Genomic DNA, 56772 nt, shown 5'->3' on the forward strand with positions numbered 1-56772 from the left:
CTTGGTTATTTGGTGCGACCTTCATCGGTATGGAGCTTAACGAGTTCCATCATCTTGTACTTGAAGGTCATGGCCCAAGCCACAGTGCATTCTTATCTGCATTCTTTACTTTGGTTGGTACACACGGTATCCACGTGACTTCTGGTCTCGTTTGGATGATCGTTTTGATGTTCCAAATCAAAAAGAATGGTTTAACTTTACCAAATACACGTCGTCTAGCTTGTTTAAGCTTGTTCTGGCACTTCCTAGACATCGTCTGGATCTGTGTATTTAGTGTTGTTTACTTGATGGGAGTTATCTCATGAGTCATGATCATCATTCATCCGATGCGTCTCATGGCAACATGAAGCAATATACCATTGGCTTTATTCTATCTATCGTGCTGACCATCATCCCATTTGGGATGGTGATGGCGGGTGGTTTTGCCCCTGGTTTGTTGCTTGCAGTTGTTGGTATTACAGCGATTGTTCAGGTTCTTGTACAGTTGATCTTCTTCTTGCACATGAATGCTTCTGAAGAACAACGCTGGAGCGTGATTGCATTTATTTACACCATCTTAACCATCGCAATCTTGTTGATCGGTTCTGTTTGGGTAATGAACTACCTACATTTCAACATGATGATCTAAACTGGTTGTCATGCTGAAAAAATATATATTCCTGACCAAGCCAGGGATACTCTTCGGTAACTTCGTTACTACCTTGGGCGGCTTCTTCTTAGCCGCCCAAGGCTCTGTAGATATCCTATTACTTCTCCTCACACTCTTAGGTACAACCCTTGTTGTTGCCTCAGGTTGTGTTGTCAATAACTTCATTGACCAAGACATCGATCCAAAAATGGAGCGCACACAAAACCGTGCTCTCGTTAAAAAAACCATTGACCCTAAAGCAGCCCTAATTTTCGCAACAATTTTAGGTTTAGCTGGTTTAAGTCTTTTATGGTTCTTTGTGAATGCGTATGCAACTGGTTTTGCAGTTCTTGGCTTTATTGTTTATGTTTGCTTATACAGTTTATGGTCAAAACGTACCTCTATTCACCAAACAGTGATTGGAAGTATTTCAGGTGCTTGTCCACCCGTCATTGGCTATACCGCTGTTGCACACCAATTTGATGTTGCTGCTTTACTAGTCTTCTTAGCATATGCAATTTGGCAAATGCCTCATTCTTGGGGAATTGCAATTTATCGCTTCGATGACTATAAACGCGCAGGAATTCCAATTTTGCCTGTTGCACGCTCAATTGTTAGAACTAAAATTGAATCTTTGATTTATGTAGTTTTATTTGCAGCGGTGCTCAATGGTCTTTATTGCTTTGGCTATACCAATGTATTTTTCTTAGTAACTTTTAATGCTCTATGCGCTTATTGGTTATATTTGTCGATTATTGGTTTTAAAGCGGAAAATGATCAGGTCTGGGCAAAACGCTATTTCCTGTATTCAGTGATTTTAATCACTGCGCTCAGTATTAGCTTTAGTTTTAGCTATCACTCTCCTGCCCCACATTTGCCAATATTTTGATAACTGTTAGAGTGGTTTTCCACTCTATCTTTTATCAACTTCTCTCAAGTTTCTTATACAATATCCAACATTCTAATAATGAACGAAATATGGATGATATAAATGGGTTTGTCTAAGCATTTTTTCCCACTGAGCTTATTCAGTCTAGCCGTAAATTTAAGCATTGCAGCACACGCCAGTTCCGATGAGGGCTGTTTTTCCCCAAGTATTCAAATCAATACAAATTCTTACGATGCATGTCGTAACTTACCTATTTTAGATCCTGCTAACGACAATAAAACCAATATGTATTTAATGTTGGCTGATATGGGGTTTGCACAAGTAAAACCGATCATAAATAATGAAAAAATATGGGTCAGTGAATATGGCACTGTACCATTTGATGTTGCAACCTTTACAGGACAAATCAGCAGCACAACCCCCAACCAGAGACAAGTAACTCCCAAGCAAAATGAAATCATCTATGATGAAAAACAAAATTCAATCGGCTTAGGTGAAACACAATTCATTCAACAAATTCAAATATCTAAACAACTCTCAGCGCCTGAAAAAAAGCAACTCATTGCAGCCAGACAAACCATTCAGGTCAATTCAGAAACAGCTTCTGCCTTTATCGCAATAGAACCTCAATGGTCTCAACCTGCTCAACAATTCGCCTCTTACATTAATGCATCGATTGCCTTTTACAATAGCGACTATAAAACTGCTGGGAAAATTTACACCGTTCTTAGTCATGTTGATGAACCTTGGATTAAAGAAACTTCACAATATATGTTGATTCGTGTCGCGATTAATCAGGCTTATCAAAGTGCAACAGATACTTATGGTGACTTCGAGATTAGCAAAGTCAATCCTGTATTGAGTAAAGCGATTACCCAACGCGTAAATGATTATTTAAAAACTTATCCTCATGGCTTATATCGTGCCAGTGCTCAGGGTTTACTACGTCGAGGCTATTGGTTCTCAGGACAAAATGACAAGCTCATACAAGAACTGGCATGGCAGCTACATCACCCTAAAGATCCAAATTACAATCTGGATATTTTGCTTTTACCCAATGAATTAGACAATCAAGTTTTTTCAAATGAAAAGCTTGATCCAAACAATTTAAAAGACCCTTTTTTTCTCACAATTTATGATCTTATGCAAATGCGTAAACCGACTGGAGAAGATCAGCAACCCATTTCATGGGCACAATTACAACAGCAAAAAGTCTATTTTAAACAACAATCTGAACTATTTGAATATTTAGAGGCACTGCATTTATTTTTTATCCAGAAACAACCTGCTCAGGCACTCAACTATTTACCTAACAATAATCCAAGTAAGATCAATAATTACGTCCAGCTCAGTCAAGTGGTACTCAAAGGGCGTATTTTAGAAACACAAAATTCTAAAATGGCTTATTCATATTGGAATAGCATGTTAGAACGCACAAGTAATAGTAACCAATATGCAATGCTTGAAATGGCTCTTGCCATCAATATGCAGAAGAATAAAAACTACGCAGGATTTTTAGCAAAAGATAGTAAAATTAAACAGCGTAATTTGCGTAAAATTTTTATTGAGAAAATTGCGGATCAAGCCAGTTTAGAGCAAATGCTTGCATCAAAAGAGAGCAACCCTGACGAGCGTAATATTGCACTGAACACCCTGCTTGAAGATGCAATTGTGCAGCAAGACTACAAGACATTTATTCAAAATTTCAAATATGTCCCTCAAAATGCTGCTGAATATCAAGGATACTCCAGCAAAAACAAAGCATATCAAGATCAGCCCCCACTTTCGATTTTTGTCTGGCAAGGCAAAAAAATTAGCCCTGAAATCCAATGTCATTCTTTACTCAGTACAGTGACCCAGTTATCTAAAAATTCTAATGATCGCCTAGCCAATATCTGTTTGGGTGAAGCAATTCGTGAAACAGGTCATTTTTTAGATATATTCACCACTGAAAATCAACCTGATATTTTAGGTGAAGTTAAAAAATCATCGAAAGGTCAGATTTTTTACCGTGGCACAGTGTACCAAAACATCATCAAAGAATCACAACCGAGCGAACTACAAGCCTACGCACTGTATCGTGCCATTCAATGTTATGCACCAACTGGCACCAATGAGTGTGGTGACGAAGCAGTTTCAAAAGCAATCCGCAAACAGTGGTTTCAAAAGCTCAAAACTCAATATCCAAATACAACTTGGGCAAAATCTTTGAAATATTATTGGTGATGTTGTGCAAGGTATCTTGAAAACTGTATGGCTAATGCTGTTAACTCTCGCAAGTTGCTCAGTGGCACATAGTCAGGTTGAAGCTCAGCATTATCAACAATTTTGGTTATGGGGCAATATTCAAAGTCGCCCTTATTTAGCCCAAGCAAATGAGCTATATATTTTACAGGGCGAAGTTCGATTCTCTAAATCTGAACAACACAGCTTGTTGATTCCTCAAGGTATAGGCTTACGCATCTTTCCTCAGCAGCAAAAAGTCTGGTTGGTATTTCGTACAACCAGCTTAAATTGGCAATCCGATACCACTCAACAGGTTATTCAGCGCCTAGAGCAATGGAAAAATTCAGGGAATCAAATCCTTGGATTACAAATTGATTTTGATAGCGGAACACGAAATCTTGGACAATATGCGGATTTTCTGGTCAAGCTTCGTCAAGAACTCCCCAAATCCTATCGATTAAGTATTACAGGTTTACTGGACTGGACTAACCATCAAGATTCACTCACCTTAAACAAACTTCAGCAGAATGTTGATGAAATTGTGCTACAAAGTTATCAGGGACGGCATACCATTAAAAATTATGCCGAATATATACAACGCTTAAGCACACTGCCTATTCCATTTAAATTGGGGCTGGTTGAACATGGTGCATGGCAATCACCTACCGATTTAGCAGCAAACCCCAATTTTAAGGGCTATGTCATTTTTCTATTACCGAAAAAGTTTGATAAATAATGACGTTTTTCCTTGAGTTCATAGAGCTGATCTTATAAAATTCAGCCTTCGCAATTTGCGACTCAACATTTTAGTTGAGACTCCTTGCTTCTAAAAATTCATTTAGGGGCTGTCTAAACCGTAAGGAGCTGACAATGCGTCATTACGAAATCGTACTTTTAGTACACCCTGATCAAAGCGATCAAGTGGTTGGTATGGTAGAACGCTATATCTCTCACATCAAAGATGCTGAAGGTCAAATTCACCGCTTAGAAGATTGGGGCCGTCGTCAATTGGCTTACCCAATTAACAAGATTCACAAAGCACACTACATTTTGATGAATGTTGAATGTGGTCAAACGACTCTTGATGAGTTAGAAGAATTGTTCCGTTATAACGATGCAATCATTCGTAACTTGATCATCCGTCGTGAACACGCAATTACTGAAGAGTCTTTGCTTGCTAAAAGTGCTGAAGAAAAACGTGCGCGTAAAGCTCAACGTGAAGAAGCACAGCAAGTATCTCAAGAAGCTGCTGAATAAGGAGAACATCAATGGCACGTTTTTACCGTCGTCGCAAGTTCTGCCGCTTTACAGCTGAGAATGTTGCGTACATCGATTACAAAGATATCGACACTTTAAAACAGTACATCACTGAAAACGGCAAGATTGTTCCTAGCCGTATCACTGGTACTAAAGCTCGTTATCAACGTCAATTAGCGCTTGCGATCAAACAAGCTCGCTACTTGTCTTTGATTCCGTACACTGACAACCATAAGTGAGGTGATCTGTGGACGTTATCTTATTACAACGCATTAAAAACCTTGGTAAATTAGGCGACAAAGTATCAGTTAAAGCTGGTTACGGTCGTAACTTCTTGATCCCTCAAGGTAAAGCTGTTGCTGCTACTGAAGCAAACACAACTGCTTTTGAAGCTCGTCGTGCTGAACTTGAAAAACAAGAAGCTGAAGTATTAGCTGCTGCTACTGCACGTGCTGATCAATTGAACGAAGTGAACATCGTTATCACTGCTAAAGCTGGTGACGAAGGCAAATTGTTCGGTTCTATCGGTACTCGTGACATCGCTGACGCTTTAACGAATGCTGGTCTTGCTGTAGACCGTGCAGAAGTTCGTTTACCTAACGGTGCGCTTCGTCACACTGGTGAATTCAACATCGCAATCCAATTGCATCATGATGTTGCTGCTGAAGTACTTGTTACTATCGTTTCTGAGTAATTTCAGTCATTCCCAAAAAGAGCATGCTTCTGCATGCTCTTTTTTTTCGCTATAGTTTTTTCTGATTCAACTGTTCATTTATATTGTTTTTAAGATTATGTAGTTTTCTACTTTTGCTTTAAGATAGACGCGCAAATCTTTGTGTTTTTTATGCTTTACTCAATTTAAGGTTATTTATGTCTCAGGCGAATGCCACAGTTGCGCAACACTCTGTTTCTTCTGAAAATAAAAATACGGAGTCGTCAGGTCAGCTCAAAGAATTTCGTACACCTCCACATAACTTGGCGATTGAACAAGCCGTTTTAGCTGCACTCATGACTGTTGCTGAGTCTTTCGAACAAGTCAGTGATGTTTTAAACGAAAATGACTTTTATGCGACACGTCATAAATATATTTTTCGTGCCATTGAAAAACTGGCTCAAGAGAACTCTCCTTATGATGCAGTTCTCGTTAATGACTGGTTACTTAAACAAAATCTGATTGATGCTGTTGGTGGTGAAGATTACCTCATGCAACTTATGTCAGACTCCCCTGCAAGTTTCTACAATCTAGAAACCTATGCCGTTAAAATTCGAGAGTTTGCAACACTACGCAGCATGATCAAGGCAAGCAATGAAATTTTGCTCAATGCCTACAATACCAATGGTCGTAGCGTTTCTGAAATTTTAGACTTAGCCGAAACCAATATTTTCTCGATTGCAGAACAGCACAATAACAACAAGAAAAATGCAGGCCCTCAACCGATTACCTCTGTGGTTTCAGACGTATTCAATAAACTCAGTGAATTATCACAACTTGAAGGCAACATCACAGGTTTAACCACTGGATTTGTAGAACTCGACAACAAAACCTCGGGTATGCAAGGTGGCGACATGATTATTGTCGCGGCACGTCCATCGATGGGTAAAACCACTTTTGCCATGAATCTGGTTGAAAGTGTTTTATTCAACTGCGATTTGCCAGCTTTAGTATTTTCTATGGAGATGCCTGCTGACTCGATTGCCATGCGTTTAATTTCATCTTACGGAAAAGTCCATCAAGGTCATTTACGTTCAGGTAAATTAGACAGTGATGAATGGTCTAAAGTGACAGGTACGATTTTACAGCTTCAAGAAAAGCATCTTTATATTGATGACTCCTCAGCACTTCCACCCACAGAATTACGTGCGCGTGCGCGTCGTGTTGCCAAACAACATGGCGGAAAACTTGGCTGCATCATGGTCGACTATTTACAGCTCATGAAAGTACCGGGCATGGGAGACAACCGTGTCGGTGAAATTGGTGAAATTTCTCGAAGCCTAAAAGCATTGGCCAAAGAAATGGACTGCCCTGTCATTGCACTGTCTCAGTTGAACCGAAGTTTGGAAAACCGACCAAACAAACGCCCTGTAATGTCTGATTTGCGTGAATCTGGTGCAATTGAGCAAGATGCCGACTTAATCATGTTTATTTACCGTGATGAAGTCTATAACAAAGAATCCAAAGAAGCTGGTACTGCCGAAATTATTATCGGTAAACAACGTAACGGCCCGATCGGAACCGTGCGACTGGCTTTTGAAGGACAATACACGCGTTTTAGTAATCTCTCTCCTGAGTACTACAACCAATTTGATGACGACGAATAACGTCTTAAGGAGTCCAAAGTGCGTCAAGCTACCGTTACCATCAGTCGCGAAGCTCTACAACATAACTTGAATCGGGTCAAACAACTCGCGCCAGATTCAAAAATTGTCAGCATGGTAAAGGCAAATGCCTATGGTCACGGATTAGAAAACTGCTTATCTGCACTCACGCAATCGGATGCCTTTGGCGTCGCCTGCTTAGATGAAGCCATTGAAATTCGCCAATTGGGCTTTAATCAATTGGTGACACTCATCGAAGGGGTTTTTAGTGAAGATGAAATGCAGATTGCAATCGACAACAAATTTGAATGCATGCTGCACCATCAACAGCAACTCGACTGGGTTCGTCAGTACAAAACAGAATATCAAGCGAAAGGCCTAAAAGTTTGGGTCAAGCTTAACAGTGGCATGAACCGTTTAGGTTTCAAAGTTCCTGAGATCATTGAGATTATCAACACACTAAAAGCCGAAGGTTTTGAATGTGTCTTAGCGATGCACTTTGCCAATGCAGATGCTGACGACCACCCAATGAATGAACAGCAAAAACAGCAATTCTTAGAAGTACGTGAAGCTTGTTCACCTGTGCTTGCTTCTTGTTGTAACTCAGCTGCCATCATGAAATGGCCTGAACTTCATTTTGATTATGTTCGCCCAGGCATTATGCTATATGGTGCAACCCCCTTTGATCATCGTCCTGTTGCTGAACTTGGGTTAAAACCTGTAATGACATTTAGTGCAGGTATCATGGCACTCAATAAAATCAGTGCAGGTGAAAAAGTGGGCTATGGCTCTAGTTTTATTGCACAAAAAGATATGGAAATTGCTATTGTTTCAATTGGCTATGGAGATGGATACCCTCGCGCCTACATTCAACAAAACTATGTTGTAGTCAATGGTCATACGACTCCACTGGTTGGACGTGTCAGCATGGATATGATGGCGATTGATGTTACAGGTTTAAATGCTTGTGTTGATACGCCTGTCGAATTATGGGGTACACAGCGCCTCGTAGATGATGTTGCCAAAGCTAGCGGTACGATTGGTTATGAATTATTATGTCGTTTAACTAAACGACCTGCCCGTAAAGTGACTTAATACTTTATTGCATCAGAAAAAAGCCAAGTTATTCAACTTGGCTTTCGACTTCTTCAGCTTCAGCATCACGAAGTAAACTTAAAAACTCAGCAAGTTCTATTTCAGAAAGTTTGCATGGTTCAAATTGCTCTAACCCTTTGAGCATAAAAAAGTCATGAATATCACTTCTTTTCCGTACCAATTTCATTGACCATGCATTAAAGAAACCATCCTCTACCCAACGCGAAGGAAAATTTATAATATCATCATGTCGAACATCCCGCTGAATACGCTCAAACAGATCTAATACTGCCTGTTTATCCCCTTCCAAACATTGAAAGAAACAGCCATTGGCAAAAAATAAAGCGCCTCGAATCTGATTCACACGATTAAAATACAAGGCTTCCGATAAGATCTCCCGCAGGTCAAACATCAGTTGTTCAGCGCTTGTGGTCGCTTTACTGGTATAACATAACTGAAATATCATCTTCTATCTTATGAATATATGAATTAACAATACTATAGCAAATAGTCTTCACTTGGTTTAGGAATTTCATGCAATCCTCGACGTAATGTTTCAGACCATTGCTTGCTAATCTTTTGATAATAGGGATCATCTTGAGTAATACGTTTACCCTGTGGAATTTTCAAACTATTAACACGATAAACCAAAACATCCAGTGGCATACCCACTGAAACATTAGAGCGCAAGGTCGAATCAAAGGAGATCAAACTACAACGAACCGCTTCATCAAGCGGCATATCATAGGTCAATGCACGATCTAAAATAGGTTTCCCATATTTACTTTCACCAATTTGGAAAAATGGCGTGTCTTTAGTCGCGCAAATAAAATTGCCTTGCGGATAAATATTATAGAGCTGTAATTCAGCATCGCCAATTTGCCCGCCAACCAACAGGCTACAATAATAATTACTCTGCTCAAGTGTATCTTCTGTGACATCCTGAATCACTTTTCGCAAAGTTCGTCCAACCAATTGTGCAACTTCAAACATGGTATTGACTGTGTACAAATTAGGCTCTTGTTTTAAGGCAATCTGATTACGCAAATGCCCAATGACTGCCTGCGTTGTTGCCAGATTTCCTGCTGTTTGAATTGCGATAAAACGCTCTTGATGTACACCAAAGGTATAAAGTTTACGAAATACTGAAATCTGATCTACACCCGCATTGGTACGGGTATCACTAATAAAAACCAATCCATCTTTTAAACGTAAAGCACAACAATAGGTCATTCAAACTTCCTTCGTTCAACTAGCATGGTAAAACCTGCACGACTGAATGCATGGTTTCAACACCGCCACGCTCCCGTATTCCACGTACAGGAGCAACATCATAATAATCTCGACCAATTGCAACATAAATATGTGAATGTGGTGTAAATATCTGATTACTAATATCAAAACAATACCACATTTTCTCTAAATACACTTCAACCCAAGCATGACTTGCTAAATGCAACAGATCTGGCACATACAAATAACCAGAAACATAACGTGCAGGCACACCTAAACCACGACACATTGTAATAAAAACATGACTATGATCTTGGCATACACCACCTGCCTGATGTACCTTAAATACATCAATCGCTGCGGTATGTACTTCCGTTACCTGAGGCTGATAAGGAATATAATTCAAAACTGCTGCTGCCAAATTTTGAAATTCAGCACGAGTCATGTGTTTAACATAGTCATGTGCAAATGCCAACATTTCCCGATTACATATTGTCATTGCGGTTGGTTGTAAAAAGATACTGGGATGAAGTGCACTTTTTTGCATCGCAACTTCACAATGAGGGTCAATCTCAACAATCCCTTGCACCATAATCGTTAACTGCTGGTAAGGATAGCGCTGAGTACTGGTCACCCAAAAGTTATCAAAAGCATCTTTTTGTGTGGTGTATTGTCCAGGAATACTGAAATCCCATGAATGTACGCGCTGATGCCCATCGGTTTGTGGCATCATTTTTATATACTGAATGCTATTACTGGCAGTTTCTGAATATTGGTAATGGGTCTGATGATTGACCATCAATTTCATACAGCAACTCCTAAACTCTGTTGTAACTGGGTATTTAATCCATGAAAAGTACTGAGTTCAGGCTGCTGTTTGAATGCTTGCCATGCTTCTAGAAAAGATGTGCAGGCATAACTCTGTAATGCTTTAGCAATAATCTCCAATTGATTAATTACATCAGTTGGATCTTGCTGCATTCTCAATGCCTGATCTAAATCCTCAATGTATTTGCCTAAACTAAAAAATAAAAACACATCATGGGATTCACTTTCTAGTACAGCTTCAACATCACTAATGACTTGGCAAATCGAGCTTGCACTGCCTTTGGCATATTTAAACATTGCATTCAATTCGGCATAACTCTGCGCAGAGAGTACACCTCGAAGTGCTTGTACATTGTCATATGCCATTTGAAATTGCTGATTAAAAGATGCTGGTTGTTCGGGGTCTAATAATAATGCGGTTAATGAAGCGGCATCATAAGCAGGCAAATACAGCGCCGAAATCAGTTGCTGAGCATGTTGATCATCTTTTAAAGGTAAGTACTGACACAAAAAATGAATCCGTGCCAAATAACGCCCTAACCAAAAAATATTATATGCATTTGAAGTCAACAATAGCATAGTGTTCTCCTTATGCATGCAATGTTTCAATAACCCATGTATCTTTAATTCCACCACCTTGTGAGGAATTAACGACCAGTGAGCCTTCTTTCATTGCCACACGAGTTAAGCCACCGGGTACGATTTCTGTTCGATGCGGAGAGCTTAAAACAAATGGTCGCAAATCAATATGGCGCTCTGCTACACCTTTATCGGTCAACGTTGGTGCAACAGACAAATCAAGCGTTGGTTGGGCAATATATAAATGCGGATGAGCAATTACTTTTTGTTTGAATTCAGCAATTTGTTTTTCTGTTGCTTGAGGACCAATCAACATGCCATAGCCACCCGAACCCTGTGCTTCCTTCACAACAAGATTATGCATATTTTCAACAACATAGTCTAAATCATAACGATTTCGGCATTGATAAGTTGGAACATTTTTTAAAATTGGCTGCTCATTTAAATAATATTCAATCATTTTATCAACATACGGATAAATTGATTTATCATCAGCAACCCCTGTTCCTGGCGCATTGGCAATAATCACATTCTGTTTGAGATATGCCGACATCAACCCTGCAACGCCAAGACAACTGTCAGGACGGAAACTTAGAGGGTCTAGGAATGCATCATCTAAACGGCGATAAATAACATCAACACGTTGTTTACCTCGAATGGTTTTAGCATAAACCATATCATTTTCAACAAATAGGTCTTGTCCCGTGACCAAAGCAACATCCATTTCACGAGCTAAAAAGGCATGTTCATAATAAGCACTATTGAAACGACCAGGACTCAACACAACTACAGTGGGTCGATCCACAAGTGCATTTTCTTCTAAAATAGCGCGCAATAATTGCGGATATTGTTCTACTTCATAGAGTTTACTTTTTTGGCACAAATCAGGCATCAGTTTTTTACTGATTTTTCGGCTTTCCAACATGTACGACACCCCCGAAGGTGTACGTAAATTATCTTCTAAAACAAAAAATTCCCCAGAACGATCCCGAATAATATCAATTCCGCTAATTTGCGAATAAATATTGCCTTTCAATTTAAAATTCAGCATTTGTGGCTGAAAAGCTTCATGACTTAATACCTGGACTTCAGGCACAATGCCACTTTTTAAAATTTCCTGACGGTTATAAATATCATCAAGAAAATAATTGAGCGCATGTACACGCTGTGCACAACCAGCTGCGATTTTATCCCACTGTTTTTTGGCAATCACGCGTGGAATCAGATCATAAGGAATGGTTCGTTCTGTACCTTCAGCATCACCATACACTGTAAAAGTAATACCATGATATAAAAAGAATTCTTTCGCTTCTTGATTTAAGACTTTTAACTCAGCAAGACTCCGTTCAAATAGCCATTTTTCAATATTTTGACTGGCTTCTGCCGACATATGTCGATCATCCAACATTTCATTAAAAAATTTGGAACGAAGTTGTTGAAAGTTCACACCCTGCGGGCTTTTGGGTTCGACATGCTGTGGGTCTCGTGGGCTATAACCTGCTCCTGTAACAACACTTTCCATCATATTTAAAGGTTCTTTATTATCTTTTAGCATATCAACCTCTCATCTTTATAAGGCTTATTTTTTGACTTGCAAAATCAGTGCCATACCACAATAACGGATTTTTACTTCAATTTTTTGTATCGTTTAAGATTTATTATTGATATCTATTTTGTAAAAGACTAGTGTATAGTCATCTTTTTCGTTTCGAGTTATTTTTAAAATAACTTTGTTCTCTATTAGCCTATCTATTTCCAAAGTTACTCATGTCTGTACAAGAAAAAGAAACCTCGAACAGCCTGCATCGGCAGTGGCAAATCTTATCGCGCCTGACAACAGGGAAATGGACAGGCACTCGCCAGTTGCAGGAAACACTACAACGTGAAGGAATTGATATTAGTTTACGAACAATTCAGCGTGATCTAAATCAAATTGCTCAACGCTTTCCCATTGAAAGTAATAAAGAAGTTCCTCAAGGCTGGCGTTGGCGCTCCGATGCACCAATTCAAAGCTTACCACATATGACTAGCTCGCAAGCGGTGACTTTTATGATGGTTGAGGAGCATTTAAAACATTTATTGCCACCTAGCTTAATCAATGAAATGATGCCGTGGTTTGACCTTGCTCGACGTAGTTTATCGGAGCAAAATAATGTTCGCCAATGGGTCAATCGTGTACGAATTGTTCCTGCTAGCCAGCCACTGATTCCGCCAACCATTGATCAGCAAGCGCAGCAAGTGATTTATGAAGGTCTATTACAAGATAAGCAAATCGAATGCATTTATCAGGGGCGTGAACGCGAAGAAAAAAGTTACCTGCTGAATCCATTGGGCTTGGTACAAAAAGGTGCAATTATCTATTTAATTTGCACCCGACATGATCGTCAAGAAATACAGACCTTCGCATTGCACCGTTTTAAATCAGCCAATTTATCAAGCCATCGTGCAATATCTCCAGCCAACTTCAATATTGACCAGTATATTGAGTCAGGTGCTTTAGGTTTCCGTATTGATCTGCATAAACCTACTGAATTGGTGCAACTACAACTCACCATGCACGAATCAGATGCTAAAACCTTTTATGAATCACAACTGAGTAAAGACCAAAGCATTCAAGACATAGGCGAACAATTGGTTCTTGTTCAAGCGACTGTTCCACTGACCTCACAATTGGTTTGGTGGTTACGCAGCTTTGGGCAGAAAATTCGCCATATTGAACCTGCCCAAGTTGCAGCTTATGTTAATGAGGCAATCTAGGCTTTTCTTGTTCAGCCTCATCAATAAATGCATAGCGCTTGAAAGTTAGCTCAGTCCATTGAGCAGCGATCGGCGCTTGTAAAAATTCATCTAATACCTGCCCAACCACTTCTTCGATCTCATCTCCTTCTTGCAACATGTCATTGCCTTCATCTTCAAGCACTTCATCGTCCGTTGTCATATAGCGACACTGCAATGTTCCTTGCTGATAATGTTCAAAGAAATAGCTATTGGCTAAATCAAACAATACAAATTGAACAATTTCTTCATCAACTTCAGAAATATCAAAAGATTGACCTACATGATAGACAATCAGGCAACCTGCCGAATTGGTATAAACATCAATTGTGTCTTCATCACGCTCTAAATCAGCTGCCTGATCAAAATCGACCTCGCCCAAATATTGAAGCCTTGTCCCAAACAAGGCTTCTAAATCTTGTGATGTTGTAATCACTTTTTTTACAATACAGCCCGCAATATTCATCGTGATAACACCTTTGATTTTAAAAATTTCAGCAGTTTATTCTACGCGATTAAAGTGGACTAATGACTGCAACAATATGTTGAAAAACATAAGGATCTGATAATAATTGAAATTTTTCATCATCTGGATAAGTAACAGCGATATGATAGTTCTCACCTGCAAATGCTTTGATCGAAGATAAATCTTTCCAGTAGGTTGCTAAGAAAAAATGCTCCCAATCCCCTTGAGTTTCACGGCGAACAAATGCGCCTAAATTCCCTTTAATGCTTTCTGAATGCAACACACCTGTTTGTTGTAAATGCTCGGAAAATCCATCTGCATGCTGTCGTGGTACACATCCATGCCATGTTCTTACGATCATTTTGACTCCAGTTCATGTGTAAAACATACAGTATAAAGGGATTTATGTTTTTAGATAGGGCGAATAAAAAATAAGCCTATTATTCATCGCTGAGAATAGGCTAGTCTGATCTGAACGCTATTTTTATTATGATCTGTTATTTTTATTTAGGAAGAACAACACGCATCTGATCAGCTTAAGCATGCCAATTCACCACGGTTATATCGAATATGCTTGAAGGTCATGGCTTTTTCTCATTGTTGATGTGATGTATTCACTATATGAAGATTTTCACTGTCTGAGAAATAAATAGATTGCATGAGCTTTTAAGTAAAAATGCTTAATTTATTTTCTACTAAGCTTTTGAAGCAACATAAAAAAGCCCGATACAATGATCGGGCTTTTCATTTCTAAACTTGGATTAAGCTGATTTACGCATCGCATTATTTTTACGAATTGTAATCATGATCAACTGAACTGCCGCAGGTGTCACACCTGGAATACGCGTTGCTTGCGCCAATGTTTCAGGCAGAACGGTTTTCAATTTTTGGGTAATTTCACGAGATAACCCTGAAACCACATCATAGTCAAAATCTGCTGGAATTTTGGTTTCTTCAAGACGTTTTAACTGTGCGACATCTTCATGCTGACGGTTGATATAACCTTCATATTTCACCGCAATTTCGATTTGCTCACCGACTTGTTGCGATACTCCAGAACCTGTTAATTCTGCAATTTGCTCAAAGCTAATATTCGGGCGTTTCAACAGATCAATCGCACTACATTCTTTGCTGAGATCTGCACCTGTCATTTCAACGAATTTTTTACCCATCGGGTTATTTGGTGCAGCCCATAAATGTTGTAAACGTGAGGTTTCTTGCTCAACGGCTTCCATTTTTTCACAGTAAGCCGCCCAACGGGTATCATCCACCAAACCAAGCTCACGACCAATAGTCGTTAAACGTTGATCTGCATTGTCTTCACGAAGCATTAAGCGATATTCGGCACGTGACGTAAACATACGGTACGGTTCTTTAGTTCCTAACGTAATTAAATCGTCAACCAATACGCCCATGTAAGCTTGATCACGTTTTGGTGTCCATTCTTCTTGTTCCCACGCACGACGTGCAGCGTTTAGACCTGCAAGTAAACCTTGTGCGCCTGCTTCTTCATAGCCTGTCGTACCGTTGATTTGACCTGCAAAATACAAACCATTAATCGCTTTGGTTTCAAGGGTAAATTTCAGACCTTGCGGGTTGAAGTAATCATATTCAATCGCATAACCAGGACGTAAAATGTGCGCATTTTCCATACCACGGATTGAACGAACCAACTCAAATTGCACATCAAATGGTAAAGACGTTGAAATACCATTTGGATAAAGCTCATGTGTATCTAAGCCTTCAGGCTCCAAGAACACCTGATGTGAGTCTTTATCGGCAAAACGATGAATCTTGTCTTCAATCGATGGGCAGTAACGCGGGCCTACCCCTTCAATCACACCTGTATACATTGGCGAACGATCTAAACCGCCACGAATAATGTCGTGGGTTTTTTCATTGGTATGCGTAATATAGCAATTGACTTGTTCTGGGTGCATCGACACATCACCCATAAATGACATTACTGGTGATGGGAAATCACCTGGTTGTGGTGTCATTACCGAAAAATCAACAGAACGTGCATCAATACGTGGTGGTGTCCCTGTTTTTAAACGACCCACTGGCAATTTAAGTTCGCGTAAACGGTGCGCTAAAGCAATTGATGGCGGATCACCTGCACGACCACCGCTCGATTTTTCTAAGCCAACGTGAATCACACCACCTAAGAATGTTCCTGTGGTGAGTACAACCGTCTTTGCATCAAAACGGATACCCATTTGGGTCACAACACCTTTAACGGTATCACCATCAACAATCAAGTCATCCGCAGCTTGCTGAAAAATGTCCAAATTGGCTTGATTTTCCAAGGTTTCACGAATCGCTGCTTTATAGCGAACACGGTCAGCCTGCGCACGTGTCGCACGAACTGCTGCACCTTTGCGTGAATTCAAGATACGAAACTGAATCCCACCTTTATCCGCAGCAAGCGCCATTGCACCACCGAGTGCATCAATTTCGCGCACCAAATGCGACTTACCGATCCCACCAATCGCAGGATTACAGCTCATCTGCCCTAAAGTCTCAATATTATGAGTTAATAGTAATGTCTGTCGGCCCATACGTGCAGCCGCAAGCGCAGCCTCTGTGCCAGCATGACCACCACCAATAACGATGACATCGTAAACTTTAGGATAATGCATAATCTTTGTGTCAAAACTAAAAAAAAAGACAGAACATTATAGCAAAGAAAGCCGTAAAGATACCAAAAACTTATGCTTTATCACTCAAAGCTGCTGGTTCGATAACACCACCATACAAAACCCATCTACTACTTGCAGACAAATCAAAAAAATTCACAAACTTATGCGTATTGTTACTAAACAGACAAAGACGAATTTTGATTATTTTTTATACTCTTTAAGGTGCTTTAAAACAATACCGATGAATCTGAGGATTATTGCATATGAACAAAACCATCTTTTCAGCAGCACTTTGTTTAGGATTGTCACTCGGCTGCATTTCTCTTGCTCAAGCCAATGACAAAGTCGAAAAAATTTATAACAGCAAAATGATTCAACAAGCATGTAAAGGAAAACATACAGGTGATACAGCTTCATTTGCCGCACGAGGGATTATTTGGAATGGAACATGTGAAATGCAATTCATTCCGATGCATAGCAACATGATTCAGGGCAATGAAAATGAATTATTTGACACCTGTCAGCAAGATCCACATCGTAAAATGGCAACAATTAATGGTCATGAAATGAAAGGAAAATGTGCTCTTGCATTTACACCACCCCGTCCAATGCAATAAAGACTCACTACCCCAAACAGGTCAAAGCCGCGCTTGACCTGTTTTTTTATTTCTACCAATCAAAAAATAAAAAAGTGTAGACCACAGCGAAAGCCCTTTCATGATGATATTTAGATTTTCTTTCAATCAAAGCTCAATAAAACACTTATTTCACTAAAACTTAAAAGTCACCACGACATTGTCGTAGGCTATTTTCTTCAAGTTTAATTATTACCAAGATTATTATTAAGCCATATTAATATATTACTTGATTAATACAATAAAATTGGCAAGTTTTATGCATTATAAAACATATTATTTAGATTATAAAAATATTAATTCCGATTAAATTAATCAGATTATTTGGCATATTTCCGACTATTTTAGTTATATTTAAATTCATGAAATATAACTAAAATAGTCGGATTTTTTAGTTTAAAAAATCAACAATTTAAACTTAAAATTACATTTAATACTATGATTTTAATAGCAAAATTAAAAACAAACGAATATTTGTTTTTTATTGTTTATTTTTTATTTTTTTTATTTAATAATACCATTCATAGATATTGCGATAGGCTTATTAATATGAGCTTAGAGACGAACAAATTCGATAAAAGATTAGTGAAGGAAATTATCATCATTTTGGTAATTAAAATCACTCTTCTCATGTTAATCAAAAATATTTGGTTTGATTCCCCAACCATTCCCAAAAACTTTGACAATCAAGTTGCCGAGCGTATCGCTGGCAGTTCATCCCAAATTAAGGAGACACGTTGATGATTTCTGAAAGCGTGGTCGATCTTTCGCGGTTGCAGTTTGCAATGACCGCGTTATATCACTTTTTATTTGTTCCATTGACTCTAGGTATGTCATTTCTGCTTGCCATCATGGAAACAACCTATGTTGTTTCTGGCAAAGAAATTTATAAAGACATGACCAAATTTTGGGGCAAGCTTTTCGGTATTAACTTTGCATTAGGTGTGACCACAGGCTTAACTATGGAGTTCCAGTTTGGTACAAACTGGGCATATTACTCACACTATGTGGGTGATATTTTTGGTGCACCTTTAGCGATTGAAGGCTTAATGGCGTTCTTCCTTGAATCTACATTTATTGGTTTATTCTTCTTTGGATGGGAACGTCTTTCTCGCGTTCAACATTTGGGCGTCACTTGGTTGGTTGCTCTAGGCTCTAACTTATCAGCACTTTGGATCTTGATCGCAAATGGTTGGATGCAAAACCCTGTGGGTGCAGCATTCAATTTTGAAACGATGCGTATGGAATTGACCGATTTTGGTGCATTGCTGTTTAACCCTGTTGCCCAAGTAAAATTTGTTCATACCGTTTCTTCTGGTTATGTGACTGGTTCTATTTTTGTTCTCGCAATTTCAAGCTATTACCTGCTTAAAAAACGCGACTTGGCTTTTGCACGTCGCTCGTTTGCAATCGCTGCCATTTTTGGACTTGCTTCAACATTCTGCGTGATCTTACTCGGTGATGAATCAGGTTATGAAATTGGTGATGTTCAAAAAACCAAACTGGCTGCAATTGAAGCGGAATGGCACACTGAACCTGCCCCTGCAAGTTTTACTTTGTTTGGTATTCCAAACCAACAAGAAATGCGTACCGACTATGCCATTAAAATTCCATATGTCTTGGGCTTGATTGCAACACGTTCTACTACAGGTCAAGTGACTGGTATTCAAGACTTAATGACTGAACATGAAAATCGTATCCGTAATGGTATGGTGGCTTATGGTCAACTCGAGCAACTTCGTGAAGGCAACCGCACTCCTGAATTGCTCACAGCATTTAAAGCAACTCAAAAAGACTTAGGCTATGGCTTACTTCTTAAAAAATATACCCCAAATGTCACTGATGCAACTGATGAACAAATCAAGTCTGCGGCTAAAGACAGTATTCCTAACGTAAAAGCATTGTTCTTCACTTTCCGTGCGATGGTGGCTTCTGGCGTACTCATGCTGTTGTTGTTCCTTCTTGCTGCATGGTCTGTTGCACGCCGCAATTTTGAACAAAAACCATGGTTACTTAAATTTGCACTCTATGCCTTACCATTACCTTGGATTGCAACACAAACTGGTTGGTATGTGGCCGAAGGTGGTCGTCAGCCTTGGACTATCGGTGAAGTATTACCAACTCACCTTTCAGCATCTAGCTTAAGTACAGGTGATCTTGCAGGCTCTATTTTTGCACTCGTTGCCTTCTACACTGTCCTGCTCATTATCGAAATGTACTTGATGATCAAATTTGCTCGCCTTGGCCCAAGCTCATTGCATACAGGCAAATATCATTTTGAAAAATCAGACACACATCACCAATCTGCTGTTGGGGAGGCTCAATCATGATTGAATATGAATTACTCAAAATCATTTGGTGGGTTCTTGTCGGTGTCTTATTAATTGGCTTTGCTCTAACCGATGGCTTTGACATGGGTTCCATGGCAATCATGCCTTTCGTAGGTAAAACCGATAATGAACGTCGTGCTGCAATCAATACGATTGCACCACACTGGGATGGCAACCAAGTTTGGTTTATTACCGCAGGCGGTGCATTATTTGCAGCTTGGCCAATGGTTTATGCGGTTGCGTTCTCAGGTATGTACTGGGCGCTTTTACTGGTGTTATTTGCATTGTTCCTACGTCCTGTTGGTTTTGACTATCGTTCAAAACTAGAAAATACCAAATGGCGTACATCATGGGACTGGGGTTTATGTGTGGGTGGTGCAGTTCCAGCACTAGTATTTGGTGTTGCATTTGGTAACTTATTCCAAGGCGTACCGTTCCACTTTGATGACACACTACGTTCAGAATATACAGGTAGCTTCTTTGCCCTACTCAACCCATTTGCTTTAGTCTGTGGTGTTGTGAGTTTATCAATGCTATCTGCACATGGTGGTGCTTGGTTAATGTTGCGTACAGATGGTGTCTTACGTCAACGCTCTTCCAAAGCAACTCAAATTATGGGTATTGTGTTCTTGGTCTGCTTCTTGGTTGCAGGTGCATGGTTATACTTCGGTCAAATGCCAGGTTATAGCCTAGCAACAGCACTCAATACAGATGCTGCAATTAACCCATTAACTAAACATGTCGTGACCAATGCAAACCCAGGTTGGATGAATAACTATTCAACTTATCCAATCACAATGGCTGCTCCAGTCATTGCAATTTTAGGTGGCTTACTGACTATTGTTGGTGGTGGTTCAGGTAAAGCAGGTTTAAGTTTTACAGGTACAAGTTTAAGTATTGTTGGTGCGATCTTAACCGCTGGTTTTGCGCTATTCCCATTCTTACTTCCATCAAGTATTGATCCAACATCAAGCTTAACCATGTGGGATGCAACTTCAAGTCACCGTACCTTAATGGTAATGACCATTGCAGCATGTATTTTCGTTCCAATTATTTTGCTATACACCACATGGTGTTACTACAAAATGTGGGGCGTTATTACCAATAAACATATTGAAACTCATTCACATAGTTTGTACTAATAGGAGAATCGGATATGTGGTATTTTGCGTGGATTCTCGGAATTTTAATGGCTTGTTTTGCGAGTGTACTCAGTGCTCTTTACACTGAACATCATCAAGACTTAGACGAGGAATAAGAACATGGCTGAAGCAATGACCGCACCTACAAAAGGCACAGCACAGATTCTCATGATGATTGTTTCTTTCATGCTGGCATTGCCTTTGGCTGCTATTCTACTCATTTATCCATCGCTGATGCTTGATGCAAATGGGCATTATAACCATAGTGTTCTAATGCTCGTCATGCTCGGTATTTCAGGTGGATTCATCTATGGTGTAGGATTTGTTCCTCAGTTTTGGCTATGGAAATGGTTATTTAACCCGATAGTGGCATGGCCGCTCATGGCTGTCGGTTATTATCTCTGGCTAGGCTAAAAAATTTCCCAAATAAAAAACCAGCATAAGCTGGTTTTTTATTGCATGATGCTTAACTTAGTTAAAAGTTTTGAAACGTACTTCATCATCCATAAAGGTTTTTTCGCCAGCAGGCGCTTCAATTGAACCAAATACCAATTGAGCACGTAACTTCCAACTTGCTGGTACTGCAAAAGTTTCAGCAGTTTCAGCATCAACAATTGGGTTATAGTGCTGTAATGATGCACCAACACCTTGTTCAGACAGTGCTGTCCATACTGCAAATTGAGCAATTGCAGAAGAATGTTCAGACCATACAGGGAAGTTATCCGCATAAGCTGCGAATTTCTCTTGTAAACCTTTAATTACATCTTGATCTTCATAGAACAATACTGTGCCTTTGCCCGCAGCAAAACTGTTAATTTTATTGCTAGTCGCTTCAAATGCTGCTTCTGGCACAATTTTACGTAAAGTTTCACGCACAATTTCCCAAAACTTAACATGTGATGCATCAAACAAAATAACCGCACGTGAGGATTGAGAATTAAATGATGATGGGCTTAAACGGATCGTTTTTTTAATTAACGCTTCAAGCTCAGCATTCGGTACAGTCACGTTATTACCAATAGCATAAATGGTACGGCGTTTTTCAATTTGATCGATAAAAGACATGTTGCAACTCCTTATTGTTACAATTTTAGGAATACTGAATAGCTATAATTCTAATGTTTTATATGCATGATAAAAGCAGGATTATATAAACACTGTGTTCTATTTTTAGAATAAAAATGGATAGCATCACAAGATACTATCCATTTATAAAATTTGAGTTTATTTGTCCGTTTCAAATAATGCAGCAACAAATGCTTTTGCAGAAAAAGGACGCAAATCATCAATTTTTTCACCGACGCCAATAAATCGGATTGGAACGTGCGTACGGCTTGCGATATTAAACAGCACACCACCTTTTGCTGTGCCATCCAACTTGGTAATCGTAATGCCTGTTAAGCCAACCGCTTGGTCAAACTCTTGGACTTGATTAATTGCATTTTGTCCCGTACCCGCATCAACGACCAGCATAATTTCATGCGGTGCAGTTGCATCAATCTTTTGCATAACACGTTTAACTTTCTTCAACTCTTCCATTAAGTTGCTTTTGTTATGCAAACGACCAGCAGTATCGGCAATGAGTACATCTACGCCTTTAGCACGTGCGCTTTCAAATGCATCAAAGATTACAGAAGCACTGTCTGCCCCATGCCCCTGAGCAACCACAGCAATATTGTTACGCTCACCCCAAATTTGTAATTGTTCAGTCGCTGCTGCACGGAATGTATCACCCGCAGCCAACATGACTTTTTTGCCTTCGCCTTGTAAACGTTTTGCTAACTTGCCAATTGTTGTGGTTTTACCAACACCGTTGACACCCACCATCAAAATCACATATGGGTTCTTGTTGCTGTCGATATGTAATGGCTTAACACGCGGTGCAAGTAATGCAACCAATTCTTCTTGTAACGCCTTATATAGCGAATGAGAATAAATCAAATCACCACGAGCTGTACGTTCAGTCAAATTGGTAATAATGGTTTTTGTTGCCTCAACACCAATATCTGCAATAAGCAGTTGTTCTTCAACTTCTTCTAACAGCTCATCATCAATTTCTTTACCACCAATCAGAATATTGACCATACCATCGGTAAAGTTCTTACGGGTTTTAGTCAAACCTTGTTTCATTCGACCAAAGAAACCCGTTTTTGGTTTCTCGTCTTCTGCTATTTCAGAAACTTGCGCAGTCGCTTGTGGCTGTACATCAACAACTGGTTCAGCTTTTTTCTCTACAATGGGGACATCAACAGCAGGTAAACTTGGCAAAGTGACATCATCATCACCAATCTCTGCATCTATCAAAAATTTGTTTTGCCCATGTGTTTGTTGTTGCATGCTGATCCCTTGAAAAACATTGCATTAAAAAGGGCAAGTTTACCACAAGTTTTCGATATTCTGCCGATCAACGCTGGCTAAAATCTCTGCGGTGTATCATCTAAATCTAAGGCTGGATATTGAGTCATCATAAACTGTTCATACTGATAAGCACGTATGACATGAAAATATTGCCACTGTTTTAAATCTGACTGCTGTAAGACCTGATTGGCTAACTGTTGTGTTTTTGGGTACTGTGCAGAATGCGCTAATTGCAAGATTGCATTATATTGCTTAACTTGTATTGGACAGATACACAGCAAATACACAAAGCCAATTACAAACAAAACAATTGAACTGATTAAAAAATGAGAGAAATACTGAAAGGAAATTTTGTTTCTAAATGTGGCAAGAATGTCTATAGATTTAAGCATGACCAACCTCTATCGACTGTCTAGTGTAAGTTGATCATGCCCGAAGTACAATAGTTAAAGTTTATATGAAACAATAACTAAACCGAATCAAGCTAGCCTGTTACATGCCGAACAAATGCAAAATATAAAATAACAGCAATAATCACCAAAATTACGACCAGCAAAAACACATTCACGCCTTCTTCTGCATGTGGCGGATGTAATGGATCTTCTACCGCCAAACGACGTAATTCGCGATTATAAATTTTATAAAATTCGGCACGCTGCTCTAAGCCAAGTTGCCGAGTGAAATTGGAAATTCTAGATCGATGAGCGATTCCTAATTCGCCAATATGTTGATCTTCATGATAAATTGCCTCGCCTAACTGCTGACGATGCAATTGAGCAAGTGCTTTTATTTGTGTATGGTCTAAAGGTACATCAAATTCTAAACCGTCTATTGTTGTTGCAGTCATGGTTCACGCTCCTTGTTATAGTTTTATATTTCCATATTAATAAAAATTATTTCTGCTGAATGTTTAATCATGTAAACTTGAAAATATAGAGTTTGACCCCATAGTTAGATTGACTTAATATGTGAATTGTAATATTAGTTAAATATAAACATGTTAATTTAACTTTAGACTTTTGTATAAGTCGGTCGTAATCATAATTAAAATAAGGAGCTATATATGATTCAACAATTTTCTCAACAAGACTTAGAGCATGTGTACGCAAATGCTGTCAACACAATCCACTCACAAATGATTTTTTGTGATGCTGTGAAAGACTTAGAAAATGTCGCACATGCAGGTCACGGTAAAGCTGCATTATTCTTGGCTGAACTATATACCCAAGGATTCCGTGTAGAACGGGACAGCTTAAAAGCACAATACTGGCAGAAACTGGCAACCATGAAAGCATAAAACAACGTCACTTAGGTGGCGTTTTTTAATTCCTTTTTTTATGACTTGTGCGTAAATTTTTATATACATTTCTTCATTTCTGATGTCTTGCAAAATCTCTTGATTTATTCCATCTTAAGTCTACAACTAGAAAAAAAGCAGTGGAGGATAATATCAATATGACCAATGTAGCCCATGTGATTCAACAAAAATTTGACCAATCTATATATACCATCGCACCTGATGCTTCCATTACTGAAGCTGTTGTACTTATGGCAACTAAAGATATCGGTGCTTTAATTGTTACTGAAGGACAACAAGTTGTTGGAATTTTATCGGAACGAGACTGTGCACGAAAAATTATTATGCGAGATTTACCTGCAGATAATACACAAGTCTGTGAACTAATGACCTCTGCGGTCATCAGTGTGCGCTTGCATAACAGCGTTGAAGAATGCTTAAAGCTCATGACAGATCGTCATTTACGCCACTTGCCAGTATTAGAAGACGAACGCTTAGTTGGTATGGTCGCTGTCGGAGATTTGGTTAAAGCCGTCATCGACGATCAGCATGAATTGATTGCGCAGCTACAGCATTATATTTCACATTAGATGTAATGTTTTTTTACATATTCAAGAATTAAATCTGTTGAAAATTCAGGGGAATTATTTCATTTTAATCATGCACTAGAACAACGAAAAATCTAGGTAAATCATGACAAATATTAAATATGTAATTGAAAAAAAACTTGATCCATCTGTACACACGATTTCACCTTCCGCTTCAGTAACTGAAGCGATTTCTTTAATGGCAAACAAAAATATTGGGGCTTTGATTGTCACTGAAGAAACACGCGTGGTTGGAATTTTGTCAGAGCGAGATTGCGCGCGCAAAATGCTAAAACATCAATTTCTCACAGAAGAAGTTCAAGTCCAGCAGCTTATGACAGCCAATGTTTTGACAGTTCCGCTTGAACATAGTGTGAAAGATAGTCTAAAACTGATGACTGATCACCATTTACGCCACTTGCCTGTTCTTGAGCAAGAACGACTGGTAGGCATGGTTGCTGTAGGAGATTTAGTTAAAGCAGTGATGGAAGATCAAAATGCGTTAATTCAGCAATTAGAATGCTATATCGATCAATATGGTGCTCTTGCTGATGCCACAATCCAAGATCAACAAAAACTGATTCAGCAACTCCAGTCTTACGAGTCCTAAAAAAGATCCATAAAAAAGAGCGATGTTTACATCGCTCTTTTTTATTGCTTATAACTTTCTATCTATTTACAGTCCCAGTTTCTGTGCGACATAGTCTGCATCTTTATCGCCACGACCCGACAAGTTAACCACTATTTTTGTGTCTTTTGATAAATATGGTGCTTCTCGCAATGCCCATGCAACAGCATGTGAACTTTCTAATGCAGGAACAATCCCTTCTACACGAGATAAAGTCATAAAAGCATCTAAACATTCCTGATCTGTGGCAGTGGTATATTCCACTCGTCCCAAATCTTTTAAGAAGCTGTGCTGTGGACCTACCCCAGGGTAATCCAATCCCGAAGCAATCGAATGTACAGGCAAAGGTTGTCCCTGTTCATCTTCTAAAACATAACATGCCATACCATGAATTTGGCTGGGTTTACCTAAAGTTAATGTTGCTGAATGTTGAGTCGTGTCCAAACCATAACCCGCTGGCTCAACACCAACCAGTTTGACATCCTCTTCGTTCAAAAAGGCTGTAAATGCACCAATTGCATTTGAACCACCGCCAACACAAGCGACCACATAATCTGGAAACTGCTGAAACTGTGCCTGACTTTGAACTTTAATTTCATCGCCAATAATCGCTTGGAAATCCCGTACCATTTTTGGAAATGGATGCGGCCCAACCACCGAACCAATTGCATAAATATAGTTTTCAGGGTCTTTTAAATATTCTTCAAAGGCACTATCCACAGCATCTTTTAAGGTTGCGGTTCCTTGAGTCACGGCAACAAGTTTTGCACCCAAAATTTTCATTTTCACGACATTCGGATGTTCTTTTTCAATATCGACTTGTCCCATGTGAATTTCACAAGGAATGCCGACCAGTGCGCAAGCTGTCGCCAATGCAACACCATGCTGCCCTGCACCTGTTTCGGCAATCACTTTGGTTTTGCCCATGTATTTTGCAAGTAGAGCTTCACCCAAACAGTGATTGATTTTATGAGCGCCTGTATGATTGAGATCTTCACGTTTTAAATAAATCTGTGCGCCGCCCAACTGCTCAGACAAACGTTTCGCATAAAATAATGGGCTCGGACGACCCACATAATGCTGAAATAAATCATTAAGTTCTTGTTGAAATTCAGGCGTATGTCGAATTTTTTCGTATGCGGTATTAATGTCATCCATCGCAGCTTTTAAATGCGGTGGAATAAACTGTCCACCATATTGCCCAAAAAAACCATCTTGTGTGGGTAAGGCAAAGCCCTGTAATTGCTGCATGATATTACCTCTTCATTTATTGTTAGCGTGATAAGTATTTGGTCATATCCTCAATGCCTTTTAAAGTCATGGGATACATATGTTGTTCAAATGCCTGTTGAATTAAGCCGATGGTCTTGGTGTATGTCCAGTATCGTTGGTCTTCTGGATTAAGCCATGCTGTTTTTTGAAAATGTTGCCGAATGCGCTGTAACCAGATCAGACCTGTTTCATCATTCATATATTCCACAGAGCCACCAATACTTTGCAGCTCGTAGGGTGCCATACTTGCATCACCAACCAAAATTACCCGATAGTCTGCGCTGTATTTGTGCAGCAAATCCCATGTCGAGATTTGGCTAGCACGACGGCGCTGATTATCTTTCCAAACATGGTCATAAATGCAGTTATGAAAGTAAAAATAGTCAAGATGCTTAAATTCTGTTTTTGCAGCACTAAACAAGGCTTCACATTGTTGGATATAACCATCCATAGAACCACCAACATCAAACAACATCAGGACTTTAACCCCATTACGGCGTTCAGGAACAAGCTGAACATCCAGCATGCCCTGTTTAGCAGTTGCTTGAATGGTGGCATGAATATCCAGTTCTTGTGCGATACCTTGTCGCGCAAAACGACGTAAATAGCGCAGCGCCAATTGCATTTGTCGTGAAGTCAGATGCTGTTCATCATCAAGGTTTTTATATTGACGTTGCTCCCAGACTTTCACCGCAGAACGCTTGCGACTTGGCCCACCAATCCGAATGCCTGCGGGATGATCGCCATATGCACCAAAAGGTGATGTACCTCCCGTGCCAATCATTTTATTGCCGCCCTGATGCTTCTTATGCTGTTCTTTCAGGCGTTGTTCGAGCTGTTGTAATAATTCTGCGAGCGAATGGGCTTGTTGCAACTCTGCACGTTGTTGCTCGGTCAAATTCTTTTCAAGCAACTCTAAATCAAACCACTCTTTCGGAAGTTGTTGTAATTTATTTAGGATATCTTCTTGGGAAAGGGGTTCTACTGCATCCAAATAAGCTTTAAATGCCAAATCAAATTTATCAAAGTAACGTTCATCTTTCACCATGAGCATACGAACCAGCAGATAAAACTGTTCAGCATCAGCAAAGACTAATTGCTGCTCAATAGCTCGGTTTAAATCAAGTAGCTCTTGGGTCGTCACTGGAACGCCATATTTTCTTAAAGTATAAAATAGACGTACAAACATGACTTTACTCTTTTAACGTCGTGTCATTAAAGCAAGACGTTGTAAAAGCTGCACGTCCTGTTCATTTTTAAGAAGTGCCCCGTACAAAGGAGGCAATTGGTTGGGTTCAAGGCGAATCTCAGATACATCTTCAGCCAAAATCAGCGCCAACCAATCAATCAGTTCAGATGTTGAAGGTGCTTTTTTAAGATTTGGAATTTCTCGAAGTTGATAGAAAACGTCCAATGCTTGGCTGAGAACCTGCTGAGAAATTTGTGGGAAATGCACATCGACAATTTGTCGCATGGTTTCAACATCGGGAAAGTCAATATAATGAAAAAAACAACGACGCAAAAAGGCATTTGGCAGTTCTTTTTCATTGTTTGAGGTAATAATGACGATTGGACGCTGTTTCGCATGAATGGTTTGATTGGTTTCATAGACATAAAATGACATTTTGTCTAATTCATGCAGTAAGTCGTTTGGAAACTCGATGTCTGCTTTGTCGATTTCATCAATCAATAAAACACAGCGCTCAGGACTGGTAAACGCTTCCCACAACTTTCCTGGCTTAATATAGTTTTGAATATCATAGACACGATCATCACCTAACTGGCTATCTCGCAAACGCGACACCGCATCGTATTCATATAAACCCTGTTGCGCTTTGGTGGTCGACTTAATATGCCAAGTGATCAGCTTTAAGCCCATACTTGCAGCCACTTGTTCTGCAAGCAAGGTTTTACCTGTGCCTGGCTCGCCTTTGACAAGTAGTGGTTTTTCCAAAGTGCACGCAGCATTGACTGCCAGTTTAAGTCCTTCAGTTGCAATATATTGCGATGTGCCTTGAAACTTTACTGCTGCTTTGTCCACCATAAACAATCCCTGTAATGTTAAAGAGGAGTGGTTTTTTTAGCTGGCTTTGGCTTATGTTGTAAAAACTTCAACCAGAAAAAGCCAACAACGCCACCTAAACCAATAACAAATAAGATGTTAGCCAAATTTACCCAAATCAGATTATGCTCATGCGTCAATATGCCAAATAACAACCCAAAGACAGCGGGAGCAATTGCTGCATTACTACCATCGGAAATATTAGGCGTCACCAAAAAGGCAAATGCAATCCATGTTGAAATTGCACAAAATTGTGGATAAGGCTTGGTCATTGAATACCAACACAACAGAACTAAAATTGCACCCACCACATAGACACTCACTGCAATTATATTTTCAGGAACTACATCGAGTAATGCTGTCAGTTGATGCAATAGATTGTCCATGCTTAAGCTCCTCGCAAACCTTCAGGTGCAACTGCATTTGGATTAATCAGACCTTCAGGCGGAACTTGAATAAAGAAACCTTTCGTCTGTAGCGAATCCATCACATGTAAGACATTGGCACGTGCCAACTTACGCGTTTCACTCAGCTCTAAATGCATGACAAATGTGGCACGTCCAAATGCTGTACGCAACATTTCTGGCACATCAGCGAAGGGATCTTCATGCGCTTGTTCTGCGTTTTGACGCGCAACATACAAATACATTTCATCTTTCTTGCTTGAGCGATAAATATCACAATGCACAACCATAACCCAGCACTCTTATCATAGAAAAATAATAATATAAAAAATCCTGACCACACATATCAAACATCATTGACGTATGAGTCAGGAAATATTGTATAGGAATTACAGGTTATTGGCGAACTTTCATCTGTTCTGCAAGATTTTCCTGATCTTGCTGCAAAATCTCAAGCAATGGCTGCGTGAGTATTTCATAACGCCAACCCATTAAATAATTTGATAATTTATAATTTTTTTTCGGTAAAACAATATATTGATAAATTTCATTCAACCATTTTTTACGCATTAACACCGCATGTGGAATACCTGTTTCAGCAACAACACGATCAATAATCAAATCCACTTGTTCGGCAACATCTTTTGATACATGTTTAACAGGGCGAGGGATACAAGCAGGCCAAAATTCTTTTTCGGGCAAATACTTCAATAAATCTAAAATCAGCTTGCCATATTCACGAATGACATTCGGGCGAATATTTTTAATGTTAGAGAGCTGAAAATGATTACGTGGATTTTTCTCAACCAAGTCGATCATCGTTGCATTTTTCAGCAAAAAGCTTCGTGGAATATTGAGACTTTTTGCAAACTGTTCCCGCCAAATACTGAGTTGCTGTAACTGCATCAATTGACGACGTGAATGTCGATAATTACCGACATCCATATATAAAAGTTCTGTCGGGGTTTGCTGTGCAATCTCTTCGGTGAGATGTTGACAATCTTCAAGCACAAACGCGAGTAATCCTTTTGCTTGAAGCTGTTGCTTTAGCTTGTCAGCCAATTGATTTAAATAAATCACATCGTTTGCTGCATAGCACAATTGTTTGTCAGATAAAGGTCGAGCCAACCAATCCGAACGAGTTTGATCTTTTTCAATCTCAATATCCATAATCTGCTTTAAGCTATTTTGATAGCTAACTTGCAGACCATGCCCTAAAAAAGACATGGCAATTTGAGTATCAAAAACATTATTGAGTTGGCGAGTCTGAGCATAATGATAAATTAAATCAATATCCTCACCGCAAGCATGAAAGATATTTTGCTGAGCAGTGGCAAGTTTTTTCCAAAATGGGTCTAAATCTAAATTTACGCCATCGAGCAAATAGGTTTGCTCTGAAACATTAATTTGAAAAACGCCAAGTTTTGGCCACAACGTATCAACCTTGATAAATTCACTATCGAGTGCATAAACGGCACTGTTGTCCATGGCAGCCAAGACCATGTCAAGTTCTGGTTGATCCTGAATAAAATGATACATATTCTTGCAAAATGCTCTATACGCAACCTAAAGGGGAGAAAATTAACACTAATTTTCAGTTATCTTACCCGATGAACAAGAAATCTGTCGATTGCGATAATTGTCAACAATTTAAAAACTTGATAGGTATTGTTATATGTTTAACTGTACAAAGAAAGGGATTTTCTTGAATTTTTATATTTTTTATTTATTTCAGATCGTTAAAATTAAACTTACACATAAAAAAACCACTCAGAACCCATATGCTTGAATGGTCATTCAGATTATTTCAACTGCATCCGATGATGGAGCGCTTGGCTGAGAGTATGACTATCGACATATTCCAATTCACCGCCTTGTGGCACACCTTGGGCAATTCGGGTCATTTTTACAGCTAAATTCTTGCTCGCTTCCAAAATATAATGGGCGGTTGCCTGACCTTCAATGGTTGCATTGGTCGCTAGAATGACTTCTTGGACTTGACCTTGTTTTAGCCGTTCTATCAAAGCTGGAATGCCAATTTCCTCAGGTCCAATGCCATCAAGTGGAGATAAATGCCCACCTAAGACATAGTATTTCCCTTGAAAGCTCGCGCTTTGTTCAATCGCCATTACGTCAGCAGGAGATTCCACCACACAAAGTACGCTGTCATCACGGCGTGGCGAAGTACAAATTTCACACACTTCATCTTCACTTAATGAGTGGCAGACCCGACAACTTTGAATGTAGGTTGCCGCCTCATGCAAAGCATGAGCAAGTTGAAACGCACCTTCACGGTTCTTCATGACAAGATGCAACGCCATACGCTGAGCCGACTTCGGCCCAACGCTTGGCAAGGTGCGTAATGCCTGAACAAGCTGTTCAAAACGAGGACTAAACACCGAATGATGACCTTAGAACAAACCAGATAAGCCTGGTGGCAAGCCTGTGCCCGCATTCGCAGCTTTCATTTTGTCTTCTGAAATTACTTCTGCTTGACGTGCTGCATCATTCATTGCTGCTGCAATCAAATCTTCAATCATATCCGCATCGTCTTGTAACAACTCTGGATTGATTTCAATACGTTTAACCACATGACGGCAAGTCATGGTCACTTTTACAAGACCACCACCAGCTTCTGCATGCACTTCAGTTTGCGCCAACTCTTCTTTGGCTTTTTTAATATTGCTTTCCATATCTTTTTGCATGCGCTGGGCTTGCTGCATCAGCATATTAATATTCATCAATTGACTCCCAAATTAAATCAAATCAAGACCACGAGAAAGGTCGGCAATAATATCATGAATATCTTCCAAACCAACCGATACACGAATTAGACCTTCACGAATGCCTGCTGCTGCTTTCGCTGCATCGGATAATTTACCATGTGTAGTAGTTGCTGGATGGGTAATGGTTGATTTTGCATCACCAAGGTTACCTGTAATTGAAATGAATTGCGTGCTATCAATCACTTTCCACGCAGCCTCACGACCACCTTTCACTTCAAATGACACAATACCACCAAAACCTGATTGCTGTTTGGCAGCCAACTCATGTCCGACATGTTCAGGTAAACCCGCGTAGTAAACTTTTTCAACTTTGTCATGCTGATTCAGCCACTCTGCCAATTTTTGCGCACCTTCGCAGTGGGCTTTCATACGCAAACGTAAAGTTTCTAGACCTTTTAAGAACACCCAAGCGTTGAATGGGCTCATTGATGGACCAAGTGTACGCACCACACCAAACACTTCTTCAAGCAATTGATGGCTACCGACCACAGCACCACCTAAAGCACGACCCTGACCATCGATATATTTGGTTGCAGAGTAAATCACAAGGTCAGCACCAAATTTAATTGGCTGTTGCAATGCTGGTGTACAGAAGCTGTTATCGATTGCCAATAAAGCACCATGTGCATGTGCCAAATCAGACAATGCCTGAATATCTGCAATTTCAGCCAACGGGTTTGATGGAGATTCAACAAAGAATAATTTAGTTTCTGGACGAATCGCATCTTGCCATGCTTGCAAATTGGTCAAATCCACAAAATCGACAGCAACGCCAAATTTACCAATATATTTTTCAAACAAGCTGACGGTAGAACCAAAGACAGCACGCGAGCAAATGACATGATCACCTGCTTTTAAGTACGCCATCGCAATCGCCAAGATTGCTCCCATACCTGAACCTGTTGCGACTGCACGTTCTGCACCATCTAAAGCTGCCAAACGTTTTTCAAACATGGCAACTGTTGGATTAGTAAAACGTGAATAGATATTACCTGGCTCTTTTCCAGAAAATTTTGCAGCAGCTTCAGCAGCATTGGCATACACAAAAGATGAAGTCAGAAAAATCGGTTCACTGTGTTCACCTTCAAAACTGCGTGTGTGACCTGTACGAATGGCTAAAGTATCAAGTTGGTATTGGGTATCGTCGTGCTGGCTCATTGAGTTCTACTCTTATATAACGCTATGCATTGAATCAAAACTGCCAACATTTTGAGCGTCTTATAGCCAGTCGGTCAAGGTAAAATATTTCATGTTAGGGCGATCTGTATGCATTTTTTGAGCTATCGCCAACAGAGATCGACTTTTTTGTGAGCCGATTAAGCAAAGCCACCATTTACCCGAATGACCTGTGAGTTAATCCAAGCACCGTCAGCACCCACCAGCATCGCAACAGAATTGGCAATATCCTCAGGGGTTGCAATTCGTTCCAGTGGTGCAAGCTGTGCAGCCTGCTGGATTTGCTGCTGGGTTTTTCCATTAAAAAAGAGATCGGTAGCTGTAGGCCCAGGTGCAATTGCATTCACAGTGACATTGCGTCCTCGTAGCTCATTTGCCAAGACATGTACCAAGCCTTCCACTCCCATTTTAGATGCAATATAAGGCCCATAACCTGGAAATGACTTGGCAATCACACTTGTTGAAAGAGCAATAATTCGCCCACCATCTTTAATGTCTTTAGCTGCGTGTGCCAAAACCAAAAATGCACCACGTAAATTGGTATGAATCACACGATCAAAATCAGCCAAACCTGATACAGCAATTTTCGTGATTGGCATAATCCCCGCATTATGAATCACAACATCTAAGCGACCATAAATTTCTAAGGTCATTTTAAATAATTGCTCAACTTCTTTTTCATTGGCAACATCTGCCTGCAAAGCAATCGCCTTGCCACCCTGTTGTAAGATATGATTGACCGTTTGCTTTGCACTCAGTGCATCTCCTGCATAATGAACTACAACCGAATAACCATCTTTAGCTAAACGTGTTGCAATCGCACGACCTATCCCTCCTGATGCGCCTGTGACTAGTGCAGTTTTATTTAGATTCGCCATAATTTAGCCCCTATTATTGTTGTCGTGATTTTTTGTTGTGGCTCTTAGCATACGCTTTGCTTATAAGTCTGCCAATCTTTTTGCAATAGACATAGGCTTTATCTTATTCATCAAAATTAGCAACTCTCTTAAACCCTTTGTTTAAAAAGAGTTTTTATCATTTTTTATTATTTGACTTCTCTTGTGAATTTTCTATTAATTTAGGATTGCTATAATCTTCAGAAATTTTAAAAATAACACTATATTTTATTTATAAAAGATCTCAAGTAATCTTTTATTTAGGGTGAATTTTACCTAAATTTTAACCTTGCTGTTGTTATTAAAATTCTTTATATCAATAGCAGAAGATTGCCATTACAGTATTTACAGGTTTTGGCATAGTGCTTGCTTTAAAGCTCCCATCCATATTATCAAGGATTTATTATGACCATCTCCTCTGTTGCATTTCTTGGTTTAGGTGCTATGGGCTACCGTATGGCAGCTCATTTACCTAAACACTTTGAGCAGGTTTTCGTTTGGAATCGTACCGAAGCCAAAGCCCAACAACATGCTCAAGAATATGCAACACAAGCCGTTTCTTTAGAACAGGCTGTACAAGCAGACATCATTTTTTCTTGTTTACCAACTAGCCAAGATGTTGAAGATCTGATTGCAACTGTAGCCATCAAATCAGGTGCAATCTGGGTGGACTGCACGAGCGGTGTTCCCGCTAGCGCACAAAAACTGGCTGAACGCTTAAAAGCACAAGGTGTGGATTATTTAGATGCACCTGTCAGTGGACAAACCATTGGTGCTGAAAATGCCACTTTAACCGTAATGGTGGGTGGCGATGCAGCAGCATTTGAACGCGCCTTACCTGCTATGCAAGCTGTAGGCAAATTGATTAAGCATGTTGGAGAATCTGGCGCAGGCTTTGCGGTTAAGGCCGTCAATAATATGTTAATGGCGGTACATCTATGCGCGGCTTGTGAAGGTGCAACAACGCTGAAAGCTCACGGTGTCAATCTTACAGAAGCTTTTGAATGTATTAATGCCTCAAGTGGTCAAAGTACCGTCACTAGCAGCATTTTACCAAATCGGATTTTTAACCGCAGTTTTCCACTGACTTTTGCTTTACCTTTATTGGCAAAAGATACAGGCATCGCGGCGGATTTAGTTCGTGAAGCAAAACTTGCAGCACCTGTCATTGGTCTCTCTCAAAATCTGATTCAGGCTGCAAATGCCCTTGTTGATGCTGACAGCGATTTTTCTACCGTGGCAAAAATGTATGAATCATGGAGCAAGATTACAATTGAGTAATCTTTAGACATTGCAATTCAGCGCGACTGTATCCATATTAAATGATGTGTATCCACACATATCGTTACAAATAAGGAATCGCTCATGAAGAAGTTTTCAGTTGCGCTGATTGCAGGGTTTGCAGGATTGATCAGCATCAATGCACTCGCTGCCTCTGAGCAAGAATGTCAAAAACTTAAAGATGACTATAATTTAATTTATGCATCTAAAGGCTATTGTTTTAGTGACCCTGAAGCCAAAGCGCAGTATGGCAATGACAACTGCCATACCACTAAACCAAAATTTTCTGAAAAAGAGCAACAAAAACTTGACCAAATCAAAGCTCGTCAGAAAGAATTAAGCTGTAAATAAATTCAGCCAATCAAGGAAATCCGTTATGGCATACAATGACCAAAATATTTTTGCAAAAATTTTACGCGGTGAAATCCCAGCCATTAAAGTCTATGAAGATGAACGCGTACTTGCATTTATGGACATTATGCCTCAAGCCGATGGTCATACTTTAGTCATCCCAAAAGCACAAGCGGTGACTTTACTGGACTTAACTGCTGAAGATGCTGCCTACACCATTCAGATCGTACAAAAAGTTGCACGTGCTATTGAAAAAGCACTTGATGCTCAAGGCATTGTCCTTATGCAACTTTCAGGTGAAGCCGCAGGTCAAACTGTACCGCACATTCACTTTCATTTGATTCCAAGTTCAGTACATAAACTGGGTCGCCATGCAGCCGAAATGGGGGATCAAGAGAAAATCAAAAGCTTAGCAGAAAAGATTAAAGCCGCACTGGCATAAAGAAAAGGAGCAATTGCTCCTTTTTTATTTTGACCATTTGATTCAACTAAAAATAAAAATTATTAATTAAAAACAACATCCTACATATAAATAAAATAATCAACAAAAGATATGGAACAAAATTTGCTTAGTTAGGCAGCACTTTTATGGATGAAATTTATGTTGAAGTATTTAAAGGCAAGCTTATTTGCTCAAGTGATTGTTGCTTTAATTCTAGGTATTGCGATTGGACTTGCTTGTCATGATTTTGCTCTTTCTTTAAAACCACTTGGTGATGGTTTTATCTCACTCATCAAAATGCTCATTGCCCCAATTGTGTTCTGTGTCGTTGTTCTTGGTATTTACGGCGCAGAAGATATAAAAAAAATGGGACGAGTTGGTGGAAAAACGATTATCTATTTTGAAATAGTGACAACCATAGCGCTATTGCTCGGTATTGTCATCGCTTATGTCTTTAAACCAGGTGTAGGCATGAATATCGATCTCAATCAACTCGATGGTAAAGATATTGCGACCTACACCGAACGTGCTCACCAACTGAATTCAATCTCAGATTTCTTCTTACACCTGATTCCGAAAACCGTTTTTGATGCTTTTACGCAAGGTGATATTTTACAAGTACTGATTATTGCTATCCTGTTTGGGGTGAGCATGCTGATGGTACCTAAACATATTTCTGGACATGTCAAAGGCACTATCGAAGCATTTTCTGAAATTCTATTTAAAATGATGGGGTTAATTATTAAGCTTGCCCCAATAGGCGTATTTGGTTCAATTGCATATACCACAGCAAAGTTCGGTGCGAGTTCACTGATGCAATTGGGTGCACTGGTTATATTGTTTTACGTAACCTGCTTGGTCTTTGTGGTTATTGTACTTGGAGGAATTTTAAAGTTAGCAGGTTTGAATATTTTTAAATTTATTGCTTACTTCAAAGAAGAGCTCAGTATTGTATTGGGCACAGCTTCTTCCGATGCCGTTCTGCCACAAATTATGCAAAAACTCACTGCTTTAGGCATTAAAAATTCAACTGTAGGCTTAGTCATTCCTACAGGCTATTCTTTTAATTTAGATGGTTTTTCAATCTATCTGACTTTAGGTGTCATCTTTATTGCCCAAGCCTGTAATATTGACCTTAGCATGCAGCATCTGTTAGCGATTCTATTTGTGTCTTTACTGACCTCAAAAGGTGCACATGGTATTCCTGGTTCTGCTTTGGTCATCTTAGCTGCCACTCTGTCTGTCATTCCAAGCCTACCTGCAATTGGTTTAGTACTACTCTTATCTGTTGACTGGTTTATTGGAATTGCGCGTGCGTGCACCAATTTAATAGGAAATTGTGTTGCGACTGTTGTCATTGCAGCATGGGAGAAAGATCTTGATCGCGAACAAGCTCAGCGGATTTTAAAATAATTAAAATCGTCATATTGACCCAATAAAAAAGGATTCCAAAGAATCCTTTTTTATCAATTGCCCATCAGGAAATTAAACCTTCATCTCGCATTGCAATTTGAACAGATTGGCGTTCAGCCACTTTATTACGTAGTGCAATAATATGTTTATAGTCACCTAGATCATGCTGAATGACTGCTGACCAATTGGTAATCACAAATAAATAAGCATCGGCTGGGCCAAAGTTATCGCCCACCAAGTACTCCGTTTCTGAGTTTGCAATCGCTTGATCAATATAGGTTAATAATCGATCTATCTCTTGATATGCTTTGGTTTTTTCGTCTTCAGTCAATGGCTTGCCAAAAAACACCGCATAAGCATCGTGTAGCTCAGAGTTCAGATAGCCCAGCCATTCCAAAACTTTAGCTCGCCCCAAACCCGATGGTGGGATCAAATCCTGATGCGGATCATGCTGAGCCAAAAAAGGTAAAATTGCCACATTCTCAGTTAGAATCAAGCCAGGATTTATTTCCAATGCAGGAACGTAACCTTTCGGATTGATTTGATAATAATCTGCACCTTTTGCGGTGGTATGGGTTTTTAAATTGACTTTTTCGAGATCAAAATCAACATTTATTTCATTTAAAATAATGTGGGCTGCAAGTGAACATGCACCGGGGGAATAATACAGCTTCATAAATAATCTTGAGTCCTTGTTTTAAGTTATTTTAAAATTACCCTTCTGTTTTAAAACGCTGTTCAACAAGTTGCAAGCCCTGAAAAGTACATCAACTGTAAACCGCAACTGAAGCGTTCTATCAGTAATTGATGATTTCTTGCCGAATTCTGTAGAGATTTATTTGACTTGCTTAAATCGCGATTTAAAATATCGCTTTTTTAGCAAACCGAATTCCAAGCTTATGAGCAACGATCAACTTGAACCACAAATTGTTGACTTAGACAATTTGCACGAGCACCGTGAAATTGTGACATTTATGCGCCGCTCATCTCCGCTAAATACGTCACAACGTACCGCGCTGGAACAACATCGTGACTTTATTTTGGAATATCCAGTCGGTGATTTACGCCAATATTTTGCTCATCCTGAACGTCCGCTAACTGTTGAAATTGGCTTTGGTATGGGACGTTCTTTAGTGCTGATGGCACAAGCCAACCCTGAACGCAACTATGTCGGTATCGAAGTGCATATTCCGGGTATTGCACAGTGTGTTTATGAAGCGGGCGAGGTAGGTTTAGACAACTTAAAAGTCTTGGATGCAGATGCGATTCAGGTGTTACGTGAAATGCCAGATGCGAGTATTAACTGCGTACAACTGTATTTTCCAGACCCGTGGCAGAAAAAACGCCACTTCAAACGCCGTTTCGTGGTTGATGAACGTATGGCACTGGTTGAACAGAAACTTGAGCTTGGTGGTACATTCCACGCAGCGACTGACTGGGAACCGTATGCTGAGTGGATGTTAGATGTTTTGGATCAGCGTGAAAACTTAGAAAATTTGGCAGGAAAAGGTAACAGCTATCCTCGACCAGAATGGCGTCCTTTGACGAAATTCGAACGCCGTGGTTTAGAATCTGGCCACAAAATTAATGATTTTATTTTCAAAAAAATCAAATAAGCCAATAAAATAGCGGCATGCTGTCACACTGACAATATGCCGCTTAACTTAATCTTGAAAAACGCCCTTTTAATACTTCAATAAGCTGCATACGCCAGTGTTCAGTTGAAATCATCCCACTTGACATGCCGCCATGTGCAAAGGCTTCACAATAAAACAAAGCATTATCTGTTAAACGATGTAAGGTTAAACGATAAAAAACTTCTGCTAATTTTCGCTCAAACTCGAGTGGTGACTGGGTGAGTGGATACTTTAAAAACTCCTGCTTCATCGCCTCCCACAACTATGGGCTTCCTCGACTTCCCCACGTTACTGCAACAGGGAAATTTTCCGTTGAAAATAAATTTTCAATATATTTTCGGTGTTTACGGCGCTGTAAAAACTTAAACATATGCTTTACCCTATCTGATTTGGAAATGCCATCAATCCTTGATACTGCAACATCTGCCAGAAGCTTTTTACCTGTGCAAAACCTGCTTGCTGTAACCATGCAATATTTTGTTGTGGATTTACCAAATAAAAATCTTGTTGTAAACGCTGACACATGATTTGACTTTGCGCAGCAGTTAAACCCGTGTACTGACACACTGATTGTAAAATTGCCAAATCATCTATGTGCTCAGGCTGCGTAATATCAACGTTGATGAATACACCTGTTGCAGTTAAATGTTTAGCAATCGACTGGAAAAAATCCAATTTTTCTGAGGTTGCAATAAAATGTGTAACTAAAATACTGAGCACAGCATCATACGGTTGCTGTGAACTCAATTCACGTATATCTCCTTGTATCCATTCAATTTGATTGTTTTTTGACAGACGCTGTTGTGCCGCCTCGAGCATCGTTTTAGACAAATCGAGAGCGGTAAAACTCCATGTCGGATGTTGCTGTGTTAAATAACAAAGTTCATAACCAGTACCACATCCAATGATCAGAACACGGGCATTTTCAGGCAAGTAATGTTGCAAAATTGCTGCTATCTGAGCATGGATCAGGGTATAACCTGGAATTAATTTCACAATATGCTGATCATAACTTGCCACAACCTGTGGATCATGGAAATTTTTTACCACTTTTACCTCTGTTATTTTAATTCTCATTCTCAATGCTAAAGTAATTTTGAAGCAGACTCTAGCGCCTGCAAAACTACGATATTTAGATTTTATGATGTCGATGCTGTATCGCATTGCTCATTTTTTGATAAATTTCTACCAAATCACCGTGTTGCTGTTTTTGTAACAATTCTTGGTGCATTTGTAAAATTTGTTGATCTTGACGCACTGCTGGACCTGTTTGTACATCTTTGGGATTAAATTGCGTCGCCTTATCTGCTGTTTCCAAAATCAGTGGATATAGCAAACCAAAATCAACCGATGCACCATCCACCACCTGTTTCGCCATGTCATAACAATAATTGCTAAAATTACAAGCAAATACCGCCGCCAAATGTAAACTCAAACGCTGAGCAGAGGAATAAACATATACTCGCTGGCTTAATTGTTGAGCCAAATCTTGTAGGCTATACAAGTCCTGAGATTGATGCGTTTCAATCAGCAATGGAACTTGTGACCAATCCACTGACTTTTCAAAACTAAATGTCTGTAATGGATACAATACACCACAACGCTCATGAAATTTCTGTAAGACATTGAGATCGGTACTGCCAGAAGTATGCACAAGTAACACATTTGCAAGCTGCTCAGGTAATTGCTCTGCGACTTGTGCAATTGCCTGATCTTTGACCGCAATAATCAGTAGATCAATTTCAGCATCAATCTGCAATAAATCGTTGACAGCATGTGCTTTAACTTGAGTCGCAAGCTGCTGGGCATGAGTTAAATTCGGGCTATAAATGTGCTGAATCTGGTGCCCCAACTGATGTAAAGCAGTTGCCAAATGTGTTGCGACTCGACCAGAACCGATAAAACTTATTTTCATACGCATTCTCAAAATAATACGGTGTAGACTTCTTTCATCATTCATCTCTATTGCTTTTATTTTTAAAGAAAAATATATAAATTATGAATGAAATCAATTTTTTCACAATAAAAAAAGCGCCATTTACGGCGCTTCTCACATCGGCAACAGATTAAGCTTCTGGTGCTGGGCTGTATTGTTCAACTAAAGGTTGCAATTCACCTTTTTGGAACATATCTAGCATGATGTCGCTACCACCGATTAACTCACCATTAATCCAAAGTTGTGGGAACGTTGGCCAGTTGGCAATTTTTGGTAAAGTCGCGCGAATATCTTGGTTTTCCAAAATATTAACATAAGCAAATGGACGACCAATTTGACTGAGAGCTTCTACTGCACGTGCAGAAAAACCACATTGTGGAAATTGTGGTGTGCCTTTCATGTATAGAAGTACAGCATGTTTAGCAATTTGATCACGAATTAACGCTTCTGTATCGCGTGCTTGTTCAGTCATAGATAAATCCTCAACTATTCTAGGCGGTATTATACCTAAAACTTCGGAATAAGGTGGCGATGTCGAGAATTTTTCTGTTTTTCTCTTATTATGACTTTTCATCTGTTGCAGATTTTGCTTATATAAACCCTCTTTTTATCCTAAGAACCAATACGAGATTATCATGAGTAATATTACCCTTGCTCCGGTACAAACTGATCAACCTTCTCATCTCATGGCAACTTATGGTCGCCAACCGATCAGTTTCGTCCGAGGACAAGGTTCGTATTTATATACTGAAGATGGTACAGCTTACCTCGATGCATTGACGGGTATTGCTGTTTGCGGTTTAGGTCATGCACACCCAGTGATTGCACAAGCGATTGCAGAACAAGCCCAAACGCTGATTCACACCAGCAATTTGTTTGAAATTCCTTGGCAAACGGCAGCTGCTCAGAAGTTGGCAGAAGTTTCAGGTATGGAAGAAATTTTCTTCTCGAACAGTGGTGCTGAGTCTAACGAAGGCGCAATCAAAATTGCCCGTAAATATGGACATCAGCAAGGCGTTAAAATGCCTAAAATCATTGTTGCTGAACACTCTTTCCACGGTCGTACATTGGCGACACTTTCTGCAACAGGCAATGCCAAGGTTCAGGATGGTTTTGCACCACTCGTTGAAGGTTTCTTACGTGTGCCTTTTGGCGATATCGAAGCCATCGAAGAGCTTGCACTAATTCATCCAGATATCGTAGCGGTACTGGTTGAGCCAATTCAAGGTGAAGGCGGTGTCAATACTGCACCTCAAGGCTTTAGCTACCTTGAAGAAATCCGTCAGCTTTGTAACCAACACCAATGGTTGATGATGCTAGATGAAGTGCAAACAGGTAATGGTCGTACTGGTAAATTCTTCGCGTACCAACATACCAATATTATTCCTGATGTATTAACAACTGCAAAAGGTTTGGGTAATGGTTTCCCAATTGGCGCGGTGATGACTCAAGGTCGTGCAGTTGGTGTATTGCAAGCAGGTAACCACGGTTCAACTTATGGCGGTACAGCACTGGGTTCACGTGTTGTTTATACAGTGATTGATACCATTCAAAAAGAAAACATTGTTGAAAATGCAGGTAAAATTGGTCAGTACATCGTCGACCAACTTCGCAGCCAATTGAGTGAGTTGAATGTCACTGTGCGTGGTTTTGGCATGATGATTGGGATTGAATTACCTAAAGCATGTGGTGAATTGGTCAATATCGCACGCGAACAAAAACAGTTAATCCTAAATGTCACTGCGGGCAATGTAGTTCGTTTACTGCCTGCACTTAACATGACCCAAGAACAAGCAGATGATTTAATTCAACGCCTTATCCCCCTCATTCAAGACTTTTTGAAAAACTAAGTTTTTTCAGGCATAAAAAAGCGATCTTTTAAGATCGCTTTTTTATTTTAGAATTCCGCTAGGGTGTTTAAGATGCTTCCTTAAATAAACGTCCACCCGGAATCTGACTAAAATAAGTTTTTAATGCTTCAATACAACGTTGGGTTTTCACAGAGCGCTGCTCAATTGGCGCAGCAACCGCATACAAAGTATAGCTTGGTAATTTCCAGTCAGGCAGAACTTCAATCAGTTCGCCATTCATTAATTCTTTTTGTACATCCAAATACAAAACCCGCGCCAAGCCCAAACCATTTTGACATAAAGCTTTGACCACAAAAATATTATTGGTACTAATGCGGGATTTCATTTCCAAGTCAACACGTTGTTCTGATAAACAATGCTGAAAAGAGAAACGATGCCAATTTTGCATGGTGTGTACAGGCAAAACACAATGCTGCTTCAAGTCTTCAGGTGTATTGATGGGTGCTGTCTGGTTCAAATAAGCCGCCGAAGCTACTAAAACTTGTTCAACACGCGCCAAAGGAATGGTATCTAGTGTCGTATCCTCAACTTTAGCTGCCATGCGTAATGCGATATCAATATGATTTTCTTTTAAATCAATAAACTGTGTATCTGCCTCGAACTTTACACTCAAACCACGATGTGCAAACAACCACTGCGAAAGCGCAGGAATAATATGATTTGCCGCCAACTCAGGTGTTGTTGCAATACGAAGTTCACCAATAAGATCATCACGCAGTTCATTCATACGAATTTTTCCACGTTCGGCAGCCGCGAGCATTTCCTTACAACTTTGATAAAAAACTTGACCTTCTTCGGTCAAGCTAATTTTTCGAGTTGAACGGTATAGCAAGGTCGCATCCATCTCCTGTTCTAAAGAGCGAATTTGCTGACTGACAGCACTCGTAGTAATTCCCAACTCACGGGCAGCACCACTAAAAGAGTTCTGTTTGACAACACAAGCAAATACTCCCATTGCTCGAAGTTGATCTAACATTACCTTCCCTCGGTATAAAAAAGCGTGATCTAATCATAATATGCCTGAATACCCGATGAGAATTCAACTTTTGCATTAGTTGCTATGATTTTTTTGCAAGTAACAACATTGGGTCGATTGGTTTTCCATCTGAACGAATTTGGAACTCTAACATGACCCGATTAGCCCCTGTTGACCCCATTTCTGCAATTTTTTGTCCTGCTGAAACAGCCTGACCACTTTTGACCAGCATTTTACTGTTATGTGCATAAGCGCTGATATAACCATTGCTATGTCGAATTAAGATCAGATTACCAAACTCTTTTAAACCATCATCTGCATACACCACTTGTCCTGCGGCGGTTGCAAAAATTGGATCACCTTGCTCACCACCAAAACGTACGCCTTTTATATTATTGGCAAGACTATAGTTTTGAATTACAGGCCCATTTGAAGGACGCAACCACTGTAAACCATTTTGAGCAGGTTCAGTGATTGGTGGTGTAACTGGCTGTACACGGTTTACAGATGGTTTAGGATTTGGGCTTGGCAAGTTATGACGTTGTATTTGATCTGCTGTCTTCTGTTGTTGTTTCTGATTATTCACCACGATTGGTGGTGTTGAATTTTGACGAGATCCTGTTGACTTTAACTTAAGAGATTGATTCACATAAATTGTATATGGCGATGGAATATTATTTAAACGGGCAACTGCAAGATAATCTAGCCCATAACGTGCTGCGATACCACTCAAGGTATCGCCTGAACGCACTGTATAGTTATTTGGAGCATGCGCGTAATGGGTAGTCTGGACTTGTGGCTTAGATGCACATCCTGTAAGTGCAACCGCTGTCAACGCCGCGACAGATAAGAATAATGGCTTTAACCATGTGATTTGTACTTGTTTATTCACAAGATGCTGTTGCAACACCCGCATCAACTTTCCTCTCTAATTCGATAAAACGTCCCATTGATCAACTAAGATTAACAAAATTTTGTTGTGACACACCGAATTCACCCGATTTGTCACAAAGTCGCTACACAGCATCACAAAGAACGATCTTCACTTGCAACTAGTTGTTCGTGTAAATGCTGTAAAACCTGATAATTGGTTGCATCCATTTGAATCGGAGTAATACTGACATAATCATGATTAATCGCATAAAAGTCCGACTGTAAATGATCTGCTGTTTTCGCAGGCTCAGCAACAGCCTCCCCAGACAATCCGATCCAGTAAACTTGACGACCCCGTGGATCGACGTGACTTGTAATTGGTTTAGACTGATAACGTCGCCCCTGATAAGTCACCAATGCTCCCTTTAATTCTGCAACATCAGGAATATTAATATTTAAAATATGGCGTTCAGGCAGTTGAGGTAAACCTTGAGCAATAAAATCATGCACCCACTGCGCAGCAACCCGATAATCATCAGGTGACTGATAATTGCGAACATGTGTCCCTGCTAAGGATACAGCGATCGCAGGATGTGCCGTTAAGCGTCCTTCAAAAGCAGCACCTACGGTACCTGAGTACAGCACATCATCGCCTAAATTTGCGCCACTATTAATTCCACTTACCACCAAATCAAATTCAAAATCGAATAAGCCATTCACAGACAAGTAAACACAGTCCGCAGGTGTTCCATTGACAGCCCAAACATCAGGCATAATTTCTACTGGGCGCAAGGGACGATCTAAAGTGAGCGCACTAGAAAAGCCACTCCGCTCCGATTCTGGGGCAACCACAACAACACGACCTAAAGGTTTCAAAGCCTTAGCTAAAGCTTGTATTCCTGGTGCAAAAACACCATCATCATTGGCAATTAAAATATTCACAAAAAAACTCTTAGAAAAAAACTACTTGCTGATTAAGTTTTAGAAGTATATATATTGGCGGCATTGAATCCACTAAAACTTTGTGAGCAATATCATGTCTTTTGCAAAACGTTTTGTTTGTGCCAGCCTACTCCTTGGCATCATCTTGCCTGCATCGGCAAGTTCAGAGTTAAGCACTGATGAGCAAGACAGTCTTGCCAAAGAAGATATTGCATCATTACAAGTTCTGTCTGAGCTATGCCATCAGGTGATTGGTCATAACCCCAAATTTCAACAGAACATGCAACGTCTTATTGAGCAAAATCAACACAGCCTTTCTCAGGAAAAATTTAAACAAAATTTAAGCCAAGACCATGAATATCAATCGCTTCTTGCTGAAAGTAAGAGCAATAGTCAGGAAATGAGTCCTGCTGAATTAAAGGCCGCATGTGACGAAGTCTTAAACGCACCCTAGGCCCCTATGATTCAATGACTTTTATCTAGCTAACATTTTGTTTTATTTTAAAAAATACTGTACAAAAATACAGCTTTAATACAGTTTTTCTGCTGCTATTTTCATGAAAAACAGGTAATCTTGCCGCACTGTTTTAGGAATAATATGTAGCCCATGATCAAGTCAATTGCCCATAAATTTATGATTGCTGTACTGAGCTGTTCAAGCCTAGGTATTTCATTGGCTTATGCTGAAGCACCCGCAGAAAATATTGAAGTGACCCCTGAACACAATGAAACAACCCCTGAAGAACTCGCTGCAATTTATGTATTATCACAGCTCTGCACAAGCTATGGTTACGATAAAGAAGTAGGCTTCAAAGAAGGATTCGCAGCACTTGCCAAAGAAAACCTGCCAGATGAAAAAGATCCCGTACAAGCATTAGAGCAACGTGCTCAACAAAAAGACTTCCAAAAGTATATTATTGAAGCTCAAAACGATGCCAAAAAAGCAGGCGAGCAGCAAAATAAAGATATCTGTAGTGAAATTTCAACCTTAAATAAAGATTCTTAATTTCGTTACAATACTCATCGAAATAAGCCAAGTTGTTCTCTAGCAGTCAACTTGGCTTTGTCCTACAATGCTAGACTTTGTTTGCCGCTACAACCATTGGAATATCCAGAATGAGCAGAAAAAGTGCCTTTGCTGCCTTACTACTTTTACCATCTTTCTCCTACGCAGCAACTGTCTTATCTTCGCCACCAGATTTAAATAATAAATCTTATGTGCTCATGGACTACGAAACAGGTCAGGTACTCGCTGCAAAAAATGAGAATGAGAAGCTGGCACCAGCCTCAATGACCAAAATGATGACCAGTTACATCATTGAGCAAAAGCTTCTCAAAGGTCAGCTCACTGAAGGTGAAAAAGTTCGCATGAACGAGTCTGCATGGTGTCGTGGCAGTAGCACCGAATCATGTATGTATGTTCCATTGAATGGCACAGCAAGTGTGCTTGACATGTTACGCGGGATTATTATTCAGTCAGGTAATGATGCATCCAAAGCAATGGCTGAACACATTGCGGGAAATGAAGGCACATTTGCCTACATGATGAACCAAGAAGCCAAACGCATCGGGATGAATAACACCCACTTTATGAATGCCACTGGTCTTCCTTCTGATGGACATTATTCAACTGCAAAAGATATGGCAACGCTTGCACAACATATCATTCATGACAGTGCCAAGTACTACCCAATCTATTCAGAAAAAGTCTTTGCTTTCAATGGTATCAAACAAGGTAACCGCAATCCTTTACTGTATACAGATCCAAGTGTTGATGGTTTAAAAACAGGTCACACCGATGAAGCAGGTTATTGCTTAACCACTTCAAGTAAACGTGGGCCAATGCGTTTAATTACCGTCATTTTTGGTGCACCAAGCATTAATGAACGCGCCTCACAGACTCGCGAATTATTGGCTTGGGGTTTTGCAAACTATGAAACCGTTAAAGTACAACCTGCCAATCAAACCTTAAAAAATGTGCGGGTTTGGTTTGGTGACGAAAATGAAGTTCCTGCAGGCTTAGCCGAAGACTTTAATGTCACAATGCCAAAAGGTCAGGCAAGCGATATTAAAACCAGCTTGCAGATTTCATCTGAAGTCAATGCACCACTTAAACAAGGACAAGTGATTGGTAAATTGGTCGCAACACTAGATGGTAAAGTGATCGCCGAAAAACCTGTTGTCGCACTCAAAGCTGTTGATGAAGCTGGTTTCTTGTCACGCCTAATCGACCATATCAAACAATTCTTTAGCAAATTATTTTAATTAAATAAACCTGCTCAAACAAAAGCATCTATAGCATCGTTATAGATGCTTTTTTATTTTATACTTCATCCTATTTAAACGATGTCTACACGATACGATGAAAAATATCCGCCCTTACCTAGAGCATCATCCCGACATTCATCGCAGTTGTTATATTGACCCAATGTCTGTTGTGATTGGCGATGTGCAACTTGCAGAGAATGTTTCAGTTTGGCCGTTTGCTGTGATTCGAGGCGATGTCAATTCGATTCAAATTGGCAAAAATAGTAATGTGCAAGATCACTGCATGCTACATGTCAGCCATAAAAATGCAGCCAAACCAAATGGTTCGCCACTGATTATTGGTGAAGATGTCACCATTGGGCATCATGTAACTTTGCATGGTTGTACGATTGGCAACCGTGTTCTGGTTGGGATTAATAGCGTTATTTTAGATGATGTCATTATTGAAGATGATGTGATGATTGGTGCAGGAAGTTTGGTTCCACCCCGTAAACACCTAGAAAGTGGTTATTTATATGTGGGTAGCCCTGTACAAAAAATTCGCCCATTAACTGAAAAAGAAAAAGAATTTTTACCCTACTCAGCACGACATTATGTCAAAGTAGCCAACAACTATATAAAGCAGGACTAAATCAACATAGCCATTCCTGTGCAAATTTTGTAGAATACACCTTTTAGATCATGGTGCTTTTTTATGACTGCTTGGACAGCGCATGTCACGGTTGCCACTGTTGTTGAAAAACATGGAAAGTTCCTCCTTGTTGAAGAACATTCTGAAGGGTTTTCCCATCCTGTGTTTAATCAACCTGCTGGGCATGTTGAAGCTGGTGAAACGATCATTGAAGCAGCAATTCGTGAAACACGCGAAGAAACTGGGCATGACGTTGAAATCGACCATTTGCTCGGGATTTACACCTATACGCCACCCATGTTCCCAGACCGAACCTATTTTCGTTTCTGCTTTTTGGCACATGTGGTTGAAGAGCATCCCGATGCTCAACTCGATACAGGTATTCTCCAAGCAACATGGCTTTCTTTCGAGGAGTTACAAAACTCTGGACGTGCCCGTAGCCCACTGGTGATTCAAGCCATTCAAGACAGTCTGACTGGTCAAAAGTATCCTTTATCCATGATTCATGAACACCCTTTCTCTCCCTATCTAACTTCAAATTTGGATGCCTAGTTTTATGCAACAACGTGTCATCGTCGGTATGTCTGGTGGTGTAGATTCTTCTGTTTCTGCTGCTTTACTTCTTCAACAAGGTTATCAAGTTGAAGGCCTGTTTATGAAGAACTGGGAAGAAGATGACGGCACAGAATACTGTACGGCGCTCGAAGACTTAGCCGATGCCCAAGCCGTTGCTGACAAACTTGGCATTAAACTGCATACCGCAAACTTTGCCATGGAATATTGGGATCGTGTCTTTGAACATTTCCTTGCTGAATATGCAGCAGGACGCACACCAAACCCCGATATTCTCTGCAACAAAGAAATTAAATTCCGTGCATTTATAGATCATGCTGTGACTTTAGGTGCAGACTTCATTGCAACAGGTCACTATACCCGCCGTGGTGAAACACAGTACAACAGCAAAGGCGAAGCTTATGCACCCCTACTTCGTGGTGTCGATCAGAATAAAGATCAAAGCTATTTCCTGCATGCTGTGCATGGTCGTGAAATCAATAAAACCTTATTCCCTGTCGGTGAGATTGAAAAACCACAAGTCCGTAAAATTGCTGCGGAACTCGATTTAGCGACGGCGAAGAAAAAAGACTCTACGGGAATCTGTTTTATTGGCGAACGTCGTTTTAATGACTTCCTTAAACAGTACTTACCTGCTCAACCTGGAAAAATTGTACTAGAAAATGGTCAAGAAGTTGGTGAACATCACGGCTTAATGTACTATACACTGGGTCAACGCGGTGGCATTGGTTTGGGTGGTATGAAAGATGCCCATGAAGGTGCGTGGTTTGTTCTACACAAAGATGTTGAAGGTAACCGCCTCGTTGTTGGTCAGGGTCATGAACATCCACTCATGCAAAGTACCACTTTGTGGAGTGAAAAAATTGACTGGGTTGCAGGTGAACAAGACATTCCTGCAACTGGCTTACGTTGTACAGCAAAAACCCGTTATCGCCAGCCTGATCAGGCATGCACCATTTTTTATGATACAAACTCTCAGGACGCGGTTCGTGTTGAGTTTGATGAGCCACAGCGTGCCGTAACACCAGGGCAAAGTGTTGTATTTTATATCAATGATAACTGTTTAGGTGGTGGTGTGATTCATTATACCAATGCCCCTAAACCTGCTTTTCTTTAGGAATTTTTAGGCATGGTTGATCTTCCCTTTCAACAGCCTCAACACTTTACAGTCCGTCAGAATCGTGTTTTGGCGTTAGCTGGGGTTTTTCAAGCCGCCCAGCTGACCCATATGACTGCCATGACAGGACTGAATCGTATTGGCGAAAGTGGTAATTTCTATTTTGAACAATTGATTAAAGCCAGTTTGAACATCAGACCAGCCGAAAACAATTCTTCTGAAACCCTAGATTTTTTTAGTCAGTTGACTGATTTATCATTAGGTTTAAAAATTTTAGAACAAAGCATCACTCAGCCTTTTACTCCAACACCAAAAAGTAAAGTTCCAAAACTTGCCACTGCAAAACTACCCATGACTTATGCCATGGGTTTATTGCAATTGGAAAAGAAAGTCTATCGAAATCCAAATTTCGTTGAGAAAATCTCAAAATCACAACAACAAATTTTAAAGCAACTGTCTTTTTTTGATCAAAATTATTTACACCCCAGCATTTTAGCCAATCTTGCCCAGACTTATGTCGAAACCGCAGGACAAATCAATCCACGTATTTTAGTTCGTGGCAATGCTGAGGCGTTCAAAGATTCTCAACATACCAACCGAATCCGTGCTTCGTTATTTACAGGACTGCAAATGGCACACCTGTGGCGACAGCTCGGTGGTAGCTCATTGCAGCTAATATTCGGTAAACGCAAGCATTTGCAAGAAATCCAAGCCCTTGCACACATGCAATATCAGCTTGGTCAACTTTAACCCTGTTTTTTGTTTTAGGTGTTTTGCACCACATTGAAGGAAACTTTATGAATGCTTTAACTGCACTCTCACCGTTAGATGGACGTTACGCGAGCAAGTGTGATGCTTTGCGTCCTTACCTATCTGAGTTTGGCTTAATTCATGCGCGTGTAACTGTTGAAGTTCGTTGGTTGCAAGCACTTGCAAAACACCCTGAAATCATTGAAGTTGCAGATTTTAGCGCCGCAACTAACCAAGCTTTAGATGCGATTGTTGCTGATTTTTCTGAAGAAGATGCGAACCGCATTAAAGAAATCGAACGCACAACCAACCACGATGTAAAAGCGGTTGAATATTTCTTGAAAGAAAAAATCGCACACATCGATGAACTTAAAAATGCAGGTGAATTCATTCACTTTGCGTGTACATCTGAAGACATCAACAACTTGTCTCATGCCTTAATGTTGAAAAATGGTCGTGATGTATTGGTGACTGCAATGCAGCAAATCATCGATTCAATCGTTGCTTTGGCTGAAACTCATGCAGAACAACCAATGTTGTCTCGTACACATGGTCAAACTGCAAGCCCAACCACTTTGGGTAAAGAAATGGCAAACGTGGCTTACCGTTTGGCACGCCAAATCAAACAATTCAAACAAGTTGAATTGTTGGGTAAAATCAATGGTGCTGTAGGTAACTACAACGCTCACTTATCAGCATATCCAGAAATTAACTGGCCTGCTCACTCAGAAGCATTTGTTGAATCTTTAGGTTTAACGTTCAACCCATACACGACTCAAATCGAACCACATGACTACATGGCTGAATTGTTCGATGCACTTCGTCGTTTCAACACCATTTTGATCGACTTCAACCGTGACGTATGGGGTTACATCTCTCTTGGCTTCTTCAAACAAAAATTGAAAGATGGCGAAGTAGGTTCTTCAACCATGCCACACAAAGTGAATCCAATTGACTTTGAAAACTCTGAAGGTAACTTGGGTATTGCCAATGCAGTATTGGCGCACTTAGGCGAAAAACTTCCAGTATCTCGCTGGCAGCGTGACCTAACTGACTCAACGGTTCTTCGTAACATGGGTGTTGGTTTTGCACAAAGCTTAATCGCATTTGAAGCTTGCTCTAAAGGTATTGGCAAACTTGAATTGAATGCTGCCCGTATTCTTGAAGATCTTGACCACGCTCAAGAAGTTCTTGCTGAACCAATTCAAACTGTAATGCGTCGTTACAACATCGAAAAGCCATACGAAAAATTAAAAGCATTAACTCGTGGTCAAGCCATGACACGTGAAATGATGGTTGACTTTGTCAATGGTACTGAACTTGCTCAAGTTCCAAGTGAAGAACGCGCTCGTCTAGCTGAACTCACACCTGCAACTTACACAGGTAACGCTGCTGACCAAGCCAAACAAATTAAAGCATTAATCAACAAACTTTAAGTTTAAAAATGATTGCTTAGAAAAAGCGAAGCTTCGGCTTCGCTTTTTCCCCATTAATAATCGATAAAAATTAAGAATATGCTCGAACAACAATATACCCTCAAACATCTGATAACCCTTGCAATCCTAACTGTCGCATTAATCTTGGCGAGCATTCAACCCTTAGAATATACTGCTTATCTATTACATCAGGCAGGCACGGTCATCATGCTGCTGGTTTTAGGTTATTGCTTTAAAAAATTTGCGCTAAACTTTCTGAGCTTTAGCTTCTATATTGGCTTCCTGATCATTCATATTTTGGGTGCGCATTATCTATATTCTTATGTGCCTTATAACGATTGGATTAAAAGCCTATTCGGTTTTGACTTGAATGCATCCATGCACTGGTCACGCAATATGTATGATCGTCTGGTTCATTTCAGTTATGGTTTTTTACTATTTCCCTTTTTTCAACGTATCTTTCACGTTTATTTTTCACAAGCTTCAAGAAAACAGCTCAACTTTTTAGTCATTCAATGGGTCATGGCATCGAGTATGCTGTACGAACTGATTGAGTGGTGGATTGCCATGACATTATCACCTGAAGCAGCAGAAAGCTACAATGGACAACAAGGTGATGTTTGGGATGCCCACAAGGATATGCTTCTTGCTAGTATAGGATGCTTAATCTTTGCTGCCATTGACCTGATTCAAAACAAATTAAGTCAACATAAACCATAAGCCAAAGCTAACCATAATACCGATGATAATTGCTAGGCTGAACAAAACTTTGGCTTGTATCCCCTCGCTGATCCAAAACATACGTAAAAAAATCATCTGACGAATCGCCAAACTGTTTAAAACAATCGCTGCGAGATGCGCAATGACTACACCTAAAAAGAGATTGGCAAACAAATCATGAATTTCTTTGATATTATGCTGCCCTGTTGTTTCAGTGATATAACCTAAAATGACCGTCATCGGCAGGAACAAAACCATCAAAAAAATGCTCAAATGCAATAAAGCTGAACTCCAATACTGAAGTGATTTCTGTGACCCTAAAGTCTGTTGTTTACCCAATTTAAGAAAGTTAAAACTCATTTGCTGACGCTTGATCCAACCAAAAGGTCGACTGACTTTCATTTTAGCTGCAAGGAGTTGCCAAACAATCCGCAAACCCAATGCAATTACCAACAAGTAACCAAACAACATATGAAGCTGATGTAAGTCAAAATTGTCACCCGTAAAGTAAGCACCTGTGAAACTCACTAAAATAATGAGATGCAGTAAACGAATTACACTATCTATATGGCTTGCAGGAATGACTTTATTCATCTTCCATCCAAAAATTGGCTTTTAGATTAATGTTGCCGCAGATAACTTAAGTGTTTATTAGCCTCTGATATGAAAATTCAAAGATTATCGCATTTATAGGATATTTAGTTGTATTTACCTTAGTTTATCTTATTTTATAAAATACCTAAACTATCTCTAAGACAACATGAAATGTCATGTGGAGATCAGATTATGCAAAGTTATTTACATCGTAGCGAAGAACGTGGACATGTCAAAGAAGGTTGGTTAGATACCTATCACAGCTTTTCTTTTGGAAGTTGGTACAATCCAAAGTACATGGGAGTCAGTGTATTGCGCGTCATTAATGATGATACCATTGCTGCTCATAAAGGCTTTGGTACACATCCACACGATAATATGGAAATTTTGACCTGTGTGCTTAAAGGCACCATTAGTCATAAAGACACAATGGGAAATCAAACTCAGATTTCTGCGGGTGAATGGCAACTGATGAGTGCAGGGACAGGCATCCAGCACAGCGAAATTAATCAGGGTGATGAAGCTGTACATATGTTACAGATCTGGATTCATCCGAATATTCGTAATGCAGAACCCAACTATCAACAGATTCAGCGAGACCCGAAACAACAGCCGAATCAATGGCATTTAATTGTTGGAACAGAGAATGCGCCAATGACGATTCGACAAGATGCTGAAGTTAAAGCAGCCTATTTGAATCAAGGTCAACAGCTTGATGTTAAAGCGACTCGACAGCTCAATTATATTCATGTCATTTCAGGTCAAATCATGATTGGTGATCAGTTGGTGAATGCGGGAGATGCGCTGTTATTTGCTGAAGACTGTCAGATTGAAGCACAACAAGACAGTCAAATGATCTGGTTTGATTTGCCACAAGCCTAAAACAAAAAAGCCTCCATATTTGGAGGCTTTCTTTTTATTATGAACAGTTCAGCTGCTGTAACGCAGCGACACGTTGCTCAATAGTTGGGTGAGTTTGGAATAAAGCGGCAAGACTAAAACCTTGTTCCTTACCTTCCGTAATTGCAAGTGCTTTCATTTCTTTTGGCATTTGATCAGGCATCTCAGTTTCAGCTTGCAAACGCAATAATGCTGAAATCATGGCTTGTTTACCTGCCAAGCGAGCGCCTGCTTCATCTGCACGGTATTCACGGTAACGGGAAAACCACATGACGATGGCTGATGCCAAAATACCGAAGACAATATCCAATACCATTGTAATGATAAAATAACCCATACCAGGGGCTTCATCATCTTGGCGACCAAAGACGTTACGGTCAATAAAGTCACCAACCACACGTGCAAAGAACATCACAAAGGTGTTCACTACACCTTGAATTAACGACAACGTCACCATGTCACCATTGGCAACGTGCCCAATTTCATGAGCAAGTACCGCACGTAATTCATCTTGATTCATGCGCTCAAGCAGACCTGTAGAAACAGCAACAAGCGCATCATTTTTATTCCAACCTGTCGCAAAGGCATTCGATTGATAAGATGGGAAAATACCCACTTCTGGCATACGAATCCCTGAACGTTGTGCAAGGTCTGCAACCGTTTGCAATAACCAAACTTCAGCTTGGTTACGTGGTGCATTTGGATCGATTAATTCAGTCCCTGTGGTTTTCTTCGCCATCCACTTCGACATAAACAGTGAAATCAAAGAACCAACCATACCAAAGACAAAACAGATTACGAGTAGGTTGCCTAAGTTAAGTCCACCTGCACCGTGGTAACTTCCGACACCTAATACTGACAAAATAAGACCAGCGACAACCAGTACCGCGAGGTTGGTAAGCAAAAACAAACCAATCCGCATCATCGAGAAAATCCTCTTATAATAGAAAAAAACATGATTTATCTTACAGATAAATCATGTAACTAATATGCGACCTGAGATCATAAAATTCAAGAATAAATCCGTATCAACATATAAAAATCATGTTTTCGAATTGTATAACAAGACTAATTGCGTACAGCTATATCTGTAAATGTACCATCTGATAATTGTACAATTCGCCGACCCGCCGACTTATGTATATTCAGTGCTTGACTGTTATTGTTATTGGTATTATTTTTTGCTGTAGTTGCAGCGGTTACAGGTTCAACTGAGCTTTCTTTAACAGCGCTGTCTAAACGAATCCCAGAGGTATATAAATTATTGTAACGACTCATCACGCGACGTACATAATCTTGGGTTTCTCTAAACGGAGGAATTCCACCATATTTATCAACATTCCCTTCCCCCGCATTATATGCAGCCAATGCCAAGTGCGTATTACCACTATAACGTTTCAACAATAAACTTAGGTACTTTGCACCACCAAAAATATTTTGTTGTGGATCATAAGGATTATTGACATTAAAGCGTCTAGCAGTTGCAGGCATAAGTTGCATCAAACCTTGCGCACCCACAGGCGAACGTGCATTACTATTAAAGCCTGACTCAGT

General features: G+C 39.9%; 68 protein-coding genes and 1 pseudogene (2 of these 69 running past the window's edge). 36 read left to right on the top strand and 33 right to left on the bottom strand.

Translation table 11 applies throughout. The features are described from left to right. The 10 genes from cyoC to alr form a co-directional block, all read left to right on the top strand. Positions 1-305, top strand: partial view of a cytochrome o ubiquinol oxidase subunit III gene (gene cyoC, locus LVY74_RS13340; RefSeq protein WP_151709527.1) — the 3' portion only. It extends 319 nt beyond the left edge of the window; only the last 305 of its 624 coding nucleotides appear in the window; its start codon lies beyond the left edge, outside the window; it ends in the stop codon at positions 303-305. After that, positions 302-628 (top strand): cytochrome o ubiquinol oxidase subunit IV, encoded by a 327-nt coding sequence (cyoD, locus tag LVY74_RS13345; protein WP_151709528.1) that lies wholly within the window; start codon positions 302-304, stop codon positions 626-628. Before cyoC ends, cyoD begins: the two co-directional genes overlap by 4 nt. A gap of 10 nt (positions 629-638) precedes the next feature. Then, positions 639-1517, top strand: coding sequence for a heme o synthase (cyoE, locus tag LVY74_RS13350; RefSeq protein ID WP_237815465.1), 879 nt, complete (start codon positions 639-641; stop codon positions 1515-1517). A 102-nt stretch (positions 1518-1619) separates the two neighbouring features. After that, on the top strand, positions 1620-3743 hold the full coding sequence (locus tag LVY74_RS13355; protein ID WP_237815466.1) for a hypothetical protein: 2124 nt from the start codon (positions 1620-1622) through the stop codon (positions 3741-3743). Between the two features lie 34 nt (positions 3744-3777). After that, entirely contained in the window at positions 3778-4479 is a 702-nt protein-coding gene (locus LVY74_RS13360) for a DUF3142 domain-containing protein (RefSeq protein WP_269091416.1), read from the top strand. Positions 4480-4613: 134 nt separating this feature from the next. Continuing rightward, positions 4614-5000 (top strand): 30S ribosomal protein S6, encoded by a 387-nt coding sequence (gene rpsF / locus LVY74_RS13365; RefSeq protein WP_004753077.1) that lies wholly within the window; start codon positions 4614-4616, stop codon positions 4998-5000. A gap of 11 nt (positions 5001-5011) precedes the next feature. Next, positions 5012-5239: a 30S ribosomal protein S18 gene (gene rpsR, locus LVY74_RS13370; protein WP_000090661.1), complete on the top strand. Its 228-nt coding sequence runs from the start codon at positions 5012-5014 to the stop codon at positions 5237-5239. A gap of 8 nt (positions 5240-5247) precedes the next feature. Beyond that, positions 5248-5694 (top strand): 50S ribosomal protein L9, encoded by a 447-nt coding sequence (gene rplI, locus LVY74_RS13375; protein ID WP_237815468.1) that lies wholly within the window; start codon positions 5248-5250, stop codon positions 5692-5694. Positions 5695-5870: 176 nt separating this feature from the next. Continuing rightward, positions 5871-7319: a replicative DNA helicase gene (dnaB, locus tag LVY74_RS13380; protein ID WP_237815469.1), complete on the top strand. Its 1449-nt coding sequence runs from the start codon at positions 5871-5873 to the stop codon at positions 7317-7319. A gap of 18 nt (positions 7320-7337) precedes the next feature. Next, a complete protein-coding gene (gene alr / locus LVY74_RS13385) occupies positions 7338-8411 on the top strand; it encodes an alanine racemase (RefSeq protein ID WP_151709533.1) in 1074 nt (357 codons plus the stop codon). A gap of 28 nt (positions 8412-8439) precedes the next feature. Here alr and LVY74_RS13390 read toward each other — a convergent pair whose 3' ends face one another. From LVY74_RS13390 to LVY74_RS13410, 5 genes are read right to left on the bottom strand one after another with little or no spacing between them, the layout of a single operon-like run. Next, entirely contained in the window at positions 8440-8877 is a 438-nt protein-coding gene (locus tag LVY74_RS13390; protein ID WP_237815470.1) for a BLUF domain-containing protein, read from the bottom strand. A 32-nt stretch (positions 8878-8909) separates the two neighbouring features. After that, on the bottom strand, positions 8910-9644 hold the full coding sequence (locus LVY74_RS13395) for a proteasome-type protease (protein ID WP_237815471.1): 735 nt from the start codon (positions 9642-9644) through the stop codon (positions 8910-8912). Between the two features lie 19 nt (positions 9645-9663). Next, the gene (locus tag LVY74_RS13400) at positions 9664-10452 is read right to left on the bottom strand and encodes a transglutaminase family protein (protein WP_237815472.1); all 789 of its coding nucleotides are present in this window, start codon (positions 10450-10452) and stop codon (positions 9664-9666) included. Next, complete coding sequence (locus LVY74_RS13405) at positions 10449-11051, bottom strand: alpha-E domain-containing protein (protein WP_237815473.1); 603 nt, start codon at positions 11049-11051, stop codon at positions 10449-10451. The genes LVY74_RS13400 and LVY74_RS13405 overlap by 4 nt, the downstream gene beginning before the upstream one ends. Positions 11052-11061: 10 nt before the next feature. Then, entirely contained in the window at positions 11062-12606 is a 1545-nt protein-coding gene (locus LVY74_RS13410; RefSeq protein WP_237815474.1) for a circularly permuted type 2 ATP-grasp protein, read from the bottom strand. Positions 12607-12818: 212 nt separating this feature from the next. Between LVY74_RS13410 and LVY74_RS13415 the strand changes: the two genes are divergently transcribed. Further along, complete coding sequence (locus LVY74_RS13415; RefSeq protein WP_237815475.1) at positions 12819-13808, top strand: helix-turn-helix transcriptional regulator; 990 nt, start codon at positions 12819-12821, stop codon at positions 13806-13808. On the opposite strand, the gene LVY74_RS13420 is transcribed toward LVY74_RS13415, so the two are convergent. From LVY74_RS13420 to mnmG, 3 genes are all read right to left on the bottom strand, one after another. Continuing rightward, positions 13792-14292 (bottom strand): hypothetical protein, encoded by a 501-nt coding sequence (locus LVY74_RS13420; RefSeq protein WP_228271266.1) that lies wholly within the window; start codon positions 14290-14292, stop codon positions 13792-13794. The two genes, LVY74_RS13415 and LVY74_RS13420, sit on opposite strands and share 17 nt — an antisense overlap. A gap of 49 nt (positions 14293-14341) precedes the next feature. Further along, positions 14342-14653, bottom strand: a complete 312-nt coding sequence (locus LVY74_RS13425) for a hypothetical protein (protein ID WP_237815476.1) — start codon at positions 14651-14653, stop codon at positions 14342-14344. A 400-nt stretch (positions 14654-15053) separates the two neighbouring features. Then, positions 15054-16934: a tRNA uridine-5-carboxymethylaminomethyl(34) synthesis enzyme MnmG gene (mnmG, locus tag LVY74_RS13430; protein WP_237815477.1), complete on the bottom strand. Its 1881-nt coding sequence runs from the start codon at positions 16932-16934 to the stop codon at positions 15054-15056. A 263-nt stretch (positions 16935-17197) separates the two neighbouring features. Between mnmG and LVY74_RS13435 the strand changes: the two genes are divergently transcribed. The 6 genes from LVY74_RS13435 (at position 17198) to LVY74_RS13460 (ending at position 21455) form a co-directional block, all read left to right on the top strand. Then, entirely contained in the window at positions 17198-17551 is a 354-nt protein-coding gene (locus tag LVY74_RS13435) for a hypothetical protein (RefSeq protein ID WP_237815478.1), read from the top strand. Positions 17552-18118: 567 nt separating this feature from the next. Next, positions 18119-18310 carry a cytochrome oxidase putative small subunit CydP gene (gene cydP, locus LVY74_RS13440; protein WP_151709544.1) on the top strand — a complete coding sequence of 64 codons (192 nt, stop codon included), beginning with the start codon at positions 18119-18121 and terminating at the stop codon, positions 18308-18310. Next, positions 18310-19899 (top strand): cytochrome ubiquinol oxidase subunit I, encoded by a 1590-nt coding sequence (locus LVY74_RS13445; RefSeq protein WP_151709567.1) that lies wholly within the window; start codon positions 18310-18312, stop codon positions 19897-19899. The genes cydP and LVY74_RS13445 overlap by 1 nt, the downstream gene beginning before the upstream one ends. After that, positions 19896-21041: a cytochrome d ubiquinol oxidase subunit II gene (gene cydB, locus LVY74_RS13450; RefSeq protein ID WP_237815479.1), complete on the top strand. Its 1146-nt coding sequence runs from the start codon at positions 19896-19898 to the stop codon at positions 21039-21041. Before LVY74_RS13445 ends, cydB begins: the two co-directional genes overlap by 4 nt. Before the next feature lie 14 nt (positions 21042-21055). After that, positions 21056-21157, top strand: coding sequence for a cytochrome bd-I oxidase subunit CydX (gene cydX / locus LVY74_RS13455; RefSeq protein WP_151709546.1), 102 nt, complete (start codon positions 21056-21058; stop codon positions 21155-21157). Between the two features lie 4 nt (positions 21158-21161). After that, positions 21162-21455, top strand: a complete 294-nt coding sequence (locus tag LVY74_RS13460; RefSeq protein WP_151709547.1) for a cyd operon YbgE family protein — start codon at positions 21162-21164, stop codon at positions 21453-21455. Positions 21456-21512: 57 nt separating this feature from the next. On the opposite strand, the gene LVY74_RS13465 is transcribed toward LVY74_RS13460, so the two are convergent. From LVY74_RS13465 to LVY74_RS13480, 4 genes are all read right to left on the bottom strand, one after another. After that, positions 21513-22106, bottom strand: a complete 594-nt coding sequence (locus LVY74_RS13465; RefSeq protein ID WP_237815480.1) for a nitroreductase family protein — start codon at positions 22104-22106, stop codon at positions 21513-21515. Between the two features lie 159 nt (positions 22107-22265). Beyond that, positions 22266-23378, bottom strand: a complete 1113-nt coding sequence (gene ftsY / locus LVY74_RS13470; protein ID WP_237815481.1) for a signal recognition particle-docking protein FtsY — start codon at positions 23376-23378, stop codon at positions 22266-22268. A 77-nt stretch (positions 23379-23455) separates the two neighbouring features. After that, a complete protein-coding gene (locus LVY74_RS13475; RefSeq protein ID WP_151709550.1) occupies positions 23456-23791 on the bottom strand; it encodes a hypothetical protein in 336 nt (111 codons plus the stop codon). A 92-nt stretch (positions 23792-23883) separates the two neighbouring features. Beyond that, a complete protein-coding gene (locus tag LVY74_RS13480; RefSeq protein ID WP_151709551.1) occupies positions 23884-24246 on the bottom strand; it encodes a hypothetical protein in 363 nt (120 codons plus the stop codon). 216 nt (positions 24247-24462) lie between these two features. On the opposite strand from LVY74_RS13480, the gene LVY74_RS13485 reads away from it, so the two are divergent. The 3 genes and pseudogenes from LVY74_RS13485 to LVY74_RS13495 form a co-directional block, all read left to right on the top strand. After that, entirely contained in the window at positions 24463-24696 is a 234-nt protein-coding gene (locus LVY74_RS13485) for a hypothetical protein (RefSeq protein ID WP_237815482.1), read from the top strand. 158 nt (positions 24697-24854) lie between these two features. Further along, the gene (locus tag LVY74_RS13490) at positions 24855-25286 is read left to right on the top strand and encodes a CBS domain-containing protein (protein ID WP_151777448.1); all 432 of its coding nucleotides are present in this window, start codon (positions 24855-24857) and stop codon (positions 25284-25286) included. Positions 25287-25389: 103 nt separating this feature from the next. Then, a pseudogene (locus LVY74_RS13495) lies at positions 25390-25812 on the top strand (CBS domain-containing protein); the annotation flags it as partial. A 147-nt stretch (positions 25813-25959) separates the two neighbouring features. Here the strand turns inward: LVY74_RS13495 and trpB are convergent. From trpB to LVY74_RS13545, 10 genes are all read right to left on the bottom strand, one after another. Continuing rightward, entirely contained in the window at positions 25960-27162 is a 1203-nt protein-coding gene (gene trpB / locus LVY74_RS13500) for a tryptophan synthase subunit beta (protein WP_269091413.1), read from the bottom strand. Between the two features lie 22 nt (positions 27163-27184). Further along, a complete protein-coding gene (locus tag LVY74_RS13505; protein ID WP_237815483.1) occupies positions 27185-28372 on the bottom strand; it encodes a vWA domain-containing protein in 1188 nt (395 codons plus the stop codon). Positions 28373-28384: 12 nt separating this feature from the next. Next, positions 28385-29227 (bottom strand): AAA family ATPase, encoded by an 843-nt coding sequence (locus LVY74_RS13510; protein ID WP_237815484.1) that lies wholly within the window; start codon positions 29225-29227, stop codon positions 28385-28387. 17 nt (positions 29228-29244) lie between these two features. Beyond that, positions 29245-29631, bottom strand: coding sequence for a hypothetical protein (locus tag LVY74_RS13515; RefSeq protein ID WP_151709557.1), 387 nt, complete (start codon positions 29629-29631; stop codon positions 29245-29247). A 2-nt stretch (positions 29632-29633) separates the two neighbouring features. After that, positions 29634-29933: a YcgL domain-containing protein gene (locus LVY74_RS13520; protein WP_151709569.1), complete on the bottom strand. Its 300-nt coding sequence runs from the start codon at positions 29931-29933 to the stop codon at positions 29634-29636. A gap of 112 nt (positions 29934-30045) precedes the next feature. Beyond that, the gene (locus tag LVY74_RS13525) at positions 30046-31188 is read right to left on the bottom strand and encodes a ribonuclease D (protein ID WP_151709558.1); all 1143 of its coding nucleotides are present in this window, start codon (positions 31186-31188) and stop codon (positions 30046-30048) included. A 263-nt stretch (positions 31189-31451) separates the two neighbouring features. Then, positions 31452-32048 (bottom strand): recombination mediator RecR, encoded by a 597-nt coding sequence (gene recR, locus LVY74_RS13530; RefSeq protein ID WP_237815485.1) that lies wholly within the window; start codon positions 32046-32048, stop codon positions 31452-31454. A gap of 12 nt (positions 32049-32060) precedes the next feature. Then, complete coding sequence (locus tag LVY74_RS13535) at positions 32061-32390, bottom strand: YbaB/EbfC family nucleoid-associated protein (protein ID WP_237815486.1); 330 nt, start codon at positions 32388-32390, stop codon at positions 32061-32063. 15 nt (positions 32391-32405) lie between these two features. Further along, entirely contained in the window at positions 32406-33593 is a 1188-nt protein-coding gene (locus LVY74_RS13540; protein WP_151709561.1) for an O-succinylhomoserine sulfhydrylase, read from the bottom strand. Between the two features lie 158 nt (positions 33594-33751). Continuing rightward, positions 33752-34489 (bottom strand): SDR family oxidoreductase, encoded by a 738-nt coding sequence (locus tag LVY74_RS13545; RefSeq protein WP_237815487.1) that lies wholly within the window; start codon positions 34487-34489, stop codon positions 33752-33754. A gap of 423 nt (positions 34490-34912) precedes the next feature. Here LVY74_RS13545 and LVY74_RS13550 point away from each other — a divergent pair, with 423 nt between their 5' ends. The 4 genes from LVY74_RS13550 to dctA all read left to right on the top strand — a co-directional run bounded on the left by LVY74_RS13550 (position 34913) and on the right by dctA (position 37994). After that, positions 34913-35788 (top strand): NAD(P)-dependent oxidoreductase, encoded by an 876-nt coding sequence (locus LVY74_RS13550; RefSeq protein WP_237815488.1) that lies wholly within the window; start codon positions 34913-34915, stop codon positions 35786-35788. An 84-nt stretch (positions 35789-35872) separates the two neighbouring features. After that, positions 35873-36139, top strand: a complete 267-nt coding sequence (locus LVY74_RS13555; protein WP_151777457.1) for a YARHG domain-containing protein — start codon at positions 35873-35875, stop codon at positions 36137-36139. Between the two features lie 25 nt (positions 36140-36164). After that, positions 36165-36581, top strand: a complete 417-nt coding sequence (locus tag LVY74_RS13560) for an HIT family protein (RefSeq protein WP_237815489.1) — start codon at positions 36165-36167, stop codon at positions 36579-36581. 159 nt (positions 36582-36740) lie between these two features. Continuing rightward, entirely contained in the window at positions 36741-37994 is a 1254-nt protein-coding gene (gene dctA / locus LVY74_RS13565; protein ID WP_237815490.1) for a C4-dicarboxylate transporter DctA, read from the top strand. Positions 37995-38058: 64 nt separating this feature from the next. Here dctA and LVY74_RS13570 read toward each other — a convergent pair whose 3' ends face one another. After that, entirely contained in the window at positions 38059-38670 is a 612-nt protein-coding gene (locus tag LVY74_RS13570) for a glutathione binding-like protein (RefSeq protein ID WP_237815491.1), read from the bottom strand. Positions 38671-38893: 223 nt separating this feature from the next. Here LVY74_RS13570 and trmB point away from each other — a divergent pair, with 223 nt between their 5' ends. Then, the gene (gene trmB, locus LVY74_RS13575; protein WP_151709822.1) at positions 38894-39610 is read left to right on the top strand and encodes a tRNA (guanosine(46)-N7)-methyltransferase TrmB; all 717 of its coding nucleotides are present in this window, start codon (positions 38894-38896) and stop codon (positions 39608-39610) included. Positions 39611-39653: 43 nt separating this feature from the next. Here the strand turns inward: trmB and LVY74_RS13580 are convergent, their stop codons facing one another. The 4 genes from LVY74_RS13580 to grxD all read right to left on the bottom strand — a co-directional run bounded on the left by LVY74_RS13580 (position 39654) and on the right by grxD (position 42039). Beyond that, positions 39654-39881: a hypothetical protein gene (locus LVY74_RS13580; RefSeq protein WP_237815492.1), complete on the bottom strand. Its 228-nt coding sequence runs from the start codon at positions 39879-39881 to the stop codon at positions 39654-39656. A 125-nt stretch (positions 39882-40006) separates the two neighbouring features. Next, positions 40007-40708: a class I SAM-dependent methyltransferase gene (locus LVY74_RS13585; RefSeq protein WP_237815493.1), complete on the bottom strand. Its 702-nt coding sequence runs from the start codon at positions 40706-40708 to the stop codon at positions 40007-40009. Between the two features lie 55 nt (positions 40709-40763). Then, positions 40764-41546: a Rossmann-like and DUF2520 domain-containing protein gene (locus LVY74_RS13590; protein WP_237815494.1), complete on the bottom strand. Its 783-nt coding sequence runs from the start codon at positions 41544-41546 to the stop codon at positions 40764-40766. 151 nt (positions 41547-41697) lie between these two features. Continuing rightward, the gene (gene grxD / locus LVY74_RS13595) at positions 41698-42039 is read right to left on the bottom strand and encodes a Grx4 family monothiol glutaredoxin (RefSeq protein ID WP_005176812.1); all 342 of its coding nucleotides are present in this window, start codon (positions 42037-42039) and stop codon (positions 41698-41700) included. A gap of 163 nt (positions 42040-42202) precedes the next feature. Between grxD and LVY74_RS13600 the strand changes: the two genes are divergently transcribed. Next, complete coding sequence (locus tag LVY74_RS13600; protein WP_237815495.1) at positions 42203-43417, top strand: aspartate aminotransferase family protein; 1215 nt, start codon at positions 42203-42205, stop codon at positions 43415-43417. Positions 43418-43484: 67 nt separating this feature from the next. Here LVY74_RS13600 and LVY74_RS13605 read toward each other — a convergent pair whose 3' ends face one another. The 3 genes from LVY74_RS13605 to surE form a co-directional block, all read right to left on the bottom strand. Next, positions 43485-44414, bottom strand: coding sequence for a LysR family transcriptional regulator (locus LVY74_RS13605; protein ID WP_237815496.1), 930 nt, complete (start codon positions 44412-44414; stop codon positions 43485-43487). 82 nt (positions 44415-44496) lie between these two features. Next, positions 44497-45330, bottom strand: coding sequence for a peptidoglycan DD-metalloendopeptidase family protein (locus LVY74_RS13610; RefSeq protein ID WP_237815497.1), 834 nt, complete (start codon positions 45328-45330; stop codon positions 44497-44499). A 110-nt stretch (positions 45331-45440) separates the two neighbouring features. Continuing rightward, entirely contained in the window at positions 45441-46229 is a 789-nt protein-coding gene (surE, locus tag LVY74_RS13615) for a 5'/3'-nucleotidase SurE (RefSeq protein ID WP_237815498.1), read from the bottom strand. 94 nt (positions 46230-46323) lie between these two features. Here surE and LVY74_RS13620 point away from each other — a divergent pair, with 94 nt between their 5' ends. From LVY74_RS13620 to LVY74_RS13660, 9 genes are all read left to right on the top strand, one after another. Further along, positions 46324-46683 (top strand): MCR_0457 family protein, encoded by a 360-nt coding sequence (locus tag LVY74_RS13620; protein ID WP_228271217.1) that lies wholly within the window; start codon positions 46324-46326, stop codon positions 46681-46683. A gap of 153 nt (positions 46684-46836) precedes the next feature. Beyond that, positions 46837-47235, top strand: coding sequence for an MCR_0457 family protein (locus LVY74_RS13625; RefSeq protein WP_237815499.1), 399 nt, complete (start codon positions 46837-46839; stop codon positions 47233-47235). Positions 47236-47345: 110 nt separating this feature from the next. Beyond that, entirely contained in the window at positions 47346-48494 is a 1149-nt protein-coding gene (dacC, locus tag LVY74_RS13630) for a D-alanyl-D-alanine carboxypeptidase PBP5/6 (RefSeq protein ID WP_237815500.1), read from the top strand. Positions 48495-48591: 97 nt separating this feature from the next. After that, positions 48592-49128, top strand: coding sequence for a gamma carbonic anhydrase family protein (locus LVY74_RS13635; RefSeq protein ID WP_237815501.1), 537 nt, complete (start codon positions 48592-48594; stop codon positions 49126-49128). 63 nt (positions 49129-49191) lie between these two features. Beyond that, the gene (locus tag LVY74_RS13640) at positions 49192-49680 is read left to right on the top strand and encodes an NUDIX hydrolase (protein WP_237815502.1); all 489 of its coding nucleotides are present in this window, start codon (positions 49192-49194) and stop codon (positions 49678-49680) included. Between the two features lie 4 nt (positions 49681-49684). Further along, the gene (mnmA, locus tag LVY74_RS13645; RefSeq protein ID WP_237815503.1) at positions 49685-50818 is read left to right on the top strand and encodes a tRNA 2-thiouridine(34) synthase MnmA; all 1134 of its coding nucleotides are present in this window, start codon (positions 49685-49687) and stop codon (positions 50816-50818) included. A gap of 12 nt (positions 50819-50830) precedes the next feature. Then, the gene (hflD, locus tag LVY74_RS13650) at positions 50831-51568 is read left to right on the top strand and encodes a high frequency lysogenization protein HflD (RefSeq protein ID WP_151709834.1); all 738 of its coding nucleotides are present in this window, start codon (positions 50831-50833) and stop codon (positions 51566-51568) included. A 47-nt stretch (positions 51569-51615) separates the two neighbouring features. Continuing rightward, positions 51616-53004 carry an adenylosuccinate lyase gene (gene purB / locus LVY74_RS13655; RefSeq protein WP_237815504.1) on the top strand — a complete coding sequence of 463 codons (1389 nt, stop codon included), beginning with the start codon at positions 51616-51618 and terminating at the stop codon, positions 53002-53004. 78 nt (positions 53005-53082) lie between these two features. Next, positions 53083-53724: a DUF2238 domain-containing protein gene (locus tag LVY74_RS13660; protein WP_237815505.1), complete on the top strand. Its 642-nt coding sequence runs from the start codon at positions 53083-53085 to the stop codon at positions 53722-53724. Here the strand turns inward: LVY74_RS13660 and LVY74_RS13665 are convergent. Next, on the bottom strand, positions 53704-54318 hold the full coding sequence (locus tag LVY74_RS13665) for a cytochrome b/b6 domain-containing protein (RefSeq protein ID WP_237815506.1): 615 nt from the start codon (positions 54316-54318) through the stop codon (positions 53704-53706). The genes LVY74_RS13660 and LVY74_RS13665 overlap by 21 nt on opposite strands. A 192-nt stretch (positions 54319-54510) precedes the next feature. Here LVY74_RS13665 and LVY74_RS13670 point away from each other — a divergent pair, with 192 nt between their 5' ends. Then, positions 54511-55200 carry a pirin family protein gene (locus LVY74_RS13670; RefSeq protein ID WP_237815507.1) on the top strand — a complete coding sequence of 230 codons (690 nt, stop codon included), beginning with the start codon at positions 54511-54513 and terminating at the stop codon, positions 55198-55200. A 37-nt stretch (positions 55201-55237) separates the two neighbouring features. Here LVY74_RS13670 and htpX read toward each other — a convergent pair whose 3' ends face one another. Both htpX and LVY74_RS13680 read right to left on the bottom strand, forming a co-directional pair. Continuing rightward, entirely contained in the window at positions 55238-56143 is a 906-nt protein-coding gene (htpX, locus tag LVY74_RS13675) for a protease HtpX (RefSeq protein WP_237815508.1), read from the bottom strand. 143 nt (positions 56144-56286) lie between these two features. After that, positions 56287-56772, bottom strand: the 3' portion of a protein-coding gene (locus LVY74_RS13680) for a lytic transglycosylase domain-containing protein (protein ID WP_237815509.1). Its footprint extends 333 nt past the window's final position; the window shows 486 of its 819 coding nt (coding positions 334-819); its start codon lies beyond the right edge, outside the window — the gene reads right to left on this strand; its stop codon occupies positions 56287-56289.

The sequence above is a fragment of the Acinetobacter sp. ME22 genome (assembly GCF_022012315.1).
In the GTDB taxonomy this organism is placed as follows: Bacteria; Pseudomonadota; Gammaproteobacteria; order Pseudomonadales; family Moraxellaceae; genus Acinetobacter; species Acinetobacter brisouii_A.

Coding starts and splice junctions, on each gene's coding strand:
- LVY74_RS13395 (WP_237815471.1), bottom strand. CDS start 9,644: ATGACCTATTGTTGTGCTTTACGTTTAAAAGATGGATTGGTTTTTATT.
- LVY74_RS13560 (WP_237815489.1), top strand. CDS start 36,165: ATGGCATACAATGACCAAAATATTTTTGCAAAAATTTTACGCGGTGAA.
- LVY74_RS13410 (WP_237815474.1), bottom strand. CDS start 12,606: ATGCTAAAAGATAATAAAGAACCTTTAAATATGATGGAAAGTGTTGTT.
- LVY74_RS13625 (WP_237815499.1), top strand. CDS start 46,837: ATGATCAAGTCAATTGCCCATAAATTTATGATTGCTGTACTGAGCTGT.
- cydP (WP_151709544.1), top strand. CDS start 18,119: ATGAGCTTAGAGACGAACAAATTCGATAAAAGATTAGTGAAGGAAATT.
- LVY74_RS13420 (WP_228271266.1), bottom strand. CDS start 14,292: ATGAATATTGCGGGCTGTATTGTAAAAAAAGTGATTACAACATCACAA.
- grxD (WP_005176812.1), bottom strand. CDS start 42,039: ATGACTGAACAAGCACGCGATACAGAAGCGTTAATTCGTGATCAAATT.
- trpB (WP_269091413.1), bottom strand. CDS start 27,162: ATGCAGCAATTACAGGGCTTTGCCTTACCCACACAAGATGGTTTTTTT.
- cydB (WP_237815479.1), top strand. CDS start 19,896: ATGATTGAATATGAATTACTCAAAATCATTTGGTGGGTTCTTGTCGGT.
- cyoE (WP_237815465.1), top strand. CDS start 639: ATGCTGAAAAAATATATATTCCTGACCAAGCCAGGGATACTCTTCGGT.
- LVY74_RS13460 (WP_151709547.1), top strand. CDS start 21,162: ATGGCTGAAGCAATGACCGCACCTACAAAAGGCACAGCACAGATTCTC.
- ftsY (WP_237815481.1), bottom strand. CDS start 23,378: ATGCAACAACAAACACATGGGCAAAACAAATTTTTGATAGATGCAGAG.
- rpsR (WP_000090661.1), top strand. CDS start 5,012: ATGGCACGTTTTTACCGTCGTCGCAAGTTCTGCCGCTTTACAGCTGAG.
- LVY74_RS13640 (WP_237815502.1), top strand. CDS start 49,192: ATGACTGCTTGGACAGCGCATGTCACGGTTGCCACTGTTGTTGAAAAA.
- LVY74_RS13415 (WP_237815475.1), top strand. CDS start 12,819: ATGTCTGTACAAGAAAAAGAAACCTCGAACAGCCTGCATCGGCAGTGG.
- LVY74_RS13400 (WP_237815472.1), bottom strand. CDS start 10,452: ATGAAATTGATGGTCAATCATCAGACCCATTACCAATATTCAGAAACT.
- LVY74_RS13515 (WP_151709557.1), bottom strand. CDS start 29,631: ATGGACAATCTATTGCATCAACTGACAGCATTACTCGATGTAGTTCCT.
- LVY74_RS13600 (WP_237815495.1), top strand. CDS start 42,203: ATGAGTAATATTACCCTTGCTCCGGTACAAACTGATCAACCTTCTCAT.
- LVY74_RS13480 (WP_151709551.1), bottom strand. CDS start 24,246: ATGACTGCAACAACAATAGACGGTTTAGAATTTGATGTACCTTTAGAC.
- LVY74_RS13570 (WP_237815491.1), bottom strand. CDS start 38,670: ATGAAGCTGTATTATTCCCCCGGTGCATGTTCACTTGCAGCCCACATT.
- LVY74_RS13670 (WP_237815507.1), top strand. CDS start 54,511: ATGCAAAGTTATTTACATCGTAGCGAAGAACGTGGACATGTCAAAGAA.
- mnmA (WP_237815503.1), top strand. CDS start 49,685: ATGCAACAACGTGTCATCGTCGGTATGTCTGGTGGTGTAGATTCTTCT.
- LVY74_RS13540 (WP_151709561.1), bottom strand. CDS start 33,593: ATGAGCCAGCACGACGATACCCAATACCAACTTGATACTTTAGCCATT.
- LVY74_RS13505 (WP_237815483.1), bottom strand. CDS start 28,372: ATGTTTGTACGTCTATTTTATACTTTAAGAAAATATGGCGTTCCAGTG.
- LVY74_RS13485 (WP_237815482.1), top strand. CDS start 24,463: ATGATTCAACAATTTTCTCAACAAGACTTAGAGCATGTGTACGCAAAT.
- cyoD (WP_151709528.1), top strand. CDS start 302: ATGAGTCATGATCATCATTCATCCGATGCGTCTCATGGCAACATGAAG.
- LVY74_RS13525 (WP_151709558.1), bottom strand. CDS start 31,188: ATGTATCATTTTATTCAGGATCAACCAGAACTTGACATGGTCTTGGCT.
- LVY74_RS13635 (WP_237815501.1), top strand. CDS start 48,592: ATGAAAAATATCCGCCCTTACCTAGAGCATCATCCCGACATTCATCGC.
- LVY74_RS13605 (WP_237815496.1), bottom strand. CDS start 44,414: ATGTTAGATCAACTTCGAGCAATGGGAGTATTTGCTTGTGTTGTCAAA.
- LVY74_RS13445 (WP_151709567.1), top strand. CDS start 18,310: ATGATTTCTGAAAGCGTGGTCGATCTTTCGCGGTTGCAGTTTGCAATG.
- LVY74_RS13580 (WP_237815492.1), bottom strand. CDS start 39,881: ATGAAGCAGGAGTTTTTAAAGTATCCACTCACCCAGTCACCACTCGAG.
- LVY74_RS13620 (WP_228271217.1), top strand. CDS start 46,324: ATGTCTTTTGCAAAACGTTTTGTTTGTGCCAGCCTACTCCTTGGCATC.
- dacC (WP_237815500.1), top strand. CDS start 47,346: ATGAGCAGAAAAAGTGCCTTTGCTGCCTTACTACTTTTACCATCTTTC.
- LVY74_RS13555 (WP_151777457.1), top strand. CDS start 35,873: ATGAAGAAGTTTTCAGTTGCGCTGATTGCAGGGTTTGCAGGATTGATC.
- LVY74_RS13425 (WP_237815476.1), bottom strand. CDS start 14,653: ATGATCGTAAGAACATGGCATGGATGTGTACCACGACAGCATGCAGAT.
- LVY74_RS13535 (WP_237815486.1), bottom strand. CDS start 32,390: ATGAATATTAATATGCTGATGCAGCAAGCCCAGCGCATGCAAAAAGAT.
- LVY74_RS13585 (WP_237815493.1), bottom strand. CDS start 40,708: ATGAGAATTAAAATAACAGAGGTAAAAGTGGTAAAAAATTTCCATGAT.
- LVY74_RS13475 (WP_151709550.1), bottom strand. CDS start 23,791: ATGCTTAAATCTATAGACATTCTTGCCACATTTAGAAACAAAATTTCC.
- cydX (WP_151709546.1), top strand. CDS start 21,056: ATGTGGTATTTTGCGTGGATTCTCGGAATTTTAATGGCTTGTTTTGCG.
- LVY74_RS13360 (WP_269091416.1), top strand. CDS start 3,778: ATGCTGTTAACTCTCGCAAGTTGCTCAGTGGCACATAGTCAGGTTGAA.
- LVY74_RS13660 (WP_237815505.1), top strand. CDS start 53,083: ATGCTCGAACAACAATATACCCTCAAACATCTGATAACCCTTGCAATC.
- LVY74_RS13610 (WP_237815497.1), bottom strand. CDS start 45,330: ATGCGGGTGTTGCAACAGCATCTTGTGAATAAACAAGTACAAATCACA.
- trmB (WP_151709822.1), top strand. CDS start 38,894: ATGAGCAACGATCAACTTGAACCACAAATTGTTGACTTAGACAATTTG.
- LVY74_RS13465 (WP_237815480.1), bottom strand. CDS start 22,106: ATGTCTTTTATCGATCAAATTGAAAAACGCCGTACCATTTATGCTATT.
- LVY74_RS13510 (WP_237815484.1), bottom strand. CDS start 29,227: ATGGTGGACAAAGCAGCAGTAAAGTTTCAAGGCACATCGCAATATATT.
- mnmG (WP_237815477.1), bottom strand. CDS start 16,934: ATGCATTATCCTAAAGTTTACGATGTCATCGTTATTGGTGGTGGTCAT.
- LVY74_RS13405 (WP_237815473.1), bottom strand. CDS start 11,051: ATGCTATTGTTGACTTCAAATGCATATAATATTTTTTGGTTAGGGCGT.
- LVY74_RS13435 (WP_237815478.1), top strand. CDS start 17,198: ATGAACAAAACCATCTTTTCAGCAGCACTTTGTTTAGGATTGTCACTC.
- LVY74_RS13590 (WP_237815494.1), bottom strand. CDS start 41,546: ATGAAAATAAGTTTTATCGGTTCTGGTCGAGTCGCAACACATTTGGCA.
- LVY74_RS13390 (WP_237815470.1), bottom strand. CDS start 8,877: ATGATATTTCAGTTATGTTATACCAGTAAAGCGACCACAAGCGCTGAA.
- LVY74_RS13545 (WP_237815487.1), bottom strand. CDS start 34,489: ATGGCGAATCTAAATAAAACTGCACTAGTCACAGGCGCATCAGGAGGG.
- LVY74_RS13355 (WP_237815466.1), top strand. CDS start 1,620: ATGGGTTTGTCTAAGCATTTTTTCCCACTGAGCTTATTCAGTCTAGCC.
- rpsF (WP_004753077.1), top strand. CDS start 4,614: ATGCGTCATTACGAAATCGTACTTTTAGTACACCCTGATCAAAGCGAT.
- purB (WP_237815504.1), top strand. CDS start 51,616: ATGAATGCTTTAACTGCACTCTCACCGTTAGATGGACGTTACGCGAGC.
- dctA (WP_237815490.1), top strand. CDS start 36,741: ATGTTGAAGTATTTAAAGGCAAGCTTATTTGCTCAAGTGATTGTTGCT.
- htpX (WP_237815508.1), bottom strand. CDS start 56,143: ATGATGCGGATTGGTTTGTTTTTGCTTACCAACCTCGCGGTACTGGTT.
- LVY74_RS13665 (WP_237815506.1), bottom strand. CDS start 54,318: ATGAATAAAGTCATTCCTGCAAGCCATATAGATAGTGTAATTCGTTTA.
- LVY74_RS13490 (WP_151777448.1), top strand. CDS start 24,855: ATGACCAATGTAGCCCATGTGATTCAACAAAAATTTGACCAATCTATA.
- dnaB (WP_237815469.1), top strand. CDS start 5,871: ATGTCTCAGGCGAATGCCACAGTTGCGCAACACTCTGTTTCTTCTGAA.
- hflD (WP_151709834.1), top strand. CDS start 50,831: ATGGTTGATCTTCCCTTTCAACAGCCTCAACACTTTACAGTCCGTCAG.
- LVY74_RS13550 (WP_237815488.1), top strand. CDS start 34,913: ATGACCATCTCCTCTGTTGCATTTCTTGGTTTAGGTGCTATGGGCTAC.